Source organism: Halioglobus japonicus (genome assembly GCF_001983995.1).
Lineage (GTDB): Bacteria > Pseudomonadota > Gammaproteobacteria > Pseudomonadales > Halieaceae > Halioglobus > Halioglobus japonicus.
Genome location: NZ_CP019450.1, coordinates 3907063 through 3964733, shown reverse-complemented (window position 1 = coordinate 3964733; position 57671 = coordinate 3907063). Strand labels below are relative to the sequence as shown.

Sequence of the window (57671 nt, the reverse complement as noted above, 5' to 3'; positions counted from 1 at the left end):
CAACCGGCACGAGGCCATTGTCGGCCTTGTCGATGCCCACGAAACTCTCGCAGCGGGGAATGTTGCGCAACCCACCATCGAGCCCGTAGGTCCACTGGTGATAGGGGCAGACCAGAGACCGAAGCTGTGCCGGGCCCTCCGCTTGTACCAGGCGCATACCGCGGTGGCGGCAGACATTGTAAAAGGTGGCAATGTGGCCCTGTTGGTCGCGGATGGTGATCAGTGGTACGCCCAGCCAGTCCTGAACAATGGCGTCGCCGGGCTCGGGAATCTGGCTCTCATGCCCCAGCACAAGGGGCAACTGCATAAACAGCTCGCGCCGCTCCTGCTCAAAGCGCTTCGGGTCGCTGTAGTGATGCACTGGAATGCGAATGCTGCAGGCCTCGGGGCCATCGGCCTCACCGTCAAACCTTGCGGCGAGAGTATCTACTGCAGAATATAGGTCGGAAACGCTCATCACTTGTTCTTATCAAGCGTGGCCTTCGATCATAACACTTGCGTCTATTCGGGGCATGATTTAGCGTGCAGGCCAGAACTAGACAGGTGGCTACATGCAGGAATTTGAATTCAATACGGTAGGTCGCATTGTCAGTGGTGGTGGCAGCGCCCTGAAACTGGCACAGGAATGTGAGCGCCTGGGTGTGAGTCGCGTATTACTGATCACCGACCCGGGCTTATCGCCCTTGGTCTTCCCCAGGCCCCGCTCGACGCGCTGCAGGGGGCGGGAATCGACGTGCAGGTGTTTGACCAGGTGCGTGAAGACCCCCCTGAGGAAACCGTGCTGGCGGCCGTCGACCAGGCGAAAAACATGGGCGCCGAAGGCGTCATTGGTTTTGGTGGTGGTAGTTCACTTGATGTCGCCAAGGTAGTTGCGGTGCTTGTAGGTGGCAGTCAGGCACTGTCCGAGATCTATGGCGTGGGCATGGTCACCGGCAAGCGCCTGCCGCTGATATTATTGCCGACGACCGCGGGTACCGGATCAGAAGCCACCCCGGTGGCGGTCATTACCACCGGCGAAACGACCAAGGCCGGTGTGTCATCGCCTGTGCTCCTGCCCGACGTCGCGGTACTGGATGCCGATCTCACCTTCGGCTTGCCTCCAGCTGTCACTGCAATGACCGGGGTCGACGCTATGGTGCATGCCATTGAGGCCTATACCTCGAAACGCTTGAAAAACCCGATATCAGACAATCTTGCACGCCAGGCGCTGCATTTGTTGGCGCGTAATATTCGCACCGCGGTGACAGATGGCGGGAACCGCAAAGCGCGCGAGGCAATGTTGCTGGGGGCCTGCCTGGCTGGCCAGGCCTTTGCCAACGCTCCGGTGGCCGCAGTACATGCCTTGGCCTATCCCCTGGGCGGGCATTTTCACATTCCCCACGGTTTGAGTAATTCGCTGGTGCTTCCGACAGTGCTGGAATTCAACGCGCCGGCGGCCAGTCACCTGTATGCAGAACTGGCCGACATTGTTGTTGGCGAGCCGGTGCCGGGCGATGACATGGCGCGTACGCAAGCACTGATCGCCTACCTGCGTGAACTCATCGACGCAGTCGCGTTGCCCGCCACATTGGCAGAAGCAGGCGTAAGCGAGAGCTCGCTTGAACAGTTGGCTGAGGATGCGATGGCGCAGCAACGGCTGTTGGTCAACAACCCCCGCGAGGTCAGCCTGGACGATGCGCTGGCGATTTACCGCGCCGCCTATGGAGAGCAAGCATGAGTCGAGCGCCCATTCCCCAGCGTAGTGACTACAAGGTGTTCTACCCGATTGGTACCCGGTGGGCTGACAATGACATCTACGGACACGTGAATAACGTCACCTACTACGCTTACTTTGATACCGCGGCAAACCGCTTTCTGATTGAAGAGGGTGGTTTGGATATTACCGCAGGAGACATCGTTGGATATGTGGTGAACTCTGGCTGCCAATACCACGCGCCGGTCGCCTACCCTGATGAGCTGGAGGCGGGCTTGCGAGTGGATAAACTTGGCAATAGCTCCGTGCAATACGGCTTGGCGATTTTCAAGAGGGGTGAGCAGAGCGCTGTGGCCCATGGCCACTTTGTGCATGTCTTTGTTGATCGCGCGGCCGACAAGTCTGTGCCCATTCCCGCCCGGTTGCGGGAGGCGCTGGCTGGTATTTTGGTCGCAGCCAGCGAATAGCAAAGCCCTACATACCGTCCAGTAACTTATTCAGTTTCAACATTTCCGGGTAGCGCACCGGGAAGAGCCGCGTGATCAGGGAGACGATTTTGGCATCGTTGCCGATGAGGAGTCGTTTTTTGCGCCTTTCAATCGCATTGATGATTTGTGCTGCGGCCCCTTCGGCGGTGGTCCGGGTATGCTGTTTGAACTTGGCATCTCGCTCCTGGGCGGTTGCATTGCCGCCGCGGGAATCACGGGCGATATTGGTAGCAATGCCGCCCGGGTGGACACAGCACACATGGACATTACTGTCCTGCAGCTCCTGTCGCAGTGCCTCGGTAAAACCGCGCACCGCAAATTTGGCTGCGTTATAAGCTGACTGACTGGGCACCGCAATGACACCAAAGATGGAAGAGATATTGACCAGATGCCCCTGGTCAGATTGGCGGAGCAAGGGCAGGAAGGCTTTGGTGCCATGGACCACGCCCCAGAAGTTGATACCCATCATCCAGTCAAAGTTTTCATAACTCATCTCTTCAACTGTCTCTGCCAGCCCAACTCCCGCATTGTTGATGACAATGTCAACGCTGTCGCGTTCGGAGGCGATTCGCTCCGCCCAGCCGTGTACAGCCTCGCGGTCGGCGACATCGAGTCGCTGCGTGTCGCATTGGAGGCCTGGATTGCTCAGCAGAGATACGGTCTCGGCGAGGGTCTCCTCGTTGATATCGCTGAGGTAGAGAGCGCAGCCTTCGCTGTTAAGTTGCAGGGCCAGGGCCCGGCCAATGCCCGAACCGGCGCCGGTCACGACAGCGCACTTACCGTTTGAATATGCCATGTTATTTCCTTTTGTTGGCGTAGACGGGCACACTAGGGCGCCTTAGTCACAGTGTTTCCACCACGGGTCCAGCGATGATGCTACTGCGAACATGGCTTGTTTTCATCTTCTTTGTTATCGCACTGCCAGTTCGTGCCGGTACCGGTGCGGTGGCAATGCCCGACGCGTTCTCGGCGACCGCGGCAGAGCAAGTGCTGCGCGACGGCGGTAATGCCGTGGATGCAGCCATCGCTGCGACCTTTGTCCTGGCAGTGACCTATCCCGAGGCGGGAAATATCGGTGGCGGCGGTTTCATGACCAGTTTTGTTGATGGTGAGCCCGCTTTCCTGGATTTCCGCGAACGCGCGCCCCTGCGTGCGCGGCGTGATATGTACCTGGATGAAGGCGGTAATTTCCAGCAGCGCCTGGCACTGGTGGGTGGCAAGGCCGTGGGCGTGCCCGGCACGGTCAAGGGTATGCAACTGGCCCACGAACGCTATGGGACGCTTGCATGGGCGCGATTGCTGGCACCTGCCATCGAGTTGGCGGAGGCTGGATTTGTGGTGCCTGAGGCACTGGCGCAAATGGCGGCCGACAAAGTGATAGGTGATGCCGGTGAAACCAATTTCGCCGACTACTTCGGCAGCATGGCCGCAGGCAAGTTATTCAAGCAGCCGGAGCTTGCTGCGACCCTGAAGTTAATTGCCGCTGATCCCGACGCCTTCTACAGCGGCCTGCCGGCCCGCCAGTTGGTCGCGCAAATGGGGGTGAGCGGGGGGCTGATTTCGCTCCAGGACATGGCCGAGTACCGGGCGCTCTGGCGTGAGCCTATCCGCGCTCGCTGGCGTGAGTTCGAGGTGCTGTCTGCGCCGCCTCCCAGTTCCGGCGGCTTCGCACTGGTGCAGCTGTTGAAGATGCGCGACTTCGCCGCAGAGCATTTTCGTGATCGCTGGCACAACGATGCGGGCTACGTGCACCTGCTGGCCGAAATTGAAAAACGGGTGTTTGCCGATCGCGCTGAGTATCTGGGTGATCCCGACTTTGTGCAGGTGCCGCTGGCGCGCTTGCTCGACGACGATTACCTGAAGGCGCGCGCCGCGCAAGTGAACGCCACGGCGATTTCGCCGGCCGAGGTGGTGCCTCCTGGCCTTGAGTCATCGGATACCACCCATTTTTCCATCCTGGACGGCGCGGGCAATGCGGTGTCGCTGACCTATACGCTCAACTGGGAATTCGGCTCGGGCGTGGTCGTTGCGGGCGCTGGTTATCTGCTCAACAACCAGATGGATGACTTCAGTGCCAAGGTGGGGGTGAAGAACAAGTTTGGTGTCGTGGGCAATAGCAACAACGCCATCGCGCCGGGTAAGCGCATGCTGTCCTCTATGACACCGACTCTGTTGCTGCGCGACAGCCAGCCGGCATTGGTGATTGGTACACCGGGCGGCAGTACGATATTTACTTCCGTGTATCAGGTGATTCTCAATCTGGTCGATTTCGACATGCCCCTGCAGCAGGCCGTGGACAGCCTGCGCTTCCATCACCAGCTCCCGGATGCAACCCTGATTCGCCACGATCAATGGGACATTCCGGCCAGCACCCTCACTGGGCTAAAAGCGCTGGGCTACGAAGTCCAGCCCAACAGTTGGGGGAATCTGGGCGATATTCAGGCTATTGCGGTACAGGCAGGGACGGTGAGCGCCGCCGCGGACGCGCGCGGGCGCGGAGTCGCCAGATTGGTCAAAATGCCACAATCCGCAGTGAATTGACGGGCATACCCCACTGGACAGCGCTGGCCACTTCACCTAGAATCACCGGCCAGATTTTACACGCCCGCAATGCGCTGCGGGCAACGTGTACCCGGTGAAAATCAGAGCTGACTGACTATGAAAAGGCGAGATGTGGTTACCCATCTCGCTTTTTTGCGAGCGCGCAACTTAAGCATGATCAGCCCGCTCTAACTGTTGATTGACGGAGGTTTGCTTGACCAGTCCCGCCATTTTGGTCCTTGAAGATGGTAGTGTTTTCAAAGGCTTAGCAATAGGTGCCGATGGCACTTCGGTCGGTGAGGTGGTGTTCAACACCGCGATGACCGGATATCAGGAAATTCTCACCGATCCTTCATACGCCCGCCAGATAGTCACCCTGACATACCCCCATATCGGCAACACCGGCACCAACGCTGAAGACGAGGAATCCAACGCGATCTGGGCAGCAGGCCTGGTCATTCGCGACCTACCTCTGCTGGCGAGCAACTACCGCAATGAGCAGGGCCTCTCGGAATACCTCCAGGAGCGCAATATCGTCGGTATCGCCGATATCGACACCCGACGCCTGACCCGAATTCTGCGGGAAAAAGGTGCCCAGAATGGCTGCCTGATGGCCGGCGACGGCATCGATGAGGCTAAGGCGCTGGAACTGGCCAAAGGCTTTGCGGGCCTCAAGGGCATGGATCTGGCGAAAGAAGTCACCACGGCCGAGACACACAACTGGACCGAAGGATCCTGGCAGTGGGACAGCGGCCACGCCACGCCCGAAGCTGCCGACTTGCCCTGGCATGTGGTCGCCTACGACTACGGGGTTAAGCGCAATATTCTGCGGATGCTGGTGGATCGCGGCTGCCGCCTGACGGTGGTGCCCGCCCAGACGCCGGCGTCGGAAGTACTGGCTATGAACCCGGACGGAATTTTCCTCTCTAACGGTCCCGGTGATCCGGAGCCCTGCACCTACGCGATTGAAGCGATCCAGGAAATACTCGGCACTGACATTCCGGTGTTTGGTATCTGCCTGGGGCACCAACTGCTGGCGCTGGCGTCAGGAGCGAAGACGGTCAAAATGAAGTTTGGCCATCACGGTGCCAACCATCCCGTGCAGAACCTCGACGACGGCACGGTGTTAATCACCAGTCAGAATCACGGCTTTGCTGCCGACGAAAACAGTCTGCCCGATAATTTGCGGGTGACGCACAAGTCACTGTTTGATGGCAGCCTGCAGGGCATCCATCGCACTGACAAGCCGGCCTTTAGTTTCCAGGGACACCCGGAAGCCAGCCCTGGCCCCCACGATGCAGCGCCGCTGTTTGACCACTTCATCGAGCTCATTGAAGCCAAGGCAGGGAAGTAACCAGTATGCCAAAGAGAACTGACATCCAGAGTATCCTGATCCTCGGTGCGGGCCCGATTGTCATCGGCCAGGCCTGCGAATTCGACTACTCCGGCGCACAGGCCTGTAAGGCGCTGCGCGAAGAGGGTTACCGGGTCATCCTGGTGAACTCCAACCCGGCAACTATCATGACCGACCCGTCAATGGCCGATGTCACCTACATCGAACCCATCGAGTGGCAGACGGTGGCGCGCATTATTGCCGACGAAAAGCCGGACGCACTGCTGCCGACCATGGGTGGCCAGACTGCCTTGAACTGTGCCCTGGACCTGGACAAGCACGGCGTGCTCGCCGAGCACGGTGTCGAAATGATCGGCGCGACCAAAGATGCGATCGACAAGGCGGAGGATCGCCAGCTGTTTGACGAGGCCATGAAGCGCATTGGCCTGGAAACACCGCGTGCGTCGACTGCGCACAGTATGGAAGAAGCGCTGCAGGTACTTGATAGCATTGGCTTCCCCTGCATTATTCGGCCCTCGTTTACCATGGGCGGCTCGGGCGGTGGTATCGCCTACAACCGGGATGAATTTGAAGAAATCTGCATGCGCGGTCTCGATCTGTCGCCGACCAACGAGCTGTTGATCGACGAATCCCTGATCGGCTGGAAAGAGTACGAGATGGAGGTTGTGCGTGACAAAAACGACAACTGCATCATCGTGTGTGCGATTGAGAACTTTGACGCCATGGGCGTGCACACCGGTGACTCGATTACCGTCGCGCCTGCCCAGACGCTGACCGACAAGGAATACCAGATCATGCGCGACGCCTCGCTGGCGGTACTGCGCGAGATCGGTGTAGAAACCGGCGGCTCTAACGTGCAGTTTGGGCAGTGCCCCAATACCGGTCGCCTGGTGGTGATTGAGATGAACCCGCGGGTATCGCGTTCCTCGGCCCTGGCATCCAAGGCAACTGGATTCCCAATTGCCAAGGTGGCCGCCAAACTGGCGATCGGTTATACCCTGGACGAGCTCCAGAACGACATTACTGGTGGTGCGACCCCGGCGTCCTTTGAGCCGGCCATCGACTATGTCGTGACCAAGATCCCCCGGTTCGCCTTTGAGAAGTTCAACGGTGCCGACGCCCGACTGACCACCCAGATGAAATCAGTGGGTGAGGTCATGGCCATTGGCCGGACCTTCCAGGAGTCCCTGCAGAAAGCGCTGCGCGGCCTCGAAGTGGGTTCAGCTGGATTTGAACACAAGATCGATGTGGACAATCCAGACAATCGCGATGAGCTGGTTTCTGAGCTGATCAACCCGGGTGCTGAGCGTATCTGGTACCTCGGTGATGCCTTTCGAGCGGGTATGAGTGTCGACGAAGTCTACAAACTGTCCGGCGTCGATCCCTGGTTCCTGATCCAGATTGAAGACATTATCAAGACCGAAGACAGCCTCAAGAGCGTCGACCTGGCCGATATTGATGCCGAGCAGATGTTCCGCCTTAAGCGCAAGGGTTTCTCGGATGAGCGTCTGGGCGTGCTGCTGAATTCATCGCAGCGCAAGGTTCGTCACCACCGTCAGGGGCTGGGTATTCGCCCGGTGTACAAGCGTGTCGACACCTGTGCCGCAGAATTTGCCTCGGCGACCGCCTATATGTATTCCACCTATGAGGAGGAGTGCGAAGCGGCACCCTCCGAACGCGACAAGATTCTGGTGCTTGGCGGTGGCCCCAACCGTATTGGCCAGGGTATTGAGTTCGACTACTGCTGCGTGCACGCCGTACTGGCGGCCCGGGAGGATGGTTACGAGACCATTATGGTCAACTGTAACCCGGAGACGGTATCCACCGATTACGACACCTCAGACCGACTCTACTTCGAGCCGGTAACCCTTGAGGATGTGCTGGAAATTGTCGCCCTGGAAAAACCCAAGGGTGTGATCGTGCAATTTGGCGGACAGACCCCGCTGAAACTGGCCAAGCGACTCGAGGAAGAGGGCGTGCCGATTATCGGTACTACCCCGGATGCGATCGACCGCGCCGAAGACCGCGAGCGTTTCCAGCGGATGATTAACAAGCTGGGACTCAAGCAGCCTGCCAACACAACTGTACGCAGTACGGAAGAGGCCGTAGAGGCCGCCGCTGAAATTGGCTACCCTCTGGTGGTACGTCCTTCCTACGTGCTCGGCGGTCGGGCCATGGAAATTGTCTATCGTGAAGAAGATCTGCTGCGCTATATGACTCAGGCAGTACAGGCCTCTGAAGATAGCCCTGTGCTTCTCGACAGCTTCCTGTCATCGGCGATCGAAATTGACATCGATGCGGTGTCTGACGGCGAAGAAGTCGTGATTGGCGCCATTATGCAGCACATCGAAATGGCCGGTGTTCACTCCGGTGACTCTGCCTGTTCACTGCCGCCATATAGTCTTGACCCGAAAGTGCAGGACGAAATGCGCGAGCAGGTTAAGCAGATGGCGCTGGAGCTGGGCGTACGTGGCCTGATGAATGTTCAGTTAGCCTGGCAGGATGGCGAAATCTACGTGATTGAAGTCAACCCGCGCGCTTCGCGTACCGTGCCGTTTGTCTCCAAGTGTATTGGCCGTTCGCTGGCCCAGGTGGCTGCGCGCTGCATGGCTGGCCAGAGCCTTGAATCCCAGGGCTTTACCAAGGAGATTGTGCCGCCTTATTACAGCGTGAAAGAGGCTGTACTGCCCTTTAACAAGTTCCCCGGTGTTGATCCGATCCTCGGCCCGGAAATGCGCTCTACCGGTGAGGTGATGGGCGTGGGTGAAAACTTTGCCACCGCGTTTGCCAAAGCTCAGCTGGGTGGCGGTGATGCGCCCCCTACCTCCGGTACCGTGTTGATTTCAGTGCGCGATGTCGACAAGCCCGGGGCGGTGAAAGTGGCCCGCGATCTGGTCGGCATGGGCTTTAACCTGGCCGCGACCGGCGGCACCGCTGACGCACTGGAAGGTGCAGGTCTGGACGTGCGCCGGGTGAACAAGGTGCTTGAAGGTCGCCCGCACATCGTTGACATGATCAAGAACGACGAAGCGGACTTTATTATCAATACCACCGAGGGCCGTCGGGCGATTGAAGACTCCGCCCCGATCCGCGCCAGCGCTGAGCAGCACCGGGTGTTTTACACCACTACGCTTGCCGCAGCCGAGGCGATTACCCTGTCTTTGCAGGAGGAAGGTGATAAGAAAGTTCGCAGGCTGCAGGACCTGCACGGGAGAATCAACCCATGAACAACGTACCGATGACGGTGGCCGGAGAAGCCGCGTTACGCGAAGAGCTTGAGCACCTCAAGAAGGTGGAGCGTCCGCGGATTTCCGATGCCATTGCCGAGGCGCGTGAGCACGGTGATCTCAAGGAGAACGCTGAGTATCATGCGGCTCGGGAGCAACAGAGCTTCACCGAAGGTCGTATCATGGAGATCGAGGGCAAACTGGCCGGCGCACAAGTTATTGATGTGACCCAGATTGCCAAGACCGGCAAGGTGATTTTCGGCACTACCGTGAGCCTGATCAACATCGAAACCGACGAGGAACTGAGCTACAAAATCGTTGGTGAGGATGAGGCTGATGTTAAAAACAACCTGATCTCCATCGGTTCACCCATTGCCAGGGCCCTTATTGGCAAGGAAGAGGGTGACGTGGTGGTTGTGCGCGCTCCGGGTGGTGAGGTCGAATACGAAATCGACGAGGTTCAACACATCTAACGCTCCGTGGGCGCTTTCATGCGCCAGAGCACTCCCAAAAAAAGGCCCCGGTATCAGCGATACCGGGGCCTTTTTGTTGTGCCGTTGTGACTATTTGGGGGTGTAGCTGTACTTCTGACCGGCAATCGCGGCCTCATACATCAGACCACCTTTGGCCACCGTGAATACCGCCATGCCCTTGCGATAGCCCAGTGAGGCAGTGGACGCGTCATCCTTGCCGCCGGCAATGCTGGTCTGGGTGCCGCCCCGGTACTGGCCTGGGCGCCCGCCGATGCCGTAATGGCCACGGCGGTGGCCTGCGCACCGAATTCGAAGTTGCCCGAGGTGAAATCATCGAAGGCGCGCTTGTCCTCAAAGAAGATGACCTGGCTGTAGGCCTGACCGCCCAACTGCCAGCCGATCGACAGTTGGCTCATTTTCGTATCTCCCACGTGGGCGCCACCAGCGTACACCCGGCCTTTGCCGTGTGCGCCACCGATGCCCATGCCGCCTTTGCCGATGGTGGGAAACAGCGCATAGCCGTAACTGTTGCTGAAATAAGTGGCACTTTCACCGGCGTTGATGAAGGTTTTCTTCGCGTCGTTGTATTCGTCAGCCTGGGCCGTCTGCAGTGACAGCATTAAGAGGATTGCGGCTGCAATAAGTGTCTTAAAGTTCTGGGTCATTGGGCGTGTTCCTCACGGTTCCGGAGTGGTGTTGTTATTAACATCGTACACCCAGCGCGATTTGTCCAATGCGCTCCCCTGGCCAGGGGAGAGAAATTTTTTTACGCATGTAACTTTTCGGGTGTCCGGCGCGAATTCGGTGTTGAACCCACTAACAGTAGGAAGCAGCACCATGACAAAAATGAAAATGGCAGCAATGTCCCTGGCTCTGGCCGCCACTCAGGCGCAGGCGCAGGAGCTGGACGCGATATTTGCCGGATTTACCGGATTTGCCGGTACACTCTATGAGGTGACCATTACCAACCTGACCCAGGCACAGAGCTTTACGCCGCAATTGGTGGCTACTCACCGCGGCTCCGCCATGATGTTCTCGATCGGCGAGCCCGCCAGCCCTGGCTTTGAGAGCCTGGCCGAAGGTGGTGATACCTCAGGCGTAGTCGCTGAGCTGGGCAATCGGGTGGCCCATTCCACCACGATTGATGGACTGCTTGGCCCCGGTCAATCTGTGACTACCACGGTAATGGCAACAGGCCAGGAGAAGTTCTTCTCTGTCGTGGCCATGCTGCTGCCGACCAACGATACCTATATGGCCGTCAATGGTGCGCGACTGCCCACCGCTGGCAAACTGACCTACATGGTGCCGGCGTATAATGCGGGTACCGAAGCGAACGATCAGGATTGCGCCAACATTCCTGGCCCTACCTGTAGCGGTGAGCCGGGCAGCGACCCCGCCCCGGATGATTAGGGTTTCGTACACGTCAGCAATGGCTTCCACGATCTGGGTGAGGGCACGTTGAGCCCGGTAACCTACGATTGGCGCAACCCGGTCGCACGAGTCGTCATAAAGCGGCTAGACCGGGCCTCGAGATGTTGTCCGTCATTCACTCGGACCGTCAGCGGGGGCCAATGGCAGAGTCAGGGGGCGGCAACCTAAACTTCTGATGTTTCACGTCGGGCCTGGCATTGGCTGCCTTCGCACCGTTCATCCTGATGCTATGGGAGCGCTGGGGCCCTAGCGACGGCTGAGTTCGAACAGTTGCACCTTGGTGAGCACTAACTGAGCCACCAGTTCTACCATTAAGCCGTGATTTTCGCCGCGGATTGTTTCCAGGCCCGCATTGATCTCGACCTGGAGGGCATTGCGGTCGTGTTCGTCCAGTCCCGGGGGCAGTTGAATCCCGATGCTGTACTGCTCACTTTCGCTGATGCGACTGTAAATGCGGGTAAGTTCTGTGGCGGCGAATTCGACGAGATCATCGTCGGCGCCCTTGGCGAGTAGAAGTTGGCGAATCTGCCGGTCGAGAAAAGCGAGGCCCTGAGCCTGCTGAGAAGGAAACTCGAGTAGTGTCCCCATGTCGTGGCGCCCCTCCGCGATGGGTTTACTCCATCTTAGCGAAATCAGCGCCGCTGGCAATACCTATGAATCTGGCCGAAGTGGGATTAAAGTGGACGTAACAGGTTGGACAAGCGCGGGTCGGGCTCTGCGCTGCGACGCAATACCAGAATGATGTTGCCGATGCGCTGCACAACTTCCGCACCGGTGCGATCGCAAAGTTCTTCACCGACCGCCGTTTTGGCGTCTTTGCCACCGACGGCCAGTTTGATCTTGATCAGCTCGTGTTGGTCCAGGGCCCGCTCAACTTCCATCACCACGCCATCAGACAGGCCATTGCCGGCGACAGTCACCACGGGCTTGAGTTTGTGCCCGATGGCGCGCAGTTGCCTGATGTCCTGATTGCTTTTCTTGCTCATGGTGATTCCGCTGTACAATAGTCGCTGATTAAAGGGACGCGCATTGTACACAAGGGCCCCTTGACCCGAAACACCCACTATAGACCTTATTTATGGCCAAGAAAAAATCCTCCAGTAAGGCGTGGCTCAAGGAGCACCGCGACGATCCCTACGTGCAGCAGGCGCAGCGCGAGGGCTATCGCAGCCGGGCCTGCTACAAATTACTGGAATTACAGGAAAAAGACCGCCTGATCCGCCCCGGTATGACCGTGGTGGATCTGGGTAGCGCCCCCGGTGGCTGGTCGCAGGTGGCGGCTGACCTGGTAGGCCACAACGGTCGCGTTGTGGCATCGGATATCTTGCACATGGATAACCTGGCCGGGGTGGAATTCATCCAGGGCGATTTCACCGAGGAAGCCGTTTTTGAGGAGATCCTCGCCGCCATTGGCGATGCGCCGGTCGATCTGGTGGTTTCTGATATGGCACCTAATATGAGCGGTGTGACAGCCGTAGATCAGCCCAGGTCCATGTATCTGGTCGAGTTGGCACTGGATATGGCGCGCAATGTGCTCGCCCCAGGCGGGTCATTTGTGGCCAAGGTCTTCCAGGGCGAAGGTTTTGACGAGCTTTTCCGTGACACGCGGGAGAGCTTTGACAAGGTTCTGACCCGCAAACCCAAGGCCTCCAGGCCCCGCTCGCGCGAGGTCTATCTGGTGGCCAGGGGGTTCAGGGGGCGGTAAAACGAGTGAATCCCAAGATAACCGGGGGTTGAAACATGGGCAGGCGACCCCAACTGTAGTAAATTGGCAGTGATATAGTTCCCGCCCCTGTGCGTACCTACACCAGGAAACATCGTTGAGCGATATGGTTAAAAATCTACTTTTGTGGCTCGTTATAGCCGCAGTGTTGTTGTCAGTATTCAACAACTTCAATCCCCAGGCCACATCTGAGGAGGTCGGGTACTCGGACTTCATTACCGAGATCCAGCGCGACCAGGTGCAGAAGGTGACCATTGACGGCCTGACCATTTCTGGTGAGCGTCGCGATGGCAGCCGCTTCGAGACAATCCGCCCCATGGTGGAAGACCCCAAGCTGATTGACGATCTGTTGGAGCACGATGTGATCGTCGAGGGCAAAAAGCCTGAGCAGCAAAGCGTCTGGACTCAGCTGCTGGTGGCGTCATTCCCGATTCTAATCATCATCGCGGTATTCATGTTCTTCATGCGCCAGATGCAGGGCGGCGGCGGTGGCCGTGGCGGCCCGATGAGTTTTGGCAAGAGCAAGGCCAGGCTGCTGGGAGAGGACCAGATTTCCACGACCTTTGCCGATGTCGCTGGCGTGGATGAGGCCAAGGAAGATGTCCAGGAACTGGTAGAGTTCCTCCGCGACCCCAGCCGCTTCCAGAAACTGGGCGGCCGCATCCCCCGCGGCGTGCTTATGGTAGGGCAACCCGGTACCGGTAAAACCCTGCTGGCCAAGGCCATCGCGGGCGAGGCCAAAGTGCCGTTTTTCTCGATTTCCGGTTCGGACTTTGTGGAAATGTTCGTCGGTGTCGGTGCATCCCGGGTGCGTGACATGTTCGACCAGGCCAAAAAGCAATCGCCCTGTATTATTTTCATCGACGAAATCGATGCGGTCGGTCGTCATCGCGGCGCGGGTCTCGGTGGTGGACACGATGAGCGCGAGCAGACCCTAAACCAGCTGCTCGTTGAAATGGACGGGTTTGAGATGAATGACGGCGTGATCGTCATCGCCGCAACCAACCGACCTGATGTGCTTGACCCTGCGTTACTGCGCCCGGGGCGTTTCGACCGCCAGGTGGTTGTGGGCCTGCCGGATATCCGCGGTCGCGAGCAGATCCTCAAAGTGCACATGCGCAAAGTACCCCTGGCTGAAGATGTAGAACCCGCCAAAATTGCCCGCGGCACGCCCGGTTTTTCAGGTGCTGACCTGGCCAACTTGGTAAACGAGGCTGCCCTGTTTGCGGCGCGCGGCAACGTGCGCACCGTGGGTATGCAGCAGTTTGAGCTCGCCAAAGACAAAATCATGATGGGCGCCGAGCGCAAATCCATGGTTATGTCCGAGGACGAAAAGCGCAATACGGCCTACCACGAGGCTGGCCACGCTATTGTTGGCCGCCTGGTGCCGGAGCACGACCCGGTCTACAAGGTGAGCATTATTCCCCGGGGTCGCGCCCTCGGTGTGACCATGTTCCTGCCGGAGGAGGATCGCTACAGCCACAGTCGCAGGCATATCATCAGCCAGATCTGCAGTCTGTTCGGCGGACGAATCGCTGAAGAGATGACCCTGGGTAAAGACGGTGTGACCACCGGTGCCTCCAATGACATTGAGCGGGCTACCCAGATCGCCCGGCAGATGGTCACCAAGTGGGGTCTGTCCGAAAAAATGGGGCCGCTGATGTATGACGAGGGCGGTGAAGAGGTTTTCCTGGGTCGCAGCGCGGGCCAGCAGCACCAGGCCTTGTCCGACGAAACTGCCAAGCAGATCGACGAGGAAGTGCGCTCTATCATCGATGAGTGCTACGGCATCTCTGAGCGTATCCTCGAAGAGAACGTCGACAAGCTGCATATGATGGCCGACGCTTTGATGACCTACGAAACCATTGATTCAGAGCAGATCGACGATATTATGGCGGGGCGCACTCCCCGTGAGCCCGCAGGTTGGGACGGTACTTCGGGTGGTAACACGCCGCCGCCGTCCGCCGAAGCCTCTGAGAGCGATGAAGGCGACTCCCGAGACACAGGCCCGACCATTGGTGGCCCCGCCGGCGAACACTGAGCCGGCACTCTCTTGAACCCATCTACCCCCTCCCGTCCGGTGCTTGATTGCGCCGGGCGCATGCTCGATTTGTCTCGCCCCTTAGTAATGGGAGTGATCAACACCACGCCAGATTCGTTTTCCGACGGCGGTACCTTGTTTCGCGGTGATCATCTGGACCCTGAGCTGGCCATAGAGCGGGCCCGGGACATGGTTGATGCTGGCGCTGCGATACTGGATATCGGCGGTGAATCAACGCGCCCGGGTGCAGCGCCGGTGAGTGCGCAACAAGAAATGGATCGGGTGTTACCACTGGTTGAGCGTATTACCGCTGAACTTGACGTAGTGATATCCATCGACACCAGTAGTCCGCAACTCATGACCGAGGCCGCTGCCCGGGGTGCCGGTTTGATTAACGACGTGCGGGCGCTACAGCGCGAGGGTGCACTGGAGGCGGCGCGCGACACGGGGTTGCCAGTCTGCCTGATGCATATGCAGGGCGAGCCGGATACGATGCAGGCGGCGCCGACATACGCCAACGTGGTGGATGAAGTCGGCGCTTTTTTGGAAGCGCGGGTAGCCGCCTGTGAGGCGATAGGCATCCCCCGCGAACGCTTACTGCTTGATCCGGGATTTGGTTTTGGCAAGACCGTGGCGCACAATCTCTCGCTATTGGAAGGCCTGCCACGCCTAGCGGCGGCAGGTTTACCATTGCTGGTAGGCCTGTCGCGCAAGTCACTCATCGGCAAGTTGATTAACCGGGAGGTGGACGAGCGGGTGCCTGCAAGCCTGGCGCTGGCGGTGCTTGCCGTTGAGCGCGGGGCGGCAATAGTTCGCACCCACGATGTCGCACCGACCTGGGATGCGCTGGCCATGTGTGCCGCACTGAGGAGTTTGCAAGGGAATGACTAGAAAATATTTTGGCACGGACGGCATCCGCGGCGCTGTCGGTAGTGGTGCAATTACCCCCGACTTTATGCTCAAGCTGGGCTGGGCCAGCGGGCGGGTATTTGCGCGTCAATCCAGTGGCGGTCGCTGTACGGTAATTATTGGCAAGGACACCCGGGTGTCTGGCTACATGTTCGAGTCAGCTCTCGAGGCAGGCCTGGTAGCGGCGGGGGTGGATGTCAAACTGCTCGGACCGATGCCGACCCCTGCGGTGGCACTGATGACACAGACCCAGGCGGCGGATGCCGGCATTGTGATCAGCGCCTCACACAATCCGTTTTACGATAACGGGATCAAGTTTTTCTCGGCGGGAGGCTCCAAGCTGCCCGACGAAACAGAATTGGCGATTGAGGCGGAGTTGGATAAGGCGCTGGAGACCGTCGACTCCAAGGCGATCGGCAAGGTGGTTCGCCTGGACGATGCCGCCGGCCGCTACATTGAATTCTGCAAGTCGACCGTGCCAGAGGGCTTTAACCTTCGGGGCATGAAAATTGCCGTGGATTGCGCCCATGGGGCGACCTACCACATTGCTCCCAGCGTCTTCAGCGAACTGGGTGCAGAGGTGCTCACCCTGGGCGCCGAACCGGACGGTTTTAATATCAATGAAGGGGTGGGTTCCACCGATATGGCTGCCCTCGCTGAGCGCGTGGTGGCGGACCAGGCCGACCTGGGTATCGCCTTTGATGGCGATGGTGACCGGGTCTTGTTCGTCGATGCCAATGGCGATTTTGTCGATGGTGATGAGCTCATCTATGTGATCGCCTGCCATCGTCTCGCCACCGGGACCTCGGACGCGGGCGTCGTCGGAACGCTGATGTCCAATCTCGGTATGGAGGTGGCGCTGCGCGACCAGGGGCTGCAGTTCGCCCGGGCCCAGGTGGGTGATCGGTATGTTAAAGCGCTGATGGAGCAGGAAGGCTGGCACCTGGGTGGTGAATCATCGGGGCACATTATCTGTAGCGACATCACGACTACCGGCGACGGCGTGGTCGCTGCACTGCAGGTGCTCTATGCCATCAAGACTTCCGGACAGCCGCTGGCGGTGTTGCGTGCAGGCATGACGAAATACCCCCAGACCATGATTAACGTACGTATTGCCCAGAAGGTCGATCTCTCTGAGCACGAGGCGATTGGTGTCGCTGTAGCCGAAGTTGAGGAAACGCTGGGCTCGCGGGGCCGGGTGTTATTGCGCCCCTCCGGAACCGAGCCTGTCATACGGGTCATGGTTGAGGGCGAGGATGTCGCTGAGGTTGAGCAGCTGTGCTCTCAGCTTGCTGCAAAAGTAGAGGCAGTATTGGGATGAAGCGCCTTGCCACGACGCGGCAACTTGGTTAAGATTGCCGCCGCTTTTTTGACCCGGGGGTGAGCATGCGCAGGCCGCTAGTAGCAGGAAACTGGAAAATGCATGGCTCTCGGGACAGTGTCGGCACGTTGCTGAACGGCTTGATGGCCCAGAGCGTCCCTGAGACTGTAGATGTCGCGGTATGCCCTACTTACGTGCACCTGGACCAGGCTGTCGCAGCCTGTGCCAACAGCGTTATTGCTGTTGGCGCCCAGGATTGCTGGCATGCTGAACCGGGTGCCTATACCGGAGATGTGGCGGCAGTGATGCTGGAGGAGCTGGGCTGTGAATGGGTGATTCTCGGACACTCCGAGCGCCGCAGCTACCACGCCGAGGCAGATGCGTTGATAGCGGCCAAATTGCAGGCGGCAGCGGCGGCAGGTTTAAAGCCGATTGTCTGTGTCGGTGAGACACTCGACCAGCGTGAATCGGGCGAGGCTGAGGCAGTGGTTGCAAGACAGTTGCGGGGCAGCCTTGAAGGTGCCGTTGGCACCGCAGGACTGGTCATCGCCTACGAGCCGGTCTGGGCGATTGGTACAGGCCTGACGGCCTCGCCAGAGCAGGCTCAGCAAATGCATGCGTTTATTCGCAAGCAACTGCAGGATCTGGGAGTGGATGCGCAGCAGACGCGTATTCTGTACGGTGGCAGCGTGAAGCCCGGTAATGCCGGCGAGCTGTTTGCCCAGGATGACATTGATGGCGCCCTTGTGGGCGGCGCGGCCCTGAAGGCCGAAGATTTTAACGCGATTATCGCGGCCGCAGGCTGAAGGCCTGACGGAACGATTGGAGCAGCCCGCTGGGGCTGAGAGGAAATGGAACAGATTATTTTGGTAGTACACCTGCTGGTAGCGCTGGCCATTATTGGCCTGATCATGCTGCAGCAGGGCAAGGGTGCGGATATGGGAGCCTCTTTTGGCGCCGGCGCTTCGCAGACCCTGTTCGGTAGCGACGGCAGCGGTAATGTACTGACTCGCGCTACCGCCTGGCTGACGGCCCTGTTTTTCGCCACCAGCTTTGGTCTGGCCCTGATCGCCACCAATGCGGTAGCGCCCAGCAACGATTTGGGTATTGAAATTCCCGCGGCAAGCATGCAGGCTGAGCAGCCCGCCGCAGTCGAGGAACTGCCGGTGGTTGATGAAGACCTTCCCGCTGCAGTGGGAACTGCACAGGAAGCAGGCGAAGAGGATCTTCCCGACCTGAACTAAACAGACACGCCGAAGTGGTGGAATTGGTAGACACGCTATCTTGAGGGGGTAGTGAGCTATGCTCGTGCGGGTTCAAGTCCCGCCTTCGGCACCAACATTCCTGAAAAGCCCGTCATACGGGCTCTCAGAGGCTCTCAGAGCCATTCTTGCCCCAGGTGATACGGTGGGTGGTACGGTGAAGCTGAATGATTGATCTCAAGAAGGGGTCAATCCATGAACAATCAACGCTTCCTAGTTCGCAATCGCCACGGGTCCACGTGGCACACACGTATACATATCCCCAGGCACCTTCAGCTCATGTTCAGTGGGCGCAAAGAAGTCAGAAAATCAACGAAATGCGAAGACAAACGCCAGGCGGGCCGGGTGGCTGGTTTGTGGTGGGCGCAATACCAGGTTCTATTCCAAGAGATTGAAAAGCAAATGAGTAAGAAGGACGTCATTCGCCAGTAGATTTCATTGCACGATTGGCGGCACTAGTGCCTAAACCAAGAATCAACCTCACCCGCTACCACGGCGTCCTGGTCCTGCGCGGCCCGACCGAACCACCGATGGCGCGGGGAGGTCACTCCGGCCAGACATGGCAAGGCACTTAAGGCGGGCGCAAATGCGGTAGTAAGGACACCGGCCGACCGCCATGCGGCCAGCGCCTGTCCGGCCACTCCTGATGCCCCCAACCAGGGCGCCACCTCCCACGCAGTCTCTTTTCGCAGGAAGCGAACTCCCAAACCCCTATCAGTAAAGACGCCACTGAAAAACCCACGGCACAGCCTACTGCGGGCTCTCGTTCAGGGATAGACGAATATGAATTGCGAGAGCACCTTAGCCAACAACGTCTCGGGCCCATAGGCGGATATTTCGAGAATTTCTACATCTCAGTTAGCATGATCAGTGAGGAAACCTACTCCCAGCAGGCCGTTTATTTGTCCTATACTTCAATTTTCGTCGCAAGCCCCTCATTGTTCCTCCGGCTCCTGCCGGATCGCCAGCTTTACAATGGGGCGGATGATGCGAGGTGAGTTAGAAATATTAGCCACCCTGTTATCAAAACAACAACGGCTGCTGGGCTTCTGGCGCCAATGAGGCGGCAAAAAACCAAGATTCCACCGCATAACGATGATGTTTATCGACGGTACCAAACCCGGTTCGATGTAGATTGAAGTGATCGAAAAATACCGCATCGCCTGGTGCAAAGCGGGGTCTTTGTACTGGATAATGCCCTGCAATCTCATCGACCAGACCCTGCCCGACTGTCCAGTCAAACGGCGCATTATGAGTACCGGTTGGATATATTTTGCGACTGTTATCCGCAACAATATCAATACCTGGTGCCTCGGCGCCCTCGCCGCAGTCGGTGAGCGACAGCCACAGGTTAACTGTACGGATATTTTGGCCCATAAAGCGGCCATCTTGGTGCCATCCTGATTCGCCGCCGTTATTGGGAGGCACGCAACGCATCACCCATTTTCTCACTGACAGCATTGCTGGCTCACCAAAGTACTCCTGCAGAATCTCCCGCAGCCCGAGATCGCGATATATTGTTGCCAGCCCGAAAGCGGCAGGCGGCGAATCAACGGCCCATACAGACCGATCGTATTTAACAAGGCTGCCCTCAACTTCCGGCGATCGCTTATACCAGGCGGCATCCTCCGCTGGGATCGTTGTATGTTCGTCGGCCTGACTATCATGTGCGTAAACAGCTTTGCTAATCCACTCTCTCACTTCATCAGCGCGGTCGTTGTTCAGTAGACCGCGAACAATCAGACCGCCTTTTCCCAGTATGCCGGAGCGCAGGGCGTCAGCGCTCAGTTCCGACGCTGAAATTTCAGGCAGGCCTGGGGCATTGTCGAATCGATTATCGGCTTCTGCACTCCAGGACACCGGGGGTCTCTCAAGTTGCCTGAATCCTGCGACCCTCATGCTCACTAATTCTCTTTCGAGCCTGCGGCTTGAATAAGCGCGGTTTGCCTGCATAAGATAGTCGATCGCTGCCAGCGGCCCATTGGCCGCAATCAGCGTTTGCGCCTGTTCGAGTACGGCGTCTATATCCCGTTCATTCTTAGTGATGTCTGTAGACATTTTTTGTACACCCGGAAACCTCAGCATTACATAGCTGAGTATGAACAATACCACACCTAATCGGCTTATTACTCTATAGGATTGAGTGGTATGCCAGTTTGAAAACCATGGTCTCATAGGGCGGCAGTAGAAGAATAAAAACATGAAGCTAGACTATCGACCAGAAATCGGCAGGTCGAAGGCGGTCGGCCGCTGCCGTTCAAGTCCTTCTGGTCCCACCATCTTTCTATAGATTTTATAGACTAACTGCTTAGAGCGTCCGACTATGGGTACTGACTCAGAGACTGTAGTGGTGGGTGTGACCAGATCTGCTCGAATATAACCGGGTGGTTGGATACCTCGGATGTTCCCCGCCAAAGCTCACGGGCCGGTTCTGACAAGTTAACTCTTCCAGGACGCCGAAGAACTAGCTTTCAATATGAGGCAACCGCCCTGCTCCATTCACTGAACGCACTTATCCTCAAATCCCGGTAATGCTGGGCGCGTACAAGGTGTCTTCCCAAATTGAACAGATTACTGAGGGCAGCATGAGCAGTCACGCCCCTCTGGGCTTGGCTCATCGACTTAAATCGCCGCATAAGTATAGGAAAAATAAACGGCCTAATGGGAGTAGATCTTCTCGCCTATTCTGTTGACTTAGCTGGATAAGTTCGCGAATTAACTGTTTATTGTCCTGAGAATATGTTCGCGGCTTTGAGCTTGCCATTCCTATCCGTTAATTCTTGAAGGAAGGCGCGCAACAGCCCATGCCGCGCGTTATTTGGTGGCTTCCTTGCTAAATGGCTGCGGTTGAGCTGGAATCCTTACCAGCGAAAAGAGGCAATGCCTCAGGTGGTGCCCTGGGAGGAGGTGTGAGCAATGGGAGCGGTGCAATGTCCTGTTCCTTCTCTCGAAGGTGAGCCAGAATTCTATCGATAACGTCCTGGTCCTCTATGCAGGCGATCACTTTGGGGGATCCGCCGCAGCGACTGCAAACTTCAATATCGATATTGGATACTCGTTTGAGTCGCTGGACCCAGGTCATCGCAGCGTGATGCTCGACAGTTGAGCGTACTTCATCATTGGGTATGCGCTTCACATCTTTGCCACGTTTGGCCGGGGTGACCTCCCCACGCCACCGGTGGTTGGGGGCCAGCACGCCGTGATAGCGGGTAAGATTAACGCGGGGCTTAGGCGCCAGGGCAGCCAAACGTGCGATGAAATCCACCGGCTCGAATGCCAATTGCGTGGTGCCATCCCGGTAGGGCGTCTTCAGGGTGTAGACCACCTTGCCGGTGGAGCTGAGTGATAGACGCGGTGTGGCGACAGCAGGGCGGGAAATGTACCGACACAGCCGCTCACGCTTGTCCTTTTGATGTCCTTCACAGCTCACCCCGGCGTGTAGCGAGAATCCATTGGCCTTGGCCACCCGCTCCAGTCCGGGATCAGGTCTGTCAAGGGGACGTATGGTGCGAATCATGAACGCTTTACGTCCCTGCTGTGGCCCGACGGCTATGCGGTAGGAGACGGAACTACCCAGAATTTGGGGCATGGCGTCGGTGTCCTCGGCGGGGTCGAGGTCCAGCCAGGCGCTCTCGGTATCCTGTTCCAGCAAGCCCTGGCGTTCCAGGCAGCGACCTACACGCTGGCTGATCAACTGAACCAGATCCTCCAACTCGCTCTTGTCCGGTGCTTTGACGCGGCGAAATCGGGGTGGTCGATTGTTGCGATACACATAGACACCATCCAGAAACAGGATGTGGAAATGTATGTTGAGGTTCAGGGCGGATCCGAAGCGCTGGATCAGTGTTACTGCACCGGTCGCCACGTCCTTGAGCCGGTATCCAGCTTTGTGGATCAGATGTGTAGAAATTGCGCGGTAAATGATGCCCAGTACCTTGCCCATTGCCTGGGGATTAGCAGCGAACAGGTATCGTAGGGGGAAGGGGAAGCTGATGACCCACTGGCGAGGCGGTACATCGGGAAGCACTTCATCCGGCAGAAGGGCCGCTGTCTCGGCCATCCGGCGGGCGCCACAGCTCGGGCAGAATCCTCGCTTCTTGCAGGAGAACGCCACGAGCCGCTCGAAGTGACACTTATCGCAACGTACCCGCAGGAACCCGTGTTTGAGGCGACCGCATTTGAGATACGCTTCAAACTCTCGATGGACATGAGCCGGCAGACTTTTGCCCTGAAATTCCAATTGCTCAACCAGGATGGGGTAGTGTTTCTCTACAAGTTGGTAGAGCAGAGTTTGCTCTGGGCGATGGCGTTCATAGGTGGCGTGACCAAGGGCGTGCCCATAAACAGGGGCAGACCCTCCTTTGCCTGGTGAAAGCATGCTGCGTCGACTCCAACAGAGTTGAAGTCAAACACAGTGGGGCCGTGAGCTTTGGCTGGGAACATCTGAAGTATCCAACCGCTTGGCTATGTTCAAGCAGTTCTGGTCACACCCACCGACTCCTGTCTATGAGTCAGTACCCATCGTCGCATGGTGTATTTTATAGAAAACCTATAAAAATCAATAAAATGGTGAACCCAAAAGGACTTGACCGGGCTGGCGCCCCAGCGGCAGCGGCCGCCGAGTCGTTGGACCGCTGTCATTCTCTAATCTATTGAGTTAAAGGAAGATAAATGATTTCCTCCCAGTGCCCAGCGTCGTCCCATTCGGCGCACCATCTAAAAGAAAGGGCTCCTATTCAGGGGCCCTTTTTTATTACTACCGCAGCTACGCCGATGCGTAGTACTCGTGCGGCCCGGGTCGGGCGCGTTAAGTCCCGCCTTCGGCACCATCTAAAAGAAAGGGCTCCTGATTCAGGGACCCTTTTCTATTGCTACCGCAGCTGCGCTGGCGGCATCAGTTGTATGTCTGGGTATTCCGACGATGGTCGTATTCGCACCGCAGGGCGCTATGGCCTATGCTTGCCCGCAACTTTACTCAGGAGTAGCTCATGACAGACGTATTTAATGCCATTGTCGCCGAAGACGTCGACGGCAAAACCGTTGCTTCCCTGAAGCAGATTACTGACGCGCAGTTACCGGATCTTCCCGTATTGGTTGAAGTCGCCTATTCCACTATCAATTACAAGGACGGCCTGGCGCTGGCAGGCGCAGCACCGATTTGCCGTAAGCTGCCGCTGATTTGCGGCATTGATCTTGCCGGTACCGTGCTCGAATCTGCCGATCCTGCGTTCTCTGCCGGTGACAAGATATTGGTGAACGGGTATGGCCTGTCTGAGGTGCACAATGGCGGCTATAGCCAGCGGCAGCGGTTGAATCCCGATTGGATTGTGCGGGTGCCTGAGAGTATGAGCCTCAGTGACACCATGGCACTGGGGACCGCCGGATACACCTCCATGCTTTGCGTGCAGGGCTTGCAGGATCAGGGGGTGACCCCCGAAGACGGCCCGATCCTCGTGACGGGCGCAGCCGGCGGCGTTGGCTCGGTAGCGGTATCGCTGCTGGCGGGGCTGGGTTACGAGGTGCATGCCAGCACCGGCCGGGTGGAGGCCCAGGGCCATTTCCTGCGCGGTCTCGGCGCGAGTGCCCTGGTGCCACGGCAGGATCTTGCTCGCGACAGCAAGCCTCTCGAAAAGGAGCTCTGGGCCGGTGTGGTCGACACTGTGGGTGATAAGGTGTTGGCCACAGCAATTGCCCAGACCTGCTACGAGGGTGTGGTCACAGCCTGCGGGTTAGCTGGCGGGGCGGGACTGTCCAGTTCAGTGATGCCCTTTATCCTCCGCGGGGTCACATTGCGGGGCATAGATTCGGTCATGGCCTCACAGGCGCGCAGGCAGCGGGCATGGGATGCATTGGCTGAAACCATGAACCGTGAGCACCTGGCATCGCTGTCGGCGACAGTGCCAATGAGCGGCCTTTTGGAGCTCGCGCCCAGCATCCTGGCGGGCGAGGTGGCGGGGCGTCTGATCGTGGACGTAAATGCCTGATTTTTGGCCAATTGCCGCCGGCAAAAATACCCTGAAAAAGAGTCCGAAATCCGGTTGACCCGGGTAGGGTCGATACCTATAATGCACAGCCTCGAATTTGGGGCGGGATGACGAGCCCGCCCTGATTGTGATTGCCGAGGGGCTTTCACAGCGAGACAGTTTTGATGCGGGGTGGAGCAGCCTGGTAGCTCGTCGGGCTCATAACCCGAAGGTCGTCGGTTCAAATCCGGCCCCCGCTACCAATACATGGTGCCAGCTCCAATTATTTTGGCACCGTGACGAAAAAGCCCCTTTTTAGGGGCTTTTTCGTTTGTGGAAAAAAGCTCCTGCCTGGGGCTTTTTCTGAATTTGAGAGAGGCCCGATGGCGAGCAAAGCGCAACAGGTTGAGGAGTTACTGGCACCGACAGTGGAAGCGATGGGCTTCGAGCTGTGGGGGCTGGAGTATCTGTCTCAGGGCAGGCATACCCTGCTGCGCGTATACATCGAGCACGAAGACGGTATCTCTGTTGATCACTGTGCCGCTGTGAGTGAGCAGGTCAGCAGCGTACTGGATGTTGAGGACCCAATTACGGGGGAGTACACCCTGGAAGTGTCCTCACCCGGCATGGATCGGTTGCTGTTCAAGCTCGAGCAGTACTCGGCGTATGTCGGCGAGACGATAGAAATTCGCTTGCGCACGGCCTATGAAGGACGGCGCAAGTTTACAGGCATTCTAAAAGGGACCGAGGGCGAGGATGTGGTTGTCCATGTAGACGATCACGAATACCTGCTGCCCCACAGCGCGATCGAAAAAGCGCGTGTACAACCCCGCGTATAACGCGGCATTGAACTGGCGAGGCTAGAGATGACAAAGGAAATTCTGCTGGTAGCGGAGGCTGTCTCCAACGAGAAGGGCGTGTCCGAGGACATTATCTTCGAGGCGATTGAGCTGGCGTTGGCAACGGCTACCAAGAAGCGCTACGACGAAGATTCCGATATCGAGGTCGCTATCGACCGCGCTACCGGCGACTACGTCACCAAGCGTCGCTGGCTGGTGGTTCCCGACGAGGAACTGGCGCTGCTGGGTACCCAGTTCACCACTGAAGAAGCCGCGGAGAAAGATACCTCCCTGGTTCCCGGTGACATTTACGAAGAAGTGGTCGAGAACGTCGGTTTTGGCCGCATTGCCGCACAGACTGCCAAACAGGTGATCGTGCAGCGTGTCCGCGATGCCGAGCGCGCCCAGGTGGTTGAGCAATACATGGATCGGGTCGGCGAATTGGTTGCCGGCAGCGTGAAGAAAGTGACCCGCGATAACGTCATCGTGGACCTGGGCAACAACGCAGAGGGCCTGTTGCCCCGCGATCAGCTCGTGGGCCGTGAGACGTTTCGCGTTAATGATCGTGTCCGCGCCATTCTCAAAGAAATCAGCACAGAATCGCGTGGCCCGCAGCTGATCCTGAGCCGCGCCTGCCCTGAGATGCTGATCGAGCTGTTCAAGATCGAAGTGCCGGAAATTTCCGAAGAAGTGATTCAGATTCGCGCAGCGGCCCGTGATCCGGGTTCACGTGCCAAGATCGCGGTTAAAACCAACGACCAGCGCATCGATCCTGTCGGCGCCTGTGTCGGTATGCGCGGCTCGCGTGTTCAGGCGGTATCCAACGAACTGGACAACGAGCGCGTCGATATCGTGCTGTGGGACGACAACCCCGCGCAACTGGTGATTAATGCTATGGCACCCGCCGAGGTGGAATCCATTGTTGTCGATGAAGACTCCGGCACCATGGACGTCGCCGTATCGGAAGACAACCTGGCCCAGGCGATAGGTCGCTCAGGGCAGAACGTTCGCCTCGCGAGCGAGCTGACACAGTGGACCATTAACGTTATGAGCCTGGAAGAGGCCGCTGAGAAGCACGAGGCGGAAGCAGGCCAGGTGATTGGTGTGTTCTGCCAGCAGCTGGACGTTGACGAGGAAGTCGCCGAAATCCTGGTGGAAGAAGGCTTTACCACGCTCGAGGAAGTGGCTTACGTGCCGCTTGAAGAAATGACCGCTATTGAGGGCTTCGACGAAGACATCGCCGAAGAGCTTCGCGCGCGTGCCAAGGACGCACTGCTGACTCAGGCGATTGCTTCTGAAGAGCAGCTGGGCGCAGTTGAGCCCGCGGAAGATCTGCTGACCATGGACGGCATGGACCGTCATCTGGCCTTTATCCTGGCCAGCCGTGGCATCGTGACCATGGAAGACCTCGCCGAGCAGGGCGTGGAAGACATTGCAGACATTGAAGATATGACAGAGGAGCGTGCAGGTGAGTTGATCATGACTGCACGCGCACCCTGGTTTGCCGAGGCCGGTGAGTAATCCGGTAGACACAAGCAAACATATACAGGGTATCGAGGAGAAGATTGCATGGCGCAAGTGACAGTACAGCAACTCGCAGAAGTCGTGGGAGCATCCACCGATCGTCTGCTTACGCAGATGAAGGAAGCCGGCCTGCCCCATACTGACGCCGCGGAGGCTGTCTCAGATGAAGACAAGCAGACGCTGCTTGCCTTTTTAAAGCGCAGCCACGGTGAGTCCACCGATGCGCCCAAGCGCATTACGCTGAAGCGTAAAACGCTGAGCACGCTGAAGACATCCGGCTCACAAGGCAAAAAGACCGTGGCCGTTGAGGTGCGCAAGAAGCGTACTTATGTGAAGCGTGACCCGGCAGAGATTGAAGCCGAAGCGGCTGCCGCAGCAGAGGCAGCGGCCGAAGAAGCAGCAGCGGTCGAGAAGGCTGCAGAGGAAGCTGCTGCGGCTGAAGCCGCCGCGACCGAAGCCGCTGAGGCTGCTGAGAAAGCTGCCGCAGAGGCAGAGGCAGCGGCTGCAGAAGCCGAAGCCGCCGAAGCAGAAGCCGAAGCAGCTGCAGCAGAGGCGGCAGCCCCGGCTGAAGACGCCGAGGTTGAGGAAGACCCCGCCAATATTGATCCTGAAGTTTTGCGTCAGCGCGCTGCCGCGCGCCGCAAGAAGCAGGAAGCTGAACAAGCTGCCGCCCGCAAGGCTGCACTGGAAGCAAAGAAAGCAGAAGAAGAGCGCAAGAAAGCCGAAGCTGCTGCCAAGGCCAAGGAAGCGGCCTCAAAAGACGCTACCAAGCGTCCCAAGCGTCTGCACGATGCACCCACCACAACGACCGTGGATCGCAAGAAGAAGCCGCATGCACGCCCTGATCGGAATGCGCCCCAGGGTCGCGGTAAGCAGCGCGGACACAATCTCTCGCTGTCAGATCTGGACCGGGCTGAGTCCGGCATGGGTCGCCGTCGCGGCCGCAAGAAGCTGAAAGCTGCCCACGAGGAGCATTCCAAGCACGGCTTTGAGCTCCCCACCGCGAAGAAAGCCGTAGAAGTAGAAGTGGGCGAAATGATCTCTGTGGGCGATCTCGCCGCGCAGATGTCGATCAAGGCCGGTGAAGTCATCAAGCAGCTTATGGGGCTGGGTGTGATGGCGACCATCAACCAGATGATTGACCAGGATACTGCCACGCTGGTCGTCGAGGAATTGGGCCACAGCGTTAAAGCTGTTAGTTCTGAAGCTCTGGAAGAGAGCCTGGAAGAATCCCTGGCTCAGCACGAAGGTACCGAGGAGTCTCGCGCGCCTGTGGTTACTGTTATGGGTCACGTCGACCACGGTAAGACTTCGCTGCTCGACTATATCCGCAAGAGCCATGTTGCCTCTGGCGAGGCCGGTGGTATTACTCAGCATATCGGTGCATACCACGTAGAAACCGATCACGGCATGATCTCGTTCCTCGACACGCCAGGCCACGCCGCGTTTACCGCGATGCGTGCCCGCGGTGCCAAGAGTACTGACATCGTGATTCTGGTCGTGGCGGCAGACGACGGCGTTATGCCCCAGACTGAAGAAGCGGTGAACCATGCTCGCGCAGCTGAAGTGCCTCTCATTGTTGCCGTGAACAAGATGGACAAAGAGGGCGCCGACCCCGATCGCGTTAAGAATGAGCTGGCAGCGAAAGATGTTATCCCTGAAGACTGGGGTGGCGATGTCCAGTTTATCCCCGTATCTGCGCTGACCGGTGAAGGTATTAGCGAACTTCTCGACGCGGTATTGCTGCAGTCTGAGATGCTCGAATTGACCGCTGCGCGCGACGTGCCTGCCCAGGGTATTGTGATCGAGTCACGCCTTGATAAGGGCCGTGGTTCGGTGGCGTCACTGCTGGTGCAGAGCGGCACCCTGCGTCAGGGCGACATCGTCCTGGCTGGCCTGCAATATGGCCGCGTGCGCGCCATGCTCGACGAAAACGGGCAGCCCATTAAAGAGGCCGGCCCGAGTATTCCGGTCGAGATTCTCGGCCTCGATGGCACACCGGACGCCGGTGATCAGTTCGCCGCGGTAGAGAACGAGCGCCAGGCGCGTGAGCTGGCCGACTTCCGTCAGGAGAAAAGCCGCGATACCAAGTTGGCCCGTCAGCAGGCGGCCAAGCTGGATAATATGTTTGAAGCTATGGGTGCCGGCGATCGCAAGACCCTCAACGTGGTGGTCAAGGCCGATGTGCGCGGATCCCTGGAAGCGATCCAGGCTTCACTGCTCGACCTTGGCAACGACGAGGTACAGGTAAACATTGTATCGGGCGGTGTCGGTGGTATTACCGAAACTGACGTTACTCTGGCGATTACCTCCAATGCAGTCATGTTTGGCTTCAACGTCCGTGCCGATGCCTCGGCCCGTAAAGTGGTTGAGAACGAAGGCGTCGACCTGCGTTACTACAATGTCATCTACGACCTGCTGGACGATGTGAAGTCGGCCCTGTCAGGCATGCTGGCACCGGAATTGCGCGAAGAAATCGTGGGTATTGCCGAAGTGCGCGATGTGTTCCGTTCGCCGAAGTTTGGCCAGATCGCTGGCTGCATGGTCACCGAAGGTACCGTTTACCGTTCCAAGCCCATCCGCGTACTGCGCGACAGCGTGGTGATTTATGAAGGTGAGCTGGAATCCCTGCGCCGCTTCAAGGATGACGCTAATGAAGTCCGTAATGGCATGGAATGTGGTATCGGCGTGAAGAACTACACAGATGTGAAGGTCGGCGACCAGATCGAAGTGTACGAAGTGAAGGAGATTGCGCGCTCGCTGTAAGCGAGTGCCGCAGCTGTCATGGCCAAGGAATACGCCAGAACCCAGCGCGTTGCAGATTATCTGCAGCGGGAACTGGCGGCGCTGATCCAGCACGAAGTGCGCGACCCCAGGGTGGGTATGGTCAGCATCACGGGCGTCGATGTCAGCAAGGACCTCGGTCACGCCCGGGTCTACTATACTTCGATGGATTCCAATTCCTCGACAGAGGCAGAGGAGACTACCGAGGCACTGAACCGCGCTGCAGGCTTTTTGCGCAGTCAGCTGTCCCGCGATAGCAGCATGCGCCGCCTGCCTTCACTGCGATTTTATTTCGATTCCAGTGTGGGCCGTGGCCGACATCTGGAAGACCTGATCCAGCGCGCTGCCAAAGCTGACGAAGAGCTCGGCTTGCGCGATGGCGAAGGGGAGCAGTAAACGGTGGCAAGGCGCCGCCGTGGCAGACCGATTGATGGCATTCTGGTTTTGGATAAGCCCCTGGGGCTGAGTTCCAACCGAGCGCTGCAAACGGCCAAACATTTATATTTCGCCGCCAAGGCCGGGCACACAGGTAGCCTAGATCCGCTGGCGACAGGGGTATTACCCCTGTGCTTTGGTGAGGCCACCAAGTTTTCCCAGTATTTGCTGGATGCAGACAAGGCCTATACCAGTACGTTTACGCTGGGCACCGCAACCGCCAGTGGCGATGCCGATGGCGAAATATTGGAGCAAATGGATGCCAGCCACATTAGTGAGTGCGATGTGGCGACAGCATTGGAACAGTTTCGAGGTGAGATCGAACAGGTCCCCTCGATGTACTCGGCCCTGAAGAAGGACGGGCAGCCGCTTTACAAGCTGGCGCGTCAGGGGATCGAGGTGGAGCGTAAGTCGCGTCGGGTGGTAATCAAACAGCTGGAGCTCCGTGAATTCAGAACCGGTGCAGCGCCTGAAGTGGATGTTTATATCGAGTGTACCAAGGGTACCTATGTACGCTCGATCGCCGAAGACCTGGGTAAGGCTCTTGAGTGTGGTGCGTTTGTCAGCGCACTGCGTCGCACCAAGGCAGGACCGTTCACACTGGATGACAGTGTGACGTTGCAGACGCTGGAAGCCCTCAAGGAGAATGAGGAGCTGCGGCAAATGGACGAGCTGCTGATGCCGGCCGATGCCGCATTGGAGGCCATGCCGCTGGTGCGGCTGAGTGAGTCCAGTGGATATTACATGCGCCAGGGCCAACCGGTCATGGTGCCAAACGCGCCCTGTGATGGTATGGTGCGCGTCGCTCTGGAAACCGGTGAGTTTTTGGGCATTGGAGAGATATTGGACGATGGGCGCGTGGCGCCGCGTCGTCTAGTGGTGGCCGCACAATAATATTGTCGGCTCACCACCCGGGGCAAGGATGCGCCGGCATTGGCCTTAGGCCAATGAAAGCCCTGAAGTTGCAAGAAAGCCCACGCGGTTTCGCCAGCATCTTCAGGGCGTGCAGCGCATGAGGCAGGACGCCGATTGCGGTGCTTGGTAGATAGTTGCCCACTGAGGGCAACGCGAACCTGTCTGTTAATCTGCACGGACAGGCTCTTTTTATAGGAAGGGTGGTTCGCCACCTGAGGCAGATTATTCAAGAGGAATAGAAAATGGCTTTGAACGCTGAACAGAAAGCAGCAATCGTAAATGAGTACCAGGTAGGCGAGGGCGACACTGGTTCCCCGGAAGTACAGGTAGCTCTGCTCACTGCAAACATCGAGCAGCTCCAGGGGCACTTCAAGTCGCACAAGCACGACCACCACTCCCGCCGCGGCCTGATCCGCATGGTAAACCAGCGTCGTAAATTGCTGGATTACCTCAAGCGCAAAGATGCAGCGCGCTACACTGACCTGATCAAACGACTCGGTCTGCGTCGCTAAGCATTACACACTTCCGGGGCCAAGGGGCCCCGGTTGTCATATTTGGAATTGGAGAAAAAAGTGAATCCTGTAACTAAGACTTTCCAGTACGGTGGACAGACCGTCACTCTGGAAACCGGCCGCATCGCCCGTCAGGCGACTGGTTCGGTTCTGGTGACCGTCGAGAATACCTCAGTACTGTGTACCGTTGTCGCGGAGAAGACCCAGCGCGAAGGTCGCGACTTCTTCCCCCTGGCTGTCCACTACGTTGAGAAAACCTACTCTGTAGGTAAAATCCCCGGCGGCTTCTTCAAGCGTGAAGCACGTCCCAGCGAGAAAGAGACTCTGACGTCCCGCTTGATCGACCGCCCGATTCGTCCGCTGTTCCCCGACGGCTTTATGAACGAAGTACAGGTTGTCTGTACTGTTATGTCCGCAGACAGCAGCATCGACCCTGACATCCCCGCGATGATCGGTACCTCGGCTGCGCTGGCGATCTCCGGTGCGCCGTTCAACGGCCCTATCGGCGGTGCGCGTGTTGGCTTTAGCGAAGACACGGGCTACATGCTCAACCCCACTTACGAACAGCTGGCTGAAAGCAAGCTGGACATGGTGGTTGCCGGTACTACAGACGCGGTACTCATGGTTGAATCGGAAGCCAAAGAGCTGACCGAAGACCAGATGTTGGGTGCGGTACTTTACGCCCACCAGGAAATGCAGACCGTGATCCAGGCGATCAACGAACTGGCCGCTGAAGCTGGCAAGCCCAAGTGGGAGTGGCAGGCGCCTGCAGTGAACGAAGAGTTGCTGACTGCCGTTGAAAACCAGGTGAAAGCAGATCTGGGCGATGCCTACCGCATTACCGAGAAGTCTGAGCGCTACGCTCGCGTCGGCGAGATTCGCGACGCGGCGGTAGAAGCACTGGTCACTGAAGAAGGCCCCTCCGCTGACGAAGTGAAGGAGCTGTTCAAGAAGATCGAAAAGAACCTGGTGCGCAAGCGCATCCTGGCGGGCGAGCCCCGCATCGATGGTCGCGACACCCGTACTGTTCGCGCGATTGCCTGTGAAGTTGACGTACTGTCCAAGGTTCACGGTTCTGCGCTGTTTACCCGTGGTGAAACCCAGGCCATCGGCGCCGTTACCCTGGGTTCCACTCGCGATGCACAGATCATCGACGCGTTGGAAGGCGAGCGTCGCGATCCGTTCATGCTGCACTACAACTTCCCTCCCTACTCCGTGGGTGAAGCGGGTCGTGTAGGCTTTACCAGCCGTCGTGAGATTGGTCACGGCCGTCTGGCGCGTCGCGGTCTGGCTGCAGTACTGCCCGGTGAAGAAGAATTCCCCTACACTGTCCGTGTTGTATCCGAGATCACTGAATCCAACGGTTCCAGCTCTATGGCTTCCGTCTGTGTCGGTTCTATGTCGCTGATGGCGGCAGGCGTACCTCTGAAGGCGCCGGTAGCAGGTATTGCGATGGGCCTGGTGAAAGACGGCAACCAGTTTGCCGTGCTGACCGATATCCTGGGTGACGAAGATCACCTGGGCGACATGGACTTCAAAGTAGCCGGTACCTCTGAAGGTGTTACAGCGCTGCAGATGGACATCAAGATCGAAGGTATCACTGCCCAGATCATGGAAACCGCTCTGGAACAGGCACAGCAGGCACGTCTGCACATCCTGGGCCAGATGAACGAAGTGATCTCTGAAGGTCGCCAGGTGACTTCACCTAACGCGCCTTCTATGGTGACCCTGAAGATCGACTCCGACAAGATCCGCGACGTAATCGGTAAAGGTGGCGCGACTATCCGCTCCATTACCGAAGAATCCGGCGCTACTGTCGACATCGACGACGACGGCACTGTGAAGATCTTCGGCCAGAATCAGGAAGCTCGCGACAAGGCGGTAGCCATGGTCGAAGAGATTACTGCTGAAGCAGAAGTCGGTGCGGTTTACACCGGTACTGTTGCCCGCATCGTTGATTTCGGTGCGTTCGTTACTATCCTGCCCGGCAAAGATGGCCTGGTACACATCTCCCAAATCGCCAATGAGCGTGTGGAGAATGTATCTGACCACCTGAGCGAAGGTCAGGAAGTACAGGTGAAAGTACTGGACGTAGACCAGCGCGGCCGCATCAAGCTCTCCATCAAGGAATTGCTGGAAGATGAGGCTGTCGAAGATTCTGCTGAAGACGCTGCCGAAGACTAAGCGCAGTCAGTAAGTTTACGAAAGGGCGTGCATAGCACGCCCTTTTTTTATGTCTTACGGTGCCTGCTTGCCCAGCTTTTGCTCGCAATCACGCGTGAAATGAATTACAAAATAGACCTGTTCCAGGGATATATCAGGTTGCGGGATGCCGCCTTCTAGAAACGCTCCGTGTCCGTGCGGAAGTGGGAAAAAATACAAGCGTTGCTGCCTCGCCGGCGGAGAATTTGAAAACGCAGGTCAGGAGACAATCTCCAATAATGACGTCATTAAGATCGCCAAGACAGCGCTGGATCTGGGCGACACTGCGCGCGCGTCCAGGGTGCTTCAGCCCCTGCTGGAAAAGACCAAGGCGTCTCCAGAGGTGCTTGCCCTGGCCGCGTCAGTGGCCATGCGGGCGAACGACTATGACAATGCCTGCGGGCTCATGGCGCGCGCGATCAAGGCTCGCCCCAATGACCCCAAGTACTTTTACAACTACGGTACGGCGCTGAGCATTGCCGGGCGTAACACTGAAGCACTGGAGGCCTTTAATCGGTCCCTGAAAATCAATCCTGATCTGTTGATTGTGTATCCGAACCGCGGCCATACGCTGCGTGACCTGGGTCGTTCTGCGGAAGCTGTTGAAAGCTACCTGAAGGTGTTTGGCGCAGCCAATGTCGACCTGGCGACCATGAGCCAGATACTGCTCAGCATGCACATGTTCTCGCAGTCCGATCACCAGCGGCTGTTCAATATGCACCGGCAACTCGCAGTAGCGATAAGCAAAGCCAATCCTCGGCTGGAGCAGAATCGCACCATTGATTCGGGTAAGAAAATTCGCATTGGTTATCTCTCGCCGCGCTTCTCCCGGGAGATTGTCGGGTACTTTTTTAAACCTTTGTTTGATCATCATGACCGCGAGCGTTTCGAAGTGTACCTCTACAATGCCACTCCCCGCACAGATGAACTGACAGAGTACTTCAGGGAGCGCGCTGATGCCTGGATAGACGTGGGTAAACTGTCTGATCAGGCCGCTGCCCAGCGGATTGTCGACGATGGTATCGATGTGCTGGTTGATCTTGCCGGCCACTCTCCGGAGAACCGCATTGGCATTATGGCCCGGAAGCCAGCGCCCGTGCAGGTGTCAATGCTCGACTACTTCGACACCACTGGTCTGGATACGATGGACTATTACGTCAGTGATGCGTTTTCCTCGCCACCCGATAGCGCTCAGCAATTCACCGAGGAATTGCTGTTATTGGATCAGCCGCGACTGGTCTATGAGGCGCCTGACTATGCGCCTGAGCCGGTATTCAATACGGCACTGGATGCGCCTCTCGTTTTCGGCTCCTTTAACCGACACCACAAGATGGTGCCCCACGTGATCGCCACCTGGTGCGCGCTGCTGAATGGCGTACCGGGATCGAGGTTGGTTCTAAAGGGCTCAGCATTTGGTGAGGCGGATTCCCAGACGGTGTTCCTGGAGCGCTTTGCAGAGCACGGTATCGGGGTTGAACGCATCGAGTTTCGTGGAATCTCACCCCACGCCGAGATGTTTGCCGAATATGGCGACATCGATATTGCTCTGGATACCTTTCCCTATAACGGCGGATTGACCACCTGTGAATCCCTGTGGATGGGCACGCCCGTGCTCACCTTGCTCGGCGAGCGCATCATCAGTCGCCAGACCGCCGGCATGTTGGCGAGCCTGGAAATAGAAGGCTTTACTGCCAGTGATGAGGAAGAGTTCGTCCGCCTGGGACAATATTGGTCAGAGCATCGCGAAGAACTTCTGGCCCTGCGCCAGGGGCTGCGGCCGAAAATGGTCGGGAGCCCGCTCACGAGTGCGGCGAGCTACACGGCAGATTTCGAACAGAAACTTTTATCGCGGGTGTCAGGATAGGGGGCTAACGCCCCCAAGAGATTCAACCAGGCCGATTAGCCACCAGGTTATCGACAACGGAGGGGTCCGCCAGCGTGCTGGTGTCGCCCAGGCTGTCCAGTTCATTCTCGGCGATCTTGCGCAGAATACGGCGCATGATTTTGCCCGAGCGGGTTTTGGGTAAACCCGGTGCCCACTGAATGATGTCCGGCTTGGCAATAGGGCCGATTTCCTTCACGCACAGCGCAATGAGTTCCTGGCGAAGTTCTTCGTTGGGCTCTACGCCCTGCATTGGTGTGACGTAGGCATAAATGCCCTGACCCTTGATATCGTGGGGGAAGCCCACTACGGCCGCTTCTGCAATCTCCTCGTGTAACACCAGTGCGCTTTCGACCTCCGCGGTACCCATACGGTGGCCGGACACATTGAGTACATCGTCGACCCGACCGGTAATCCAGTAGTAGCCGTCTTCATCACGCGTGGCGCCGTCGCCCGTGAAGTAGTAGCCCGGGTAGTTCCTGAAGTAGGTATCAATCAGTCGCTTGTGGTCACCGAATACGGTGCGTATCTGGCTCGGCCAGGAGCGCTTGACCACCAGGTAGCCCGCGCCGGGTCCCTCGATTTCGGAGCCGTCTTCGTTGAGCAGTGCCAACTCTACGCCGAAAAACGGGAAGGTGGCGGAGCCCGGCTTCAACGGCACAGCGCCAGGCAGTGGTGTAATCATGTGGGCGCCTGTTTCGGTCTGCCACCAGGTATCGATGATCGGACAGCGGCCGTCACCGACGACGCGGTGGTACCACTCCCAGGCTTCTGGGTTGATTGGCTCACCCACAGTGCCCAGCAGCCGCAGGCTAACGCGTGATGCGCGCGTTACCGGCTCATCGCCGACGGCCTGCAGGGCGCGAATGGCGGTAGGCGCCGTGTAGAACGTATTCACCTGGTGCTTGTCGACGACTTCCCAGCAGCGGCCTGCGTCGGGGTAGGTGGGTACGCCCTCGAACATCAGTGAGATGGCACCATTAGCCAGAGGGCCGTACACAATATAGGTATGCCCGGTTACCCAGCCCACATCGGCGGTACACCAGTAGATCTCGCCATCGCGATAGTCGAAGACGTATTTGAAGGTCATGGCGGCCTGCAGCAGGTAGCCGCCCGTGGTGTGCAGAACCCCTTTGGGTTTGCCGGTTGATCCAGAGGTGTAAAGAATAAACAGCGGGTCCTCGGCATCCATGGACTCCGGCTCGCAGTCGGTGCTCTGACCGTCCACCAGCTCGTGATACCAGACGTCGCGGTCTGCGTTCCAAGCGACATCGCCACTGGTACGCTCCACCACCAGACAGGTGTGCACGTTGGGACAGGCTTCGAGAGCCTTGTCGGCGTTAACCTTAAGTGGCACCTTGCGGCCACCGCGCACACCTTCATCGGCGGTGATGACGGTCTGACAGTCGGAGTCGAGGATGCGATCCTTGAGGGCTTCCGGGGAAAATCCGCCGAAGACAATGGAGTGCACGGCCCCGATGCGTGTACAGGCCAGCATGGCGTAAGCGGCCTCGGGAATCATCGGCATGTAAATGCACACGCGATCGCCCTTTTTGACGCCGCGCGCTTTGAGCGCGTTGGCGAGTTTGCAGACGTGGTCTTTCAGTTCAGCGTACGTGATGTGTTTGCTGTCAGCGGGGTCGTCACCTTCCCAGATCAGGGCGGTCTGGTCGGCGCGCTCGGGCAGGTGGCGATCGACACAGTTGTAGCTGACGTTCAGCTTGCCGCCGGCAAACCAGGCGGCTTCGCCTTTGATGAAGTCGTACTCCATGACCTTGTCCCAGGGCTGGTCCCAGGACAGGAAGTCATTGGCCATCTGGGAAAAGAAGCCATCGGGGTCATCGATGGAGCGCTGGTACATGGCCTTGTAGGTGTCGGCATCGATGTGCGCATCCTTGAAGTTGGCGGGTACCGGGTGGGTCGGAAACTCGGACATGGTTGTCCTCCGTGATTATTCTTTCAGTGGACTCTGGATTCTACTGTTACGCCAGTGCATGGCAAGCCGACTAAGGTCTAAGGTCTGCCAGATGGCTTCTTTCAGGCTAACCGTGAATGAGCTGTGGCATAGCACTTCTACGCGGCCACGCGCTCCACTCCGGCGGCTGCGGCCGCGGGGCAACTCGGGGTGGGATTGCTGCGCAATTCTCAAGCATCCCTCAAACACTTCTCGGAGAAAGTTCTAAGCTGTCTTTGTTGCGCACAAGCGTGGACTGACAGGAGGATGGGTTTAGGCTAGTCGTGAATGAGCTGTGGCTTAGCCCTTCTACGCGGCCACGTGCTCCACTCCAGCGGCTGCGGCCGCGGGGCAACTCGGGGTGGGATTGCTGCGCAATCCTAAAACACCCCTCAAACACTCCCCACGGAAAGCCCTCCGCCGCCTCCGCTGCGCACAAGCGTGACCTGAAGGCTTCGAAGCGCTAAACCACAGCTCATTCACTCATCCTGGATATAAGATAGAGCCCATGACTGGCGCACTACTTGTCAGTAGCCGGGGCAGGAGCGGGAGCGCAGTAAGTCTTCCCGGGATCGTCGGGAGCCATGGATGGTGCGGCCGGCGCTCCGGGACGCCGAAGCGTGCCATGGAGGGCCTTGAAGCGGTCCCGGGGAGGCTTACTGCGTTCCCGATCCGTGTCGTCTAAAAGAGACCACGATGATCACCGAGATTTTGCCTTACGTTGAGCGTGTGCGCCGTTTTGGGGACGGTCACTTAAGACCATTCGATTAGTAAAAAAACGTTGGGGAGAGTTTTGGTCCGGGAAGGTCTGAACCCTCCCGGGACCGAAGAGTAATAAGCCGATTAGACGTTAAAGCGGAAGTGGATGACGTCGCCATCCTGAACGATGTAGTCCTTGCCTTCCAGGCGCCAGCGACCGGCATCCTTGGCGCCTTGTTCGCCGCCGTGCTCGATAAAGTCGGCGTAGGAGATGACCTCAGCGCGAATAAAGCCCTTCTGGAAGTCGGTGTGGATGACACCGGCGGCTTCCGGGGCAGAGGCGCCCACCGGTACCGTCCAGGCGCGCACCTCCTTAACACCTGCAGTGAAATACGTGTGCAGGTTGAGCAGGTCGTAGCCTGCGCGAATCACGCGGTTCAGGCCCGGCTCTTCCATACCCAGGTCGGCCAAGAATTCGGTGCGCTCTTCGTCGTCCAGCTCAATGATTTCCGATTCGAGCTTGTTGCAGATCACCACGACGACCGCGTTCTCTTCAGCGGCGATGCCGCGCACCACATCCAGGTGTGGGTTGTTTTCGAAGCCGTCTTCGTCGACGTTAGCGATGTACATGGTGGGCTTAACAGTGAGCAGGAACAGCTGTTTTACCAGCGCCTCTTCGTTTTCGTCGAGGGACAGGGCGCGTACCGGTTTGGCTTCGTTCAGCTGGGGCAGGAGTTTGTCTTCCAGCAGCGCCTTCATGGCGATGGATTCCTTGTCGCCGCCTTTGGCCGTGCGGGTGACTTTCTGCAGTTGCTTCTCGCAGCTCTCCAGGTCGGCCAGCGCCAGCTCGGTATTGATGATTTCGATGTCGGCGGCGGGATCGATTTGGTTGGCCACGTGAATGACGTTCTCATCCTCGAAGCAGCGCACGACGTGGGCGATGGCGTCTGTCTCGCGGATATTGGCCAGGAACTGGTTGCCCAGGCCTTCGCCTTTGGATGCGCCGGCCACCAGGCCCGCGATGTCCACGAACTCCATGGTAGTGGCGATTTCTTTTTCCGGCGTCACGATCGCGGAGATCTTGTCCTGGCGCGGATCGGGGATCGGTACCACACCGGCGTTGGGCTCAATGGTGCAGAACGGGAAGTTCTCCGCGTCGATACCCGCGCGGGTGAGTGCGTTGAACAGGGTGGACTTGCCCACGTTGGGGAGGCCGACAATACCGCATTTGAAACCCATGGAAGTGTCCTTTGGTGCTGGGCAGCTAGGCTGCGCTAAAACTGTGTAATCGGGTCATCGCCTTGGTGGCGTCGCCGTCCAGTAGCAGAGGCAAGGCGCTGATGGCCTCGTCGATACTGGCATCGATACGATCGCGGTCTACCTGTGAGGGGCGGCTTAAGACGTAGCCCGAGACCTTGGAGGCGTGGCCGGGGTGATCAATGCCGATTCGCAGGCGATGAAACTTCTTGTTGTTGCCCAGTGCGGGCACAATGTCACGCAGGCCGTTGTGGCCGCCGTGGCCCCCACCTTGCTTGAACCTGGCCGTACCTGCGGGAATATCCAGTTCATCGTGGGCGACGAGGATCTCTTCCGGGGCAATTTTGAAAAATTGGGCCATCGCTGCAACGGCCTTGCCGGAGCGATTCATGAAGGTTGTGGGGATGAGTAATCTGAGGTCGTGACCGGCGTAGGTGATACGGCCAGCGAGACCGGAAAATTTGGATTCCGCCGAGAGAGTAGCACCGCATTGGCGCGCCAGCTCCTCAACGAAATCGGCGCCCGCGTTGTGGCGGGTGCCCCGGTATTCACTACCGGGGTTACCCAGGCCGGCGATCAGCTTGATGGCTGTCAACGCGGGAGCCAGGAGGCGAGGAATTACTCCTCGCCTTCGCCTTCTTCAGCGGCGTCGTCAGCAGCAGCTTCGACTTCATCGTCGTCTTTGCCGCCCTTCGGCGCAACGACAGAGGCGATCGCCAGGTCGTGGTCTTCACCCAGAGCCAGGGCAACGGAAGTTACGCCTGCGGGCAGAGTGACGTCAGACAGGTGAACGATCTCGCCAGTTTTGATCTCGAGCATATCCACTTCGATGAACTCGGGGATGTCGCCGGGCAGACAGCTAACTTCGATGTCAGTCGCCTGGTGCTGGATCATGCCGCCTTCCATCTTCACGCCGTGACAGTTCTCTTCGTTCAGGAAGTGAATGGGCACGTGTACTTTAATGGCAACCTTGTCGTCGACACGCAGGAAGTCAGCGTGCATTACGAGGTCTTTGGCGGGGTGACGCTGCAGATCCTTGAGGATTGCTTTCTGTACATCACCACCTACGTTCACTTCCAGTACGTGGGAGTAGAACGCTTCGTTTTCCAGAGACTTTTCCAGGTCCTTGCGGATGATGGTCAGAGACTGGGGTTCCTTGTCACCACCGTAGATGATGGCAGGGATTTTGTCGGCGAGACGACGCAGGCGGCGGCTCGCACCTTTCCCCATGTCCTCACGCAGTTCGGCTTGTACTTCAAATTGGTCAGACATTGTCAGACTCCTTTGATATTCACTGCAACACCTGCGACCGGTGCGGCAGTGGGTTCATAAAAGCTGTTCTTAACTGAACAGCGCGCTGATAGATTCCCCGTTGGCCACCCGACGCATGGACTCAGCCAGCAGGTCAGAGGTGGTTAGCACGCGGATCTTTTCGATGCCGCGAGCCTCCTCAGAGAGGGGAATCGTATCGGTGATTACCAGCTGGTCGAGCTGGGAATTCCGAATATTTTCCAGGGCTTTGCCGGACAGTACTCCGTGAGTACAGTAGGCATATACACCCAGTGCACCGCGCTCTTTCAGCGCGTTGGCCGCCTGGCAAAGTGTGCCGGCAGTGTCGACCATGTCGTCGACCAGCAGGCAGGTGCGGCCCTCCACGTCGCCGATCAGGTTCATGACCTGGGCTTCGTTAGCCTTGGGGCGGCGCTTGTCGATAATGGCCAGGTCAGCTTCGTCCAGCTGCTTGGCGACGGCGCGGGCCCTGACTACACCGCCGATGTCCGGCGATACCACGATCTGGTTTTCGTACTGCTGTGCCACGATGTCGTCGATCAGAATCGGCGAGCCGTATACGTTGTCCACCGGGCATTCGAAGAAGCCCTGAATCTGCTCTGCGTGCAGGTCCATGGTCAGCACCCGGTCTACACCGACGCCTACCATCATGTCCGCCACCACTTTAGCAGTAATGGGTACGCGGGCAGAGCGTACTCGGCGATCCTGGCGGGCGTAGCCAAAGTAGGGCACTACCGCGGTAATGCTGTCTGCCGAGGCACGACGCAGGGCGTCGATCATCACCAGCAACTCCATCAGGTTGTCGTTGGTGGGGTTGCAGGTTGACTGGACCACGAAGACGTCCTTGCCGCGGACGTTTTCATTCAGTTCAACTGCGATCTCGCCGTCGGAGAATTTGCCGACATCCGCATGTCCCAGGTTGAGATACAGGCGGCTGGCAATTTTCTGAGCGAGTTCAGGGTTGGCGTTACCCGTGAAAACCATCATCTTCGAGGACACTGGACGTTACCTTTTAAAGCGAATCGACGAATGCTGCACATAAAAATAATGCCACACACCACCCGATGTATGGCATTTCTGAATATGGCTGGGGTGGCAGGATTCGAACCTGCGAATGCCGGGATCAAAACCCGGTGCCTTGCCGCTTGGCGACACCCCAGTAAACTCTAGCTGTTGACCAGTCCCTCCAGCACGGGTGACTTATTCACCCCCGCTGCCGCGAAGGCATTCAGTTCCGCGGGCAGTTGGCTCAGGACCGCTTGGGCCTGGGCCTTTTCAGGGAAGCTTGCGAACACGCATGCTCCGGTTCCGGTCAACCTGGCACTTCCAAATTTTCCCAGGATATTCAACGCGTTATCAACTTCCGGATGGAAGTTTCTAACGAGATCCTGGCAGTCGTTGCGGGAGTGCCCCTCGAAAAAGGCGGCTATTGTGATGGGAGAGGTGTCCCGTGTCAATTGCTCGTGTGAAAAAATTTCTGCCGTCGAAACATGGCAGTTGGGAGCGGCGATCACATACCACTCCTCGGGCATTTCCACTGGCTCCAGAATTTCCCCGACACCCGCCGCCCAGGCGGTGTGGCCGGCCACGAAAACCGGGACGTCAGCGCCGAGGCTGGCCCCGATTTGCTGCAGTTTTTCACTGCTGAAAGCGCGTGCCCAGAGGTGGTTCAGTGCCAGCAATGTGGTGGCCGCGTTTGAGCTGCCGCCACCGAGGCCGCCGCCCTCCGGAATGCGCTTGGTCACTTCAATGTGCACGCCGCGATGTCCTGTCCGCAACTGCGCTGCGGCACGGTAGATGAGATTGTCCTGCAGTTCGATATCAAACGGCGACCCAGACAGGGTGATGGCGCCGCTATCGTCAGGGGTGAACGTGAGGGTGTCGCCCCAGTCCAGCAACTGGAACAGGGTTTGCAGTTCGTGGTAGCCGTCACTGCGTCGCCCGGTAATGTGCAGGAACAGGTTGAGCTTGGCCGGCGACAAGAGCGTGATCGAGTCAGTCACGGGTAGCGGTCTCTTCCCAGCGGCGCACAATAATCCTGGCCCAGGTATCGTCGCGCGACACTTCCATACGGGTGGGCAGCGTGAGCTCGGCGAAGGTGCCGAAGCCGCTGTAGGTGACCTCCCAGCCCTGTTGCGACAGCCGGGCAGGCCGGCCGGTGTCCGGGTCAAACTCCAGTGCGTCGCTGGTGGTGTTGGGGTCTGGTATGCCGCGCAGCCAGTATGGCATTGATTGCAGGGGCAGGTCCCACTCCGACCCGGGCGGGACCTTGTCGGTTGTCCAATACTGGATGTCGTCGCCCTGGCGGATCTCGACATGGAACCCATCGCTCTCCACGGTGGTGGCAGCGATTCCGAGCGGACCCTGTAGATGCAGCTGGGTGTTTTGTCCGGCTTGCTGCCAGGTGAGGCTGGCGGATTCCGCCTGGGTGGGGGTGCGCAACGCAATCTTGCCGCGGGCGGTGAATTGGTCGAAGGCCTCCAGACGCGCCTGCTGCTCGCTCCAGTGGGGAGGTGGCGGCGCTATTCCTGCGCAGGCTGTCAGCACCAGGAATGACCCCGGCAGAAGAGTCCGTGTCAGGGTGTTCACTGTTCTGCAGCGGCCTCAGTGCCGGGCAGCGTTTGCAGGTGGGTTTCAACGCCCAGGCGCTCCAGGGTGCTCAGCAGTACCGGGTGATTGGGGTCGCGCAGTAGCGCGCCCTGCCAGACACGGGTGGCGGATTCGTGATCGCCACTGACCCATAGCACTTCGCCCAGGTGGGCAGCCACTTCCGGGTCAGGAAATGCGGCATAGGCGCGCATCAGGTACTCCAGTGATTCTTCAACACGCCCCTGGCGGAAAAGCACCCAGCCCATGCTGTCGAGGATAGCCGGCTCTTCCGGGTCCAGTTCCAGGGCCCGACTGATCAACTCAAGGGCCTCGTCGTGGCGGTCGGTGCGATTGGTGAGGGTGTAGCCCAGTGCGTTCAGTGCGGTGGCGTTATCTGGGTCATTGGCGAGTATGGTGCGCAGGTCGCGCTCCATGAGGTCCAGGTCATTCTGTTGTTCGCTGACCATGGATCGCGCGTACAGTAGTGCCTCCGACTCGGGGAAATCACTAATGCCCTGGTTCAGCACCTCGCGGCTGGCCCCCAGATAGCCACCGCTGCTAAGCAGGTCCGCTTCAATATTGTAGAGCTGTTCGCTGCGTGCAGGGAGCCGCAAGCGCTGGCTGGCAAACCAGTCGCGGCACTCTTCGAACTGGCCGCTGTCGATCAGAATCTGGCCTAGGCGCTGATTGGCAGCCAGATACTGCCGGCCGTCGCCGATTTGCTGGTAGTGGCGCACGGCCTCGCCCTGTTCGCTGCGATCCTCGGCAATTCGCCCCAGGTAGTAGTGGGCTTCGTCGTTGCGCGCGTTGAGGGCCAACATCTGCTGCAGGTAGGCCCGTGCCACTAAGTCATCGCCGTTCTCACGATTGATGAGGGCCAGTGACAGTAGCAGGTCGGCGTCCTGTGGTGACTGGGCCGACAATATTTCGAATTGTTCGCGGGCTGCGACGATATCGGTGCTGGTGAGTAGCTTGGCGTATTCCAGGCGCAGGCGAGAATCTTCCGGATGCGCTTCCAGGACAGTTCTGATGTGGCGGAATGGGTCCTGCTCCTGCTGTTTGAGGCGCACCCGGGCCTCCAGCAGGAGCGCCTGGTGCTGCAGTGGGTCAACCGTGAATAATTTGTCCAGCTTAGCCTGGGCCTGGGGGTACTGCTGGAATTCCGCGTGAATCAGCGCCTGGGTCATTAGCAGGGCGGGGTCGTCGGGAAACTCTTCACCGAGCGTATTCAGGCCTGCCACCAGTTCGGCCTGCTGCGCCGGAGGTAGCTGATTGAACCCCTGCAGCAGTAGCGGAAAGTTGGCCTGGACATCGGATCGCGCTACCACCGCCATGTGCGGCAATGCCTGCAGCGGCTGCTGTTGTGCGGCCAGCAGGCTGGCAGCAGTATTGTTTGCCTCGACGCTGTCTGGCTCCAGCGCCAGCCACAGCTGCACGGCCTCAAGGGATTCTTCCGGCCGGCGCATATACTGAGCCAGGTGGGTTGTATGTCGCGCCACGCCTACGTCGCCCAAGGTAGGCGCCTCCTCGAGATAGGCGTCCAGCGCTGTGTTGTAATCGCCGCGGCGCATGGCGAATTCCGCCAGTATCAGCGAGTAGACGCTGTCTGCGGGAATGGGGCGTTCCGGGATGGGCGGAGCAGGCTTGGGCGCCTGTTCCGGCGTGCTGGCGGCGACCGCAGGCACTGCAATTTCCTCGTGCGTGTCGGTGCTGGCGCAGGCGGTGAGCAGCGCAAAGCAGCAGGCGGTGGCGAGGAAGCGGTACATCGAGTCAGGTCCGAATGGCGTCAGGCAAGCTATGATGACATAGACGGGCCCTGAAACCCACAGCCCGGGTGGATCGTTGGAAGCCTGTTATGAGCTGGCTAACTTGTTAAAATCACAGAAATTTTTGATCGGATGTGCTAAGGTGCGTCGGTTTTTGAACAGCCCTTTTGCAGGAGCCAGAACGACCAGCCATGAACTTGATTGCCCTCGGAATCAATCACAACTCCGCCGCCGTTGAAGTGCGCGAGCGGGTTGCGTTTGCCCCTGAGCAAGTGGCTGAGGCGTTGGCGGACGCCTGTGCGACCGGCGAGGTAGATGAGGTGGTGATTCTCTCTACCTGCAACCGCACCGAACTGTACGGCATTGTCCCTGTGGGCAAGCCGCTGGCAGAGCGGGCCGCCAATCTCATTGACTGGATCGCCAATTATCATCATTTACCCGCTGAGGAACTGCGCAGCGCTGCCTACCACTACGAGGCGGAAGCGGCACTGTCGCATATCATCCAAGTGGCCAGCGGTCTGGATTCCATGGTGTTGGGTGAACCTCAGATATTCGGCCAATTGAAGTCGGCATTTGCGGTAGCTTCTGAAGCAGGCACTGTGGCCAGTGAACTGGGGCGTTTGTTCCCGCGGGTATTCACCATCGCCAAGAAGGTTCGCACGGATACGGCCATTGGCGAGAACCCGGTGTCGGTGGCCTATGCCGCGGTCGATCTGGCGGGGCATATTTTTTCGGATCTCGCGAACTGTCAGGCGTTGCTGGTGGGTGCCGGTGAGACGATTGAGCTGGTGACGCGCCACTTGATTGATGCCGGAGTAAAACAAATTGTCATCGCCAACCGAACTCTCGGCAGGGCCCGAGAGCTTGCCCAGCAGTTTGGCGCTGAAGCGGTGCTGCTGGCGGATATTCCGACTCAGCTCCCGGCGGCAGATATTGTCATCACATCTACAGCGAGCCAGTTGCCTATTCTCGGCAAGGGAGCAGTTGAGCAGGCGATCAAAGTTCGCAAACACCGGCCCATGTTAATGGTCGATATTGCCGTGCCACGGGATATCGAGCCGCAAGTGGGCGATTTGCGTGATATCTATCTCTACAGCGTCGATGACCTGCGCGAGATTGTCGACGAGAATCTGCGCAGCCGCCAGAGTGAGGCGCGCAAGGCTGACGTCATTATCGCAGAGGGTGTCCAGGCTTATGTCACGGAGACCCGTCGACTCGGTGCAGTCGATGTCATCAAGGAATATCGTAGCGCCGCCGACCAGACCCGTGAGCAGGAATTACAGCGGGCCTTGCGCTCCCTGGCCCGGGGCGAGGATCCTGCCAAACTGCTCACGCAATTGTCGCGCTCGCTGATGAACAAACTCATTCATGCGCCGACCGCCGGCTTGAAGGAAATTTCCGCCAGCGGTCGTGAGCAGGCGTTGGAAGATGCCAGCCGGCTGCTCGGCGTACAGGCACCGAGCGACCCTGAGACCAGTACCGAATCCACCCAGGGTGTGGATATCAGCGCTGAAGATACCGATCATTCGAGACACACATTGCAATGAAAGCATCCCTCCTGAGTAAACTGGAGACCCTCACAGACCGCCACGAAGAGGTTGCGGCCCTGTTGGGCGACAGCGAGACCATCGCTGATCAGAACCGCTTCCGAGACCTGTCCCGTGAATATGCGGAATTGGAAGAGGTGGTGCGATGCTACGCCGATTTCAGTCAGGTCAATAGTGACCTGGAAGAGGCGCGGTTGATGCTGGAGGACGATGATCCTGATCTGCGCGATATGGCCCGCGAGGAAATCGATTCAGGCAGCGCGCAACTCGAGGTCCTCGAATCGCAGCTGCAAACGCTGTTACTCCCGCGCGACCCCAACGATTCTCACAACGTTTTTCTCGAGATTCGCGCCGGTACCGGTGGCGACGAGGCGGCGATTTTCTCCGGGGACTTGTTCCGTATGTATTCGCGCTACGCCGAGGGCATGGGTTGGAAAGTAGAAGTGCTGTCCGAGCGCCCTGGCGAACACGGCGGGTATAAGGAAATTATCACCAGGGTCGAGGGTCGCGACGTATATGCGCACCTCAAATTTGAGTCTGGCGCGCACCGCGTACAGCGGGTTCCAGAGACTGAGTCCCAGGGTAGAATCCACACCTCCGCCTGCACCGTGGCCGTAATGCCTGAGGCTGAAGAGGTCGACGCGGTGGAAATTAACAAGGCCGACCTGCGGGTTGATACCTACCGTGCCTCCGGTGCCGGGGGCCAGCACGTGAACAAGACCGACTCCGCGGTGCGCATCACCCACTTGCCCTCAGGTATTGTGGTGGAGTGCCAGGACGAGCGTTCCCAGCATAAGAACCGGGCTCGGGCTATGTCGCTGCTGCAGGCAAAGCTGTTGACCAGTGCCCAGGACAAAGCCGCTGAAGAGCAGGCCTCCATGCGTCGCGACCTGGTGGGTACGGGTGATCGCAGTGACCGCATTCGCACCTACAATTTCCCCCAGGGACGCCTGACCGACCACCGCATCAACCTGACTCTTTACAAGCTGGCAGAGGTAATGGAAGGTGAGCTGGACGCCGTGGTTGGCCCACTGCGGCAGGAGTATCAGGCGGATCAGCTGGCAGCACTGGCGGGCTGATGGCCACCGTGGCCGAGTTGCTGCAGGGCGTAGACGATCTCCCCGGTGACAGCCCGCGCCGCGACCTCGAAGTGTTGCTCGGACACTGTCTGGCAAAATCCCGTACCTGGTTGTATACCTGGCCGGAGGCCGCCGTTGAAGGCGAGACGCTGGCGCAGTTTCAGGCACTGCTGGCGCGTCGCAAGCGCGGCGAACCGGTGGCGCACCTGACAGGTCAGCGTGAATTCTGGTCGCTCGACCTGGAGGTAAATCCCTCTACACTGATTCCCCGTCCCGATACAGAAACGCTCGTAGAGTGGGCCCTGGAGCTGCCACTGGACGAGCCGGTGAGGGCGCTCGACCTCGGCACGGGTACCGGCGCCATTGCACTGGCCCTGGCGCATTCGAAGCCCGGCTGGCAGATTACCGCCACCGATGCCAGTACCGAGGCCGTGGCGCTTGCTCTGCGCAATGCCCGTCGCTGTCAGCTCGAGCAGGTGGTTGTGTTGGAATCTGACTGGTTTTCAGCACTGTCCGGAGAGCACTTTGACCTGATCGTCAGTAACCCACCCTATATTGCCCCGGCGATCCCCATCTAAGCCAGGGTGACGTGCGGTTTGAGCCCGATAGTGCGCTGGTGGCGGCGGCTCAGGGGTTGGCCGATCTCGCGCATTTGTGTGCCAACGCGGGCGATTACCTCACCCCGGGTGGCTGGCTGCTGCTGGAGCACGGCTATGACCAGGCGCCGGCCGTACGCCAATTGCTGACCGATAATGGTTTTTCTGCGGTGATGTCACGGCGCGATCTGGGTGGCCACGAGCGTATTAGTGGAGGGCAGCTGAGTGTTGAGTGACGAGCAGTTATTACGCTACAACCGCCAGATTCTGCTCCACGATTTCGATGTGGCTGGTCAGGAGCGATTGCTGGAATCCCGGGTTTTGATTGTAGGATTGGGTGGCCTCGGTTGTCCGGCGGCCCTGTACCTGGCGGCGGCCGGAGTTGGCACGCTGGTGCTGGCGGATGGCGATGCCGTGGAGTTGAGTAACCTGCAGCGCCAGCTTGCCCATGGCGAGGCCGATATTGGCCGCAACAAAGCGGTGTCTGCCGCGGCGAGCATTGCTGATATTAATCCCGGTGTGACGGTAACTACGCTCACAGAGCACCTAGCTGGCGACGCGCTTGCCGCTGCGGTGCAAGCTGTCGACCTCGTTGTGGATTGCAGTGATAACTTTCCCACCCGCTTCGCCCTGAATCGGGCCTGCATTGCCGCAGGTATCCCAATGGTGTCGGCCGCGGCCGTGCGCAGTGAAGGGCAGCTCTCGGTGTTTGATGTTGCCGGCGGCGGCCCCTGTTACCGCTGCCTGTATCCCAGTGAAGGCGCTGAAACGGCCCTGAGCTGCAGTGACAGCGGCGTTTTGGCGCCGGTGGTGGGCATCTTCGGCGCGCTGCAGGCTATGGAGGCGTTGAAGTTGCTCACAGGGTTCGGTGAACCCCTGCGGGGCCGGCTGCTTATGATGGACCTGCGTACCGCCGAGCAGCAGCAGCTCAGGCTTGCGGCCCGTCCTGAATGCCCTGATTGTGCGCAGCAGCGCTGACGGGCAGTTTTTGTAGCTTGCCGTATAGGCGCCAGCCCACCAGCACGGTCGAAAAGCAAATTCCCGCGATTAACGCGACCCAGATGCCGGCGGTGCCATCTGAGGGGTTTTCTGCCACTTTCAGACCCAGCCACCAGGACAGCGGCAGCGATAAGCCCCAATAAGCGAAGCACATGACCAGGAACGGGAAGCGAGTGTCTTTAAACGCGCGTAGCACATAAGAGGCCGCCACCTGGGTCGAATCGATGACGATAAAAATGGCCACCAGTTGCACCAGGCGCAGCGCAATTACATGGATACCCGACTCGGCGGTGTAAGCGCTGATGATGAGCGACGGAATAGAGAGCAACACTACGGTTGAGACAACGCCCACGAGCAACGTCATGCCTGTGCCTGTTGCCACTGCGAGCTTGATCTGCTCGTGTCGGCCGCTGCCGATAGCGTGACCCACCCGCGTGGCCATGGCTGAGCCCACGCTGATCAGCGGCATGTAAACCACATCCCATACGTTGTAGGCGATCTGGTGTGCCGCCATGGCATTGTTCCCCAATGTGGCAATCATCAAGCTGACCACGGTAAAGACGCCAATTTCCAGGAAGAAGGTCAGTCCGATCGGTAAGCCCAGACGCAGAATTTGTCCTATGGCTGTCCAGTCGGGCGCCACCATGATCCGCTCCGGGAGGTAGGGCTTGATGGTTTTGCTGAACAGGATATAGCCACCGATGAGCAGTGGGCTAAGCCACATGGAGATGGCGGTGGCCCAGCCGCAGCCCGCTGCGCCCAGTTCGGGTGCCCCCCACTTGCCATAGATCAGCATATAGTTAAGGGGGATGTTGGCGATAAAACCGAGCACGCTGGCAACGGCAAAGGGACGCATTATGCCAAGTCCCTGGGTGTGGCAGCGCAGGGCCTGGAAAATCACCACTGCGGGCAGGCCGAATGCCACCGCCTGCATATAGGCCAGGCTTTTGTCCGATGTGATGGGATCGAGCTCGAGCATATCCAACAAGGGTCCCATCTGATAGCAAATTGGCCCCACAATGGCGCCCAGAATGATGGCCAGCCACAGCGACTGCGGCAGAATGTCGCGGATCGCCTGGATTTTGCGCGCGCCAAAATCCTGGGCGACGATGACCGAGACAGCCAGCATGATGCCTAGAGTCAGCAGGAACAGTGGCAGCCAGATGTTGTAACCGATCGCAATCGCCGCCAGATCGACCGAGCTGTAGCGCCCGGCCATCACGGTGTCGACGACACCCGTGCCCATTTGCGCCAGCTGGGCAATCACAGTGGGCCAGGCAATAGCGCCGACGGCGGCGGCTTCCTTGCGATAGTCTTTAAATGTTGTGGTCATCCCAGGGTGGAGCCTTGGCGCAAAATTCGGAATTGATGAAACCTTTTGGCGGTATTTGCTGTCACAGAGTGAATAATTCGGTAGGGAATGCTCAATGAACGCAATTGCACAGTGGTATTACACCATACACAGCGCTATTTTTCCGCGCCTGCAACACCTCGATGGCCTGGCGCCATTGGCGTTGCGACTTTATCTGGTGCCGGTGTTCTGGATGGCGGGCACCCAGAAAATCAAGGGTATCGACAGCACCATTGAATGGTTTGGCAACCCCGACTGGGGGCTGGGCCTGCCGGCGCCTGAGTTGCTGGCGTATCTGGCGGCTTACACCGAGGCTATTGGTGCGCTGTTGCTGCTGCTGGGCCTGGCAACCCGCTGGATTTCCATCCCCCTCATGATCACCATGGTAGTGGCGATTTTTGCTGTCCACTGGCCCCACGGTTGGGCCGCGATTGCCGACTCCAGCTCCCAGGAAGTGGCGGTGCGCCTGGGTGCCGCCAAAGACATTCTGCGTGAACATGGCAACTACTCCTGGCTGACCGAGAAAGGCAGCTTTGTAGTGCTCAACAACGGTATTGAGTTCGCGGTGACCTATCTGGTGATGCTGTTCTCGCTGTTATTCACTGGCGGCGGGCGCTATACCAGCGTGGATTACTACCTCTCGAGGCTGTTCCCAGCCCGTTAATCCTGCTCTTTTTTGTAGGCGCGGCGCCGGCCGCGCTATGGTAGACTAGCGCGTTTTTTGAGCAGTCACAGGATTACAGTCAATTGATCAAGAGTTTTGTAGGGCGTATTACCGGCAAGAACAACAGTGCTGGTGAAGCTGTCCAGGCCCCTGCAGGTCAGAACAAGTCGCCGCGCAAAGAGCAGGCGCAGCAGGCCAGCGGCAACAAGAAACGCCGCCGTTCTCGCAAGCCCAAAGCTGCTCCCCAGCCCTGGAGCATCGACGAGTTTGTCGTTGAGCCAGAAGAGGGCAAGGTACGCTTCCACGACCTCGGCCTGCGCGACGAACTGATGCGCGGTATTGCCGAGCTCGGCTTTCAATATTGCTCGCCTATTCAGGGCCAGGTGTTGCCGCATACACTCAAAGGCAATGACGCGATTGGCAAGGCGCAGACAGGCACCGGTAAAACGGCCGCATTCCTCATTACCATCTTCAATGATTTGCTGAGCAACCATGTTGAGGGTGAGCGCTTTATTGGCGAGCCGCGCGCGCTGGTGATTGCGCCCACCCGTGAGCTGGTCATGCAGATCGCTGCGGATGCCGCCGACCTCGGCAAGCACACCGGGCTGGAAGTGGTCACCCTGATTGGCGGTATGGATTACCAGAAGCAGCTCAACCGCTTGCAGAACAACGTGGTTGATCTGGTTGTGGCTACGCCGGGCCGCCTGATCGATTTCATGACTCGCCGCGATCTCTATCTCGATCACATCGAGGTACTGGTGCTCGACGAGGCGGACCGGATGCTCGACATGGGCTTTATCCCGCAGGTGAAGCGTATTGTCCGTGCCACGCCTCGCAAGGAAAACCGTCAAACGCTGTTGTTCTCGGCGACATTTACCCAGGACATTATCAATCTTTCCCAGCAGTGGACCTTTGAACCGGTGACGGTTGAGATTGAGCCTGAATCTGTTGCCACCGATACGGTGGACCAGAAAATTTATCTGGTCAGCAGCGAAGAGCGCTACCGGGTGCTTAATAACGTCATTAAAAGTGAAGACTGCAACAGCCTGATTGTGTTCGCCAATCGCCGCGACCAGGTGCGGAGGCTGCACGAGCGGCTGCGTAAGTCAGGTGTGAAGGCGGGTATTCTGTCGGGTGAAATTCCCCAGGGTAAGCGCACCCGCACACTGGAACAGTTCAAAACCGGTGAGATCAAGGTGCTGGTGGCCACCGACGTGGCGGGGCGCGGTATTCACGTCGATGGCATCAGCCATGTGGTGAACTACAACCTGCCTGAGGATCCGGAAGACTACGTGCACCGCATCGGTCGTACTGGTCGTGCCGGCGCCACTGGCACCTCTATCAGTTTTGCTAGTGAAGACGACGCATTCTTGCTGCCTGACCTCGAGGCCTTGCTCGGCGCGAAGCTGGAGTGCACCTACCCCCCTGCGGAGCTGCTCGTTTAGCGATTCAGCTCTCGGCACCACAGCAATGTGGCGCCCACGACGGCTGCCGGTACCACAAAGAAGTTCACAATGGGGATGCCGGTGCACAGCGCCACGGCGCCGCCAAATCCCATGCTGCTAAGGCGGCGGCTGCGCACCGCCTCTTTGACGTCGCCAAAGCTGAGCTGGTGATTGTCCATGGGGTAGTCGACGAACTGGATAGACATCATCCACGCTCCCAGCAGGAACCAAAGCAGCGGGGCCACGGTGTTCAACACGGGAATAAAGGTTATTAGCAGGACGAACGCTGCCATGGGTAGGTAGTACATGAGTTTGGCCAGTTCCCGCACAATGCCCAGCGGCACCATCATCAGTGCCGCGCCCAGCCCCTCCAGGGCCGGTACTTCCTTTCCAGTTACGAGTTCTTCCGCTTTTTCGGCTAACAGGCCGTTGAACGGCGAGGCGATGATCAGGGCCACAGCCGTAAACATATAGCCTGTCATCAGGCTCAGGGTCAGGCCGACCAGTGGCCAGAGTATCCATTCGATAAAGCTGAGCCAGTCCGGCACCCAGGCCAGGGCCTGGTCCATCCAGTCGATGAGATAGCTCATGCCGATGCTGATCAAGGTGCCAAAAATCACGATATTGATGGCCAGAGGCACCAGCACAAAGAGGCGCAGTGAGGGGTGGGTGAGCAGCTTGGCACCTTCAAACAGGTACCCTACGCCGTTGACGACATTGCCTTTCAAATTGAACTCCTGGTGGGGGTGGAACCGCAGCCTGGGCAGATACAGCGGGTGCCTTTGTCTTCGGGCGCCAGTCGCTCGATGGCCTCCGGTGCGATCTGGGCGGTCATGCACCAGCAACTCTCGGCAGGCTGGCCAGCGGCCATGGCACACTGGTTGGGCTCGCCGCAGAGAGGGCATTGATCTGCACTGCTGTTGTCCATATTCGGGTATTTGCCTGCTGCAACAGAGCGATATAATAGCCCAGCAAGGAGTCAGAAACCCTATGTCCAGCGACGAAGAGAGCCTGTTTTTCGACGAAATGTCCGACGTGGTCCCGCTTAAGCGTGAGGGGAGGGTGCGCCTGGATAAAAAGCGCCATCGGGATTCCTCGCTGGATCAGCGGCGTGAGGCGGCTACTCTCGATAAGCGCGATGACGGCAATATCCTGACTGAGGACGGTCTGGCCATTGCACCCCTGGATCCATGGTATGTCCTCGATTACAAGCGCCCCGGCGTTCAGAACGGGGTGTTTCGCCGGCTCAAACAGGGCCGCTATGAGGCGGAAGCCCGCCTCGATCTGCACCGCATGACAACCCGGATCGCCCGCAAGGAATTGTTTGAGTTTATCCAGGAGTCGGTGCGCCTGGGGATCCGCAGTGTCATCATTATTCACGGCAAGGGTGAGAGCAAAGCTGAGCGCGAGCGCTCATCTATTCTCAAGGGCTGTACCGATCACTGGTTGCGCGAGCTCGACCAGGTGCAGGCCTTTCACTCGGCCCAGCCCCGCCATGGCGGTACCGGGGCGGTTTATGTCCTGCTGCGCAAGTCCGAGGGAAAGAAGCGCGAGAATCGCGAGATGTTTATGAAGGGTCGGGTACCCTACGACGGCTAGGCGCTGCCGGGGCGTCAGGGTCGTTTGGCGCACCTGGCGATCCCCAAGTCAACACCCATCCATCCAGCCCTCTGGTGGCAATAACCGGGAAAATGGACGTTTCAGGGGGAGGGTGGTTTCGCTATAATTCGGCGTTGGATTTCACCGGGCAAACCAGATTCCCATGGAGTTGATACGCGGCCTGCACAATTTGCGGCCCAGACACCGCGATTGTGTGGCTACGATTGGCGCCTTTGACGGGGTGCATCTGGGCCATCAGGCTGTGCTCAGCCATCTGCAGAGCAAAGCCGCTGAGTTGGGCCTGCCATCAACTGTCATCGTCTTCGAGCCACTGCCGCGCGAGTATTTTTCGCCGCTACAGGCGCCGGCCCGAATTATGAGCTTCCGGGAGAAATTTCGGGCCATGGAAGCACTCGGGATAGATCGTCTGCTGCGCATCCGCTTTAACGAGCGACTTCGCGCCATGACGGCCCAGCAGTTTGTCGAGCAGGTGTTTGTCGAAGGGCTGGGCGTGAAGTACGTCGTACTCGGAGATGACTTTCGCTTTGGCAACGATCGCCAGGGCGATGTCCAGTACATCCAGCAGCAGGGTGAAATCCACGGCTACGATGCGGGGCCGACCCCGACCCGCGAGTGGGATGGTAGCCGGGTGAGCAGTACACGTATCCGCGAAGCATTGGAAAACGCCTATTTTGACCGTGCCGAGGAGATGCTGGGCCGGCCATATTCCATTGCAGGCAAAGTGATTTACGGCCGCCAGTTGGGAGCGACCATCGGTACGCCCACGGCGAACCTGGAATTGCGCCGGTTGCGGGCGCCACTGGCTGGCGTGTATGCCGTGGAAGTGAATGGGGCTGGACTGGAGGCGGCCCGGGGCGTTGCCAATGTCGGTGTGCGTCCGACGGTGGAGGATAGTATCAAGGCCAACCTTGAAGTTCACCTGCTGGACCGCCAGATACAGCTGTACGGCCAGCACATTGAAGTAACGTTCCGCCATCGATTGCGGGACGAAAAGAAGTTTGGCTCTCTGGAGGAGCTCAAAGAGAACATCGCCAGAGATATAGCGAGTACCAGGGCCTGGTTCGAACAACGGCCGGCCTGAGAAAGAAGATATGAGTGATTACAAAGCGACCCTGAACCTGCCCAAGACGGCATTCCCCATGAAGGCCAGCCTGGCCCAGCGCGAGCCTGCACGGCTGAAGCAGTGGGCGGATATGGACCTCTACGGCAAGATTCGCCAGGCCTCTGAAGGCCGTCCCAAGTTTATCCTGCACGATGGCCCTCCCTACGCCAACGGCGATCTGCACCTGGGCCACGCGGTTAACAAGATTCTCAAAGACATTATCGTAAAGTCCCGGGGCCTGGACGGCTTCGACGCCCCCTATGTACCCGGCTGGGATTGTCATGGCCTGCCGATTGAGCTGAACGTTGAAAAGAAAGTGGGCAAGCCTGGCGTGAAAGTCACGCCCGCTGAATTCCGCCAGAAGTGCCGTGAGTATGCAGCGCGCCAGGTGGATGGGCAGCGCGAGACGTTTATTCGTATGGGTGTGTTCGGTGATTGGGCCGACCCGTATCTGACCATGAACTACCAGACCGAGGCCGACATTGTGCGTGCCCTCGGACGCATAGTGGGTAACGGCCACCTGAACAAAGGCTTTAAGCCCGTCCACTGGTGCACGGATTGTGGGTCCGCCCTGGCTGAAGCTGAAGTGGAATATGCCGACAAGCATTCACCGGCTGTCGATGTGGCTTATGCCGCTGTCGATCCCGGCGCCTTCAATGCGGCGATGGGCAGTGACTACAGCGGTGAAATCGCTGTGGTGATCTGGACCACCACCCCCTGGACGCTGCCTGCCAGTATGGCCGTGAGCCTGCACCCGGAGCTGGAGTATGTGCTGGTGGCCGCCGAGGGCCGGGCGCTGGTTGTCGCCGCGGAGCTGTTGGAGAGCTGTGCTGCACGCTATGGGCTGGAGAGCGTCGAAATTCTCGGTCGCTGTAAGGGCGCCGATCTGGAGCGCCAGCTGCTGCAGCATCCCTTCCTGGATCGCCAGTTGCCAGTGATTCTCGGTGATCACGTGACCACCGAGGCCGGCACAGGGGCCGTGCACACGGCACCGGCGCACGGCGCCGATGACTTTGTGGTCGGCAAGCGCTACGACATCGAAGTGTATAACCCGGTGGGCGGCAACGGTGTTTACCTCGAGGGAACTGAATACTTTGCCGGCCAGCATGTGATGAAGGCCAACCCGGCGATTGTCGAGCTGCTGCAAGAGCGCGGTGTGCTCATGCACTACGAGCAGTACGAACACTCCTATCCGCACTGCTGGCGTCATAAGACCCCGATCATCTTCCGTGCCACACCGCAGTGGTTTGTGAGCATGAGCAAGGAGGGGCTGCGCGATAGGGCCCTGGCGGAGATCGAGAAAGTCACCTGGCACCCCGAATGGGGTGAAGCGCGCATCAGCGGCATGGTAGCCGGCGCCCCCGACTGGTGTATCTCTCGCCAGCGGACCTGGGGCGTTCCTATTGCCCTGTTTATCCATAAACAGACCGGCGAGTTGCATCCGCGCACCGATGAACTGATCGAGCAGGTTGCACTGCAAATGGAGTCCCGTGGTATCGATGCCTGGTTCGAGCTGGAACCTGCTGAGCTGCTTGGCGATGAGGCCGACGATTACGAGAAAGTGACCGATACCCTGGATGTGTGGTTCGACTCTGGTGTCACCCACGTCAGTGTGCTCGAGCGCCGGTCGGAATTGCACAAACCTGCCGACCTCTACCTGGAGGGCTCGGACCAGCACCGCGGCTGGTTCCAGTCATCGCTGGTGACCGGCACTGCCATCGACGGCGCTGCGCCCTATAAGAGTGTGCTCACGCACGGTTTCACGGTGGACTCCGAAGGCCGCAAGATGTCCAAGTCGCTGGGCAACATCATTGCACCCAAGACGGTCATGAACGATCTCGGCGCCGACATCATGCGCCTGTGGGTGGCTGCCACGGACTATCGCGGCGAATTGAGTGTCAGTGATGAGATCCTCAAGCGGACAGCGGACTCCTATCGCCGGATCCGCAATACTGCGCGCTTCCTGCTTTCAAACCTGAACGGCTTTGAGCCCGCGACCGACGCGTTGCCATTTGACGACATGTTGTCGCTGGATCGCTGGGCAATCGATCGCACCGCTGCCCTGCAGGCAGAGCTTGCCGAGGATTACGCGTCCTATAATTTCCACCAGATTTACCAGAAACTGCACAACTTCTGTGCCGGTGATCTGGGTGGTTTCTATCTGGATGTGATCAAAGACCGTCAGTACACCACG

General features: G+C 58.6%; 51 protein-coding genes, 3 tRNA genes and 2 pseudogenes (2 of these 56 only partly in view). 36 read left to right on the top strand and 20 right to left on the bottom strand.

Features of this window, described 5'->3' with window-relative positions:
- Window positions 1-457, bottom strand: partial view of an aromatic ring-hydroxylating oxygenase subunit alpha gene (locus tag BST95_RS18670; protein ID WP_084200913.1) — the 5' end (the start) only. 689 nt of this gene lie to the left of the window's left edge; the window shows 457 of its 1146 coding nt (coding positions 1-457); its start codon is at window positions 455-457; the stop codon falls past the left edge of the window.
- 195 nt (window positions 458-652) lie between these two features.
- Here BST95_RS18670 and BST95_RS18665 point away from each other — a divergent pair, with 195 nt between their 5' ends.
- Both BST95_RS18665 and BST95_RS18660 read left to right on the top strand, forming a co-directional pair.
- Window positions 653-1717, top strand: a complete 1065-nt coding sequence (locus BST95_RS18665) for an iron-containing alcohol dehydrogenase (RefSeq protein ID WP_338073428.1) — start codon at window positions 653-655, stop codon at window positions 1715-1717.
- Window positions 1714-2160 carry an acyl-CoA thioesterase gene (locus tag BST95_RS18660; protein ID WP_084200912.1) on the top strand — a complete coding sequence of 149 codons (447 nt, stop codon included), beginning with the start codon at window positions 1714-1716 and terminating at the stop codon, window positions 2158-2160. The genes BST95_RS18665 and BST95_RS18660 overlap by 4 nt, the downstream gene beginning before the upstream one ends.
- Window positions 2161-2167: 7 nt before the next feature.
- On the opposite strand, the gene BST95_RS18655 is transcribed toward BST95_RS18660, so the two are convergent.
- Window positions 2168-2977 carry an SDR family NAD(P)-dependent oxidoreductase gene (locus BST95_RS18655; protein WP_084200911.1) on the bottom strand — a complete coding sequence of 270 codons (810 nt, stop codon included), beginning with the start codon at window positions 2975-2977 and terminating at the stop codon, window positions 2168-2170.
- Window positions 2978-3051: 74 nt separating this feature from the next.
- Here BST95_RS18655 and ggt point away from each other — a divergent pair, with 74 nt between their 5' ends.
- From ggt to greA, 4 genes are all read left to right on the top strand, one after another.
- Complete coding sequence (ggt, locus tag BST95_RS18650; protein WP_084200910.1) at window positions 3052-4722, top strand: gamma-glutamyltransferase; 1671 nt, start codon at window positions 3052-3054, stop codon at window positions 4720-4722.
- A gap of 214 nt (window positions 4723-4936) precedes the next feature.
- Window positions 4937-6076, top strand: a complete 1140-nt coding sequence (gene carA / locus BST95_RS18645) for a glutamine-hydrolyzing carbamoyl-phosphate synthase small subunit (RefSeq protein ID WP_084200909.1) — start codon at window positions 4937-4939, stop codon at window positions 6074-6076.
- A 5-nt stretch (window positions 6077-6081) separates the two neighbouring features.
- The gene (gene carB, locus BST95_RS18640) at window positions 6082-9303 is read left to right on the top strand and encodes a carbamoyl-phosphate synthase large subunit (RefSeq protein WP_084200908.1); all 3222 of its coding nucleotides are present in this window, start codon (window positions 6082-6084) and stop codon (window positions 9301-9303) included.
- Window positions 9300-9776, top strand: coding sequence for a transcription elongation factor GreA (greA, locus tag BST95_RS18635; RefSeq protein WP_084200907.1), 477 nt, complete (start codon window positions 9300-9302; stop codon window positions 9774-9776). The genes carB and greA overlap by 4 nt, the downstream gene beginning before the upstream one ends.
- Before the next feature lie 140 nt (window positions 9777-9916).
- Here greA and BST95_RS18630 read toward each other — a convergent pair whose 3' ends face one another.
- The gene (locus tag BST95_RS18630; protein ID WP_338073394.1) at window positions 9917-10441 is read right to left on the bottom strand and encodes a YSC84-related protein; all 525 of its coding nucleotides are present in this window, start codon (window positions 10439-10441) and stop codon (window positions 9917-9919) included.
- Window positions 10442-10613: 172 nt separating this feature from the next.
- Between BST95_RS18630 and BST95_RS18625 the strand changes: the two genes are divergently transcribed.
- On the top strand, window positions 10614-11186 hold the full coding sequence (locus tag BST95_RS18625) for a spondin domain-containing protein (RefSeq protein ID WP_169843999.1): 573 nt from the start codon (window positions 10614-10616) through the stop codon (window positions 11184-11186).
- A gap of 267 nt (window positions 11187-11453) precedes the next feature.
- On the opposite strand, the gene BST95_RS18620 is transcribed toward BST95_RS18625, so the two are convergent.
- Window positions 11454-11795, bottom strand: a complete 342-nt coding sequence (locus BST95_RS18620) for a hypothetical protein (RefSeq protein WP_084200905.1) — start codon at window positions 11793-11795, stop codon at window positions 11454-11456.
- 86 nt (window positions 11796-11881) lie between these two features.
- Window positions 11882-12193 (bottom strand): YhbY family RNA-binding protein, encoded by a 312-nt coding sequence (locus BST95_RS18615; protein ID WP_084200904.1) that lies wholly within the window; start codon window positions 12191-12193, stop codon window positions 11882-11884.
- A gap of 92 nt (window positions 12194-12285) precedes the next feature.
- Between BST95_RS18615 and rlmE the strand changes: the two genes are divergently transcribed.
- The 9 genes and pseudogenes from rlmE to BST95_RS18570 form a co-directional block, all read left to right on the top strand.
- Entirely contained in the window at window positions 12286-12912 is a 627-nt protein-coding gene (gene rlmE, locus BST95_RS18610) for a 23S rRNA (uridine(2552)-2'-O)-methyltransferase RlmE (RefSeq protein ID WP_084200903.1), read from the top strand.
- Between the two features lie 124 nt (window positions 12913-13036).
- Window positions 13037-14971 carry an ATP-dependent zinc metalloprotease FtsH gene (gene ftsH, locus BST95_RS18605; RefSeq protein WP_084201236.1) on the top strand — a complete coding sequence of 645 codons (1935 nt, stop codon included), beginning with the start codon at window positions 13037-13039 and terminating at the stop codon, window positions 14969-14971.
- Between the two features lie 60 nt (window positions 14972-15031).
- Window positions 15032-15862, top strand: coding sequence for a dihydropteroate synthase (folP, locus tag BST95_RS18600; RefSeq protein WP_240500310.1), 831 nt, complete (start codon window positions 15032-15034; stop codon window positions 15860-15862).
- A complete protein-coding gene (gene glmM, locus BST95_RS18595) occupies window positions 15855-17201 on the top strand; it encodes a phosphoglucosamine mutase (protein ID WP_084200901.1) in 1347 nt (448 codons plus the stop codon). Before folP ends, glmM begins: the two co-directional genes overlap by 8 nt.
- 65 nt (window positions 17202-17266) lie before the next feature.
- Window positions 17267-18007 carry a triose-phosphate isomerase gene (tpiA, locus tag BST95_RS18590; RefSeq protein WP_084200900.1) on the top strand — a complete coding sequence of 247 codons (741 nt, stop codon included), beginning with the start codon at window positions 17267-17269 and terminating at the stop codon, window positions 18005-18007.
- A 45-nt stretch (window positions 18008-18052) separates the two neighbouring features.
- Window positions 18053-18445: a preprotein translocase subunit SecG gene (secG, locus tag BST95_RS18585; protein ID WP_084200899.1), complete on the top strand. Its 393-nt coding sequence runs from the start codon at window positions 18053-18055 to the stop codon at window positions 18443-18445.
- Window positions 18446-18453: 8 nt separating this feature from the next.
- A tRNA-Leu gene (locus BST95_RS18580) sits at window positions 18454-18539 on the top strand.
- Between the two features lie 119 nt (window positions 18540-18658).
- Complete coding sequence (locus tag BST95_RS21465) at window positions 18659-18895, top strand: DUF6538 domain-containing protein (protein WP_084200898.1); 237 nt, start codon at window positions 18659-18661, stop codon at window positions 18893-18895.
- Window positions 18892-19030: pseudogene (locus BST95_RS18570) on the top strand (transposase); the annotation flags it as partial. The gene BST95_RS21465 and the pseudogene BST95_RS18570, both read left to right, overlap by 4 nt.
- 456 nt (window positions 19031-19486) lie before the next feature.
- Here the strand turns inward: BST95_RS18570 and BST95_RS18565 are convergent.
- The 3 genes and pseudogenes from BST95_RS18565 to BST95_RS18555 form a co-directional block, all read right to left on the bottom strand.
- Window positions 19487-20569, bottom strand: coding sequence for a phytanoyl-CoA dioxygenase family protein (locus BST95_RS18565; protein WP_169843998.1), 1083 nt, complete (start codon window positions 20567-20569; stop codon window positions 19487-19489).
- 365 nt (window positions 20570-20934) lie between these two features.
- Window positions 20935-21099: pseudogene (locus BST95_RS21460) on the bottom strand (IS6 family transposase); the annotation flags it as partial.
- Between the two features lie 197 nt (window positions 21100-21296).
- A complete protein-coding gene (locus tag BST95_RS18555; protein ID WP_084200895.1) occupies window positions 21297-22841 on the bottom strand; it encodes a transposase in 1545 nt (514 codons plus the stop codon).
- A 610-nt stretch (window positions 22842-23451) separates the two neighbouring features.
- On the opposite strand from BST95_RS18555, the gene BST95_RS18550 reads away from it, so the two are divergent.
- The 10 genes from BST95_RS18550 (at window position 23452) to BST95_RS18505 (ending at window position 35501) form a co-directional block, all read left to right on the top strand.
- Window positions 23452-24447 carry an MDR family oxidoreductase gene (locus BST95_RS18550; protein WP_084200894.1) on the top strand — a complete coding sequence of 332 codons (996 nt, stop codon included), beginning with the start codon at window positions 23452-23454 and terminating at the stop codon, window positions 24445-24447.
- 165 nt (window positions 24448-24612) lie between these two features.
- Window positions 24613-24689, top strand: a tRNA-Met gene (locus tag BST95_RS18545).
- 120 nt (window positions 24690-24809) lie between these two features.
- Entirely contained in the window at window positions 24810-25265 is a 456-nt protein-coding gene (gene rimP / locus BST95_RS18540; RefSeq protein ID WP_084200893.1) for a ribosome maturation factor RimP, read from the top strand.
- 27 nt (window positions 25266-25292) lie between these two features.
- A complete protein-coding gene (gene nusA / locus BST95_RS18535; protein ID WP_084200892.1) occupies window positions 25293-26786 on the top strand; it encodes a transcription termination factor NusA in 1494 nt (497 codons plus the stop codon).
- Between the two features lie 48 nt (window positions 26787-26834).
- Window positions 26835-29555 carry a translation initiation factor IF-2 gene (gene infB, locus BST95_RS18530; RefSeq protein ID WP_084200891.1) on the top strand — a complete coding sequence of 907 codons (2721 nt, stop codon included), beginning with the start codon at window positions 26835-26837 and terminating at the stop codon, window positions 29553-29555.
- A gap of 18 nt (window positions 29556-29573) precedes the next feature.
- Complete coding sequence (gene rbfA, locus BST95_RS18525) at window positions 29574-29969, top strand: 30S ribosome-binding factor RbfA (protein WP_066059871.1); 396 nt, start codon at window positions 29574-29576, stop codon at window positions 29967-29969.
- A gap of 3 nt (window positions 29970-29972) precedes the next feature.
- Window positions 29973-30902 carry a tRNA pseudouridine(55) synthase TruB gene (gene truB, locus BST95_RS18520; RefSeq protein WP_084200890.1) on the top strand — a complete coding sequence of 310 codons (930 nt, stop codon included), beginning with the start codon at window positions 29973-29975 and terminating at the stop codon, window positions 30900-30902.
- Between the two features lie 263 nt (window positions 30903-31165).
- Window positions 31166-31435, top strand: coding sequence for a 30S ribosomal protein S15 (gene rpsO, locus BST95_RS18515; RefSeq protein WP_066059875.1), 270 nt, complete (start codon window positions 31166-31168; stop codon window positions 31433-31435).
- A gap of 60 nt (window positions 31436-31495) precedes the next feature.
- A complete protein-coding gene (pnp, locus tag BST95_RS18510) occupies window positions 31496-33619 on the top strand; it encodes a polyribonucleotide nucleotidyltransferase (RefSeq protein ID WP_066059879.1) in 2124 nt (707 codons plus the stop codon).
- Between the two features lie 145 nt (window positions 33620-33764).
- The gene (locus BST95_RS18505; protein ID WP_084200889.1) at window positions 33765-35501 is read left to right on the top strand and encodes an O-linked N-acetylglucosamine transferase family protein; all 1737 of its coding nucleotides are present in this window, start codon (window positions 33765-33767) and stop codon (window positions 35499-35501) included.
- Window positions 35502-35523: 22 nt separating this feature from the next.
- Here the strand turns inward: BST95_RS18505 and acs are convergent, their stop codons facing one another.
- The 9 genes from acs to BST95_RS18460 form a co-directional block, all read right to left on the bottom strand.
- Window positions 35524-37455: an acetate--CoA ligase gene (gene acs / locus BST95_RS18500; protein ID WP_084200888.1), complete on the bottom strand. Its 1932-nt coding sequence runs from the start codon at window positions 37453-37455 to the stop codon at window positions 35524-35526.
- 861 nt (window positions 37456-38316) lie between these two features.
- Window positions 38317-39411 (bottom strand): redox-regulated ATPase YchF, encoded by a 1095-nt coding sequence (gene ychF, locus BST95_RS18495; protein ID WP_066059885.1) that lies wholly within the window; start codon window positions 39409-39411, stop codon window positions 38317-38319.
- A gap of 25 nt (window positions 39412-39436) precedes the next feature.
- Window positions 39437-40024 (bottom strand): aminoacyl-tRNA hydrolase, encoded by a 588-nt coding sequence (gene pth / locus BST95_RS18490; protein ID WP_084200887.1) that lies wholly within the window; start codon window positions 40022-40024, stop codon window positions 39437-39439.
- Window positions 40025-40047: 23 nt separating this feature from the next.
- Complete coding sequence (locus tag BST95_RS18485) at window positions 40048-40701, bottom strand: 50S ribosomal protein L25/general stress protein Ctc (RefSeq protein WP_084200886.1); 654 nt, start codon at window positions 40699-40701, stop codon at window positions 40048-40050.
- A 69-nt stretch (window positions 40702-40770) separates the two neighbouring features.
- Window positions 40771-41703, bottom strand: coding sequence for a ribose-phosphate pyrophosphokinase (locus BST95_RS18480; protein ID WP_066059950.1), 933 nt, complete (start codon window positions 41701-41703; stop codon window positions 40771-40773).
- 100 nt (window positions 41704-41803) lie between these two features.
- Window positions 41804-41878, bottom strand: a tRNA-Gln gene (locus BST95_RS18475).
- A gap of 7 nt (window positions 41879-41885) precedes the next feature.
- On the bottom strand, window positions 41886-42722 hold the full coding sequence (ispE, locus tag BST95_RS18470) for a 4-(cytidine 5'-diphospho)-2-C-methyl-D-erythritol kinase (RefSeq protein WP_084200885.1): 837 nt from the start codon (window positions 42720-42722) through the stop codon (window positions 41886-41888).
- Window positions 42715-43266: a lipoprotein insertase outer membrane protein LolB gene (lolB, locus tag BST95_RS18465; RefSeq protein ID WP_169843997.1), complete on the bottom strand. Its 552-nt coding sequence runs from the start codon at window positions 43264-43266 to the stop codon at window positions 42715-42717. Before lolB ends, ispE begins: the two co-directional genes overlap by 8 nt.
- A 38-nt stretch (window positions 43267-43304) precedes the next feature.
- The gene (locus BST95_RS18460; protein ID WP_084200883.1) at window positions 43305-45074 is read right to left on the bottom strand and encodes a tetratricopeptide repeat protein; all 1770 of its coding nucleotides are present in this window, start codon (window positions 45072-45074) and stop codon (window positions 43305-43307) included.
- Window positions 45075-45265: 191 nt separating this feature from the next.
- Here BST95_RS18460 and hemA point away from each other — a divergent pair, with 191 nt between their 5' ends.
- The 5 genes from hemA to BST95_RS18440 are packed head-to-tail and all read left to right on the top strand — an operon-like array spanning window position 45266 to window position 49274.
- Complete coding sequence (gene hemA, locus BST95_RS18455) at window positions 45266-46621, top strand: glutamyl-tRNA reductase (RefSeq protein ID WP_084200882.1); 1356 nt, start codon at window positions 45266-45268, stop codon at window positions 46619-46621.
- A complete protein-coding gene (gene prfA / locus BST95_RS18450; RefSeq protein WP_084200881.1) occupies window positions 46618-47700 on the top strand; it encodes a peptide chain release factor 1 in 1083 nt (360 codons plus the stop codon). The genes hemA and prfA overlap by 4 nt, the downstream gene beginning before the upstream one ends.
- A complete protein-coding gene (gene prmC / locus BST95_RS18445) occupies window positions 47700-48278 on the top strand; it encodes a peptide chain release factor N(5)-glutamine methyltransferase (RefSeq protein WP_338073393.1) in 579 nt (192 codons plus the stop codon). Before prfA ends, prmC begins: the two co-directional genes overlap by 1 nt.
- A gap of 11 nt (window positions 48279-48289) precedes the next feature.
- Window positions 48290-48532, top strand: a complete 243-nt coding sequence (locus tag BST95_RS21185; RefSeq protein WP_338073392.1) for a class I SAM-dependent methyltransferase — start codon at window positions 48290-48292, stop codon at window positions 48530-48532.
- The gene (locus tag BST95_RS18440) at window positions 48522-49274 is read left to right on the top strand and encodes a HesA/MoeB/ThiF family protein (protein WP_066059898.1); all 753 of its coding nucleotides are present in this window, start codon (window positions 48522-48524) and stop codon (window positions 49272-49274) included. Before BST95_RS21185 ends, BST95_RS18440 begins: the two co-directional genes overlap by 11 nt.
- Here the strand turns inward: BST95_RS18440 and BST95_RS18435 are convergent.
- Window positions 49225-50628: an MATE family efflux transporter gene (locus BST95_RS18435; RefSeq protein WP_084200880.1), complete on the bottom strand. Its 1404-nt coding sequence runs from the start codon at window positions 50626-50628 to the stop codon at window positions 49225-49227. The two genes, BST95_RS18440 and BST95_RS18435, sit on opposite strands and share 50 nt — an antisense overlap.
- A gap of 94 nt (window positions 50629-50722) precedes the next feature.
- On the opposite strand from BST95_RS18435, the gene BST95_RS18430 reads away from it, so the two are divergent.
- Window positions 50723-51310, top strand: coding sequence for an HvfX family Cu-binding RiPP maturation protein (locus tag BST95_RS18430; protein WP_084200879.1), 588 nt, complete (start codon window positions 50723-50725; stop codon window positions 51308-51310).
- An 83-nt stretch (window positions 51311-51393) separates the two neighbouring features.
- The gene (gene rhlB / locus BST95_RS18425) at window positions 51394-52755 is read left to right on the top strand and encodes an ATP-dependent RNA helicase RhlB (protein ID WP_084200878.1); all 1362 of its coding nucleotides are present in this window, start codon (window positions 51394-51396) and stop codon (window positions 52753-52755) included.
- Here the strand turns inward: rhlB and cysZ are convergent.
- Together cysZ and BST95_RS18415 are read right to left on the bottom strand one after the other, a co-directional pair.
- The gene (gene cysZ / locus BST95_RS18420; protein WP_084200877.1) at window positions 52752-53483 is read right to left on the bottom strand and encodes a sulfate transporter CysZ; all 732 of its coding nucleotides are present in this window, start codon (window positions 53481-53483) and stop codon (window positions 52752-52754) included. The genes rhlB and cysZ overlap by 4 nt on opposite strands.
- Window positions 53480-53683: a cysteine-rich CWC family protein gene (locus BST95_RS18415; RefSeq protein ID WP_084200876.1), complete on the bottom strand. Its 204-nt coding sequence runs from the start codon at window positions 53681-53683 to the stop codon at window positions 53480-53482. Before BST95_RS18415 ends, cysZ begins: the two co-directional genes overlap by 4 nt.
- Before the next feature lie 62 nt (window positions 53684-53745).
- Between BST95_RS18415 and smrA the strand changes: the two genes are divergently transcribed.
- From smrA to ileS, 3 genes are all read left to right on the top strand, one after another.
- Complete coding sequence (gene smrA, locus BST95_RS18410) at window positions 53746-54354, top strand: DNA endonuclease SmrA (RefSeq protein WP_084200875.1); 609 nt, start codon at window positions 53746-53748, stop codon at window positions 54352-54354.
- 163 nt (window positions 54355-54517) lie between these two features.
- On the top strand, window positions 54518-55456 hold the full coding sequence (gene ribF / locus BST95_RS18405; protein ID WP_084200874.1) for a bifunctional riboflavin kinase/FAD synthetase: 939 nt from the start codon (window positions 54518-54520) through the stop codon (window positions 55454-55456).
- A 10-nt stretch (window positions 55457-55466) separates the two neighbouring features.
- Window positions 55467-57671: the 5' portion of an isoleucine--tRNA ligase gene (ileS, locus tag BST95_RS18400; protein ID WP_084200873.1), read on the top strand. 600 nt of this gene lie beyond the right edge of the window; 2205 of the gene's 2805 nt are visible here — the first part of the coding sequence; it begins with the start codon at window positions 55467-55469; its stop codon lies beyond the right edge, outside the window.

Coding starts and splice junctions, on each gene's coding strand:
- BST95_RS18660 (WP_084200912.1), top strand. CDS start 1,714: ATGAGTCGAGCGCCCATTCCCCAGCGTAGTGACTACAAGGTGTTCTAC.
- BST95_RS18655 (WP_084200911.1), bottom strand. CDS start 2,977: ATGGCATATTCAAACGGTAAGTGCGCTGTCGTGACCGGCGCCGGTTCG.
- ggt (WP_084200910.1), top strand. CDS start 3,052: ATGATGCTACTGCGAACATGGCTTGTTTTCATCTTCTTTGTTATCGCA.
- carB (WP_084200908.1), top strand. CDS start 6,082: ATGCCAAAGAGAACTGACATCCAGAGTATCCTGATCCTCGGTGCGGGC.
- greA (WP_084200907.1), top strand. CDS start 9,300: ATGAACAACGTACCGATGACGGTGGCCGGAGAAGCCGCGTTACGCGAA.
- BST95_RS18630 (WP_338073394.1), bottom strand. CDS start 10,441: ATGACCCAGAACTTTAAGACACTTATTGCAGCCGCAATCCTCTTAATG.
- BST95_RS18625 (WP_169843999.1), top strand. CDS start 10,614: ATGACAAAAATGAAAATGGCAGCAATGTCCCTGGCTCTGGCCGCCACT.
- BST95_RS18620 (WP_084200905.1), bottom strand. CDS start 11,795: ATGGGGACACTACTCGAGTTTCCTTCTCAGCAGGCTCAGGGCCTCGCT.
- BST95_RS18615 (WP_084200904.1), bottom strand. CDS start 12,193: ATGAGCAAGAAAAGCAATCAGGACATCAGGCAACTGCGCGCCATCGGG.
- rlmE (WP_084200903.1), top strand. CDS start 12,286: ATGGCCAAGAAAAAATCCTCCAGTAAGGCGTGGCTCAAGGAGCACCGC.
- ftsH (WP_084201236.1), top strand. CDS start 13,037: ATGGTTAAAAATCTACTTTTGTGGCTCGTTATAGCCGCAGTGTTGTTG.
- folP (WP_240500310.1), top strand. CDS start 15,032: ATGCTCGATTTGTCTCGCCCCTTAGTAATGGGAGTGATCAACACCACG.
- glmM (WP_084200901.1), top strand. CDS start 15,855: ATGACTAGAAAATATTTTGGCACGGACGGCATCCGCGGCGCTGTCGGT.
- tpiA (WP_084200900.1), top strand. CDS start 17,267: ATGCGCAGGCCGCTAGTAGCAGGAAACTGGAAAATGCATGGCTCTCGG.
- secG (WP_084200899.1), top strand. CDS start 18,053: ATGGAACAGATTATTTTGGTAGTACACCTGCTGGTAGCGCTGGCCATT.
- BST95_RS21465 (WP_084200898.1), top strand. CDS start 18,659: ATGAACAATCAACGCTTCCTAGTTCGCAATCGCCACGGGTCCACGTGG.
- BST95_RS18555 (WP_084200895.1), bottom strand. CDS start 22,841: ATGCTTTCACCAGGCAAAGGAGGGTCTGCCCCTGTTTATGGGCACGCC.
- BST95_RS18550 (WP_084200894.1), top strand. CDS start 23,452: ATGACAGACGTATTTAATGCCATTGTCGCCGAAGACGTCGACGGCAAA.
- rimP (WP_084200893.1), top strand. CDS start 24,810: ATGGCGAGCAAAGCGCAACAGGTTGAGGAGTTACTGGCACCGACAGTG.
- nusA (WP_084200892.1), top strand. CDS start 25,293: ATGACAAAGGAAATTCTGCTGGTAGCGGAGGCTGTCTCCAACGAGAAG.
- infB (WP_084200891.1), top strand. CDS start 26,835: ATGGCGCAAGTGACAGTACAGCAACTCGCAGAAGTCGTGGGAGCATCC.
- rbfA (WP_066059871.1), top strand. CDS start 29,574: ATGGCCAAGGAATACGCCAGAACCCAGCGCGTTGCAGATTATCTGCAG.
- rpsO (WP_066059875.1), top strand. CDS start 31,166: ATGGCTTTGAACGCTGAACAGAAAGCAGCAATCGTAAATGAGTACCAG.
- BST95_RS18505 (WP_084200889.1), top strand. CDS start 33,765: ATGCCGCCTTCTAGAAACGCTCCGTGTCCGTGCGGAAGTGGGAAAAAA.
- acs (WP_084200888.1), bottom strand. CDS start 37,455: ATGTCCGAGTTTCCGACCCACCCGGTACCCGCCAACTTCAAGGATGCG.
- ychF (WP_066059885.1), bottom strand. CDS start 39,411: ATGGGTTTCAAATGCGGTATTGTCGGCCTCCCCAACGTGGGCAAGTCC.
- BST95_RS18485 (WP_084200886.1), bottom strand. CDS start 40,701: ATGTCTGACCAATTTGAAGTACAAGCCGAACTGCGTGAGGACATGGGG.
- BST95_RS18480 (WP_066059950.1), bottom strand. CDS start 41,703: ATGGTTTTCACGGGTAACGCCAACCCTGAACTCGCTCAGAAAATTGCC.
- BST95_RS18460 (WP_084200883.1), bottom strand. CDS start 45,074: ATGTACCGCTTCCTCGCCACCGCCTGCTGCTTTGCGCTGCTCACCGCC.
- hemA (WP_084200882.1), top strand. CDS start 45,266: ATGAACTTGATTGCCCTCGGAATCAATCACAACTCCGCCGCCGTTGAA.
- prfA (WP_084200881.1), top strand. CDS start 46,618: ATGAAAGCATCCCTCCTGAGTAAACTGGAGACCCTCACAGACCGCCAC.
- prmC (WP_338073393.1), top strand. CDS start 47,700: ATGGCCACCGTGGCCGAGTTGCTGCAGGGCGTAGACGATCTCCCCGGT.
- BST95_RS18435 (WP_084200880.1), bottom strand. CDS start 50,628: ATGACCACAACATTTAAAGACTATCGCAAGGAAGCCGCCGCCGTCGGC.
- BST95_RS18430 (WP_084200879.1), top strand. CDS start 50,723: ATGAACGCAATTGCACAGTGGTATTACACCATACACAGCGCTATTTTT.
- BST95_RS18415 (WP_084200876.1), bottom strand. CDS start 53,683: ATGGACAACAGCAGTGCAGATCAATGCCCTCTCTGCGGCGAGCCCAAC.
- smrA (WP_084200875.1), top strand. CDS start 53,746: ATGTCCAGCGACGAAGAGAGCCTGTTTTTCGACGAAATGTCCGACGTG.
- ribF (WP_084200874.1), top strand. CDS start 54,518: ATGGAGTTGATACGCGGCCTGCACAATTTGCGGCCCAGACACCGCGAT.